At 58.4% G+C, this 57,671-nt stretch carries 45 protein-coding genes (2 of these 45 running past the window's edge); 12 read left to right on the top strand and 33 right to left on the bottom strand.

Going from position 1 to position 57,671, the window contains the following annotated elements; all coding sequences use genetic code 11:
- The 5 genes from FIV03_RS29675 to FIV03_RS29655 form a co-directional block, all read left to right on the top strand.
- On the top strand, window positions 1-532 hold the 3' portion of the coding sequence (locus FIV03_RS29675) for a sugar ABC transporter permease (protein WP_152512368.1). Its footprint begins 419 nt before the window's first position; only the last 532 of its 951 coding nucleotides appear in the window; its start codon lies off the left edge, out of view; it ends in the stop codon at window positions 530-532.
- A 2-nt stretch (window positions 533-534) separates the two neighbouring features.
- A complete protein-coding gene (locus tag FIV03_RS29670) occupies window positions 535-1,368 on the top strand; it encodes a carbohydrate ABC transporter permease (protein WP_152512367.1) in 834 nt (277 codons plus the stop codon).
- A 101-nt stretch (window positions 1,369-1,469) separates the two neighbouring features.
- On the top strand, window positions 1,470-2,552 hold the full coding sequence (gene ugpC, locus FIV03_RS29665) for a sn-glycerol-3-phosphate ABC transporter ATP-binding protein UgpC (protein ID WP_152512366.1): 1,083 nt from the start codon (window positions 1,470-1,472) through the stop codon (window positions 2,550-2,552).
- A gap of 44 nt (window positions 2,553-2,596) precedes the next feature.
- Window positions 2,597-3,778: a mandelate racemase/muconate lactonizing enzyme family protein gene (locus FIV03_RS29660; RefSeq protein ID WP_173014007.1), complete on the top strand. Its 1,182-nt coding sequence runs from the start codon at window positions 2,597-2,599 to the stop codon at window positions 3,776-3,778.
- Window positions 3,779-3,877: 99 nt separating this feature from the next.
- The gene (locus FIV03_RS29655; protein WP_152512364.1) at window positions 3,878-4,441 is read left to right on the top strand and encodes an AAA family ATPase; all 564 of its coding nucleotides are present in this window, start codon (window positions 3,878-3,880) and stop codon (window positions 4,439-4,441) included.
- Between the two features lie 22 nt (window positions 4,442-4,463).
- On the opposite strand, the gene FIV03_RS29650 is transcribed toward FIV03_RS29655, so the two are convergent.
- The 21 genes from FIV03_RS29650 to FIV03_RS29545 form a co-directional block, all read right to left on the bottom strand.
- The gene (locus FIV03_RS29650; protein WP_152512363.1) at window positions 4,464-5,399 is read right to left on the bottom strand and encodes a 2-dehydro-3-deoxygalactonokinase; all 936 of its coding nucleotides are present in this window, start codon (window positions 5,397-5,399) and stop codon (window positions 4,464-4,466) included.
- The gene (locus FIV03_RS29645; protein ID WP_152512362.1) at window positions 5,392-6,333 is read right to left on the bottom strand and encodes a dihydrodipicolinate synthase family protein; all 942 of its coding nucleotides are present in this window, start codon (window positions 6,331-6,333) and stop codon (window positions 5,392-5,394) included. The genes FIV03_RS29650 and FIV03_RS29645 overlap by 8 nt, the downstream gene beginning before the upstream one ends.
- A 1-nt stretch (window position 6,334) precedes the next feature.
- Entirely contained in the window at window positions 6,335-7,516 is a 1,182-nt protein-coding gene (locus FIV03_RS29640) for a mandelate racemase/muconate lactonizing enzyme family protein (protein WP_152512361.1), read from the bottom strand.
- Window positions 7,517-7,529: 13 nt separating this feature from the next.
- Window positions 7,530-8,453, bottom strand: a complete 924-nt coding sequence (locus FIV03_RS29635; protein ID WP_152512360.1) for a dihydrodipicolinate synthase family protein — start codon at window positions 8,451-8,453, stop codon at window positions 7,530-7,532.
- Entirely contained in the window at window positions 8,450-9,286 is an 837-nt protein-coding gene (locus tag FIV03_RS29630) for a carbohydrate ABC transporter permease (protein WP_152512359.1), read from the bottom strand. Before FIV03_RS29630 ends, FIV03_RS29635 begins: the two co-directional genes overlap by 4 nt.
- Window positions 9,286-10,230, bottom strand: a complete 945-nt coding sequence (locus FIV03_RS29625; RefSeq protein ID WP_152512358.1) for a sugar ABC transporter permease — start codon at window positions 10,228-10,230, stop codon at window positions 9,286-9,288. Before FIV03_RS29625 ends, FIV03_RS29630 begins: the two co-directional genes overlap by 1 nt.
- A 100-nt stretch (window positions 10,231-10,330) precedes the next feature.
- Entirely contained in the window at window positions 10,331-11,590 is a 1,260-nt protein-coding gene (locus FIV03_RS29620; protein ID WP_173014008.1) for a sugar ABC transporter substrate-binding protein, read from the bottom strand.
- Window positions 11,591-11,693: 103 nt separating this feature from the next.
- On the bottom strand, window positions 11,694-12,503 hold the full coding sequence (locus FIV03_RS29615) for an SDR family oxidoreductase (protein WP_173014009.1): 810 nt from the start codon (window positions 12,501-12,503) through the stop codon (window positions 11,694-11,696).
- The gene (locus FIV03_RS29610; RefSeq protein WP_152512356.1) at window positions 12,500-13,579 is read right to left on the bottom strand and encodes an ABC transporter ATP-binding protein; all 1,080 of its coding nucleotides are present in this window, start codon (window positions 13,577-13,579) and stop codon (window positions 12,500-12,502) included. The genes FIV03_RS29615 and FIV03_RS29610 overlap by 4 nt, the downstream gene beginning before the upstream one ends.
- Window positions 13,580-13,607: 28 nt before the next feature.
- Window positions 13,608-15,326: an SMP-30/gluconolactonase/LRE family protein gene (locus tag FIV03_RS29605; protein WP_152512355.1), complete on the bottom strand. Its 1,719-nt coding sequence runs from the start codon at window positions 15,324-15,326 to the stop codon at window positions 13,608-13,610.
- Window positions 15,327-15,576: 250 nt separating this feature from the next.
- Window positions 15,577-15,921 carry a copper-binding protein gene (locus tag FIV03_RS29600; protein ID WP_152512354.1) on the bottom strand — a complete coding sequence of 115 codons (345 nt, stop codon included), beginning with the start codon at window positions 15,919-15,921 and terminating at the stop codon, window positions 15,577-15,579.
- A 40-nt stretch (window positions 15,922-15,961) separates the two neighbouring features.
- Complete coding sequence (locus FIV03_RS29595; protein WP_152512353.1) at window positions 15,962-19,144, bottom strand: CusA/CzcA family heavy metal efflux RND transporter; 3,183 nt, start codon at window positions 19,142-19,144, stop codon at window positions 15,962-15,964.
- Window positions 19,144-21,345, bottom strand: a complete 2,202-nt coding sequence (locus FIV03_RS29590; RefSeq protein WP_152512352.1) for an efflux RND transporter periplasmic adaptor subunit — start codon at window positions 21,343-21,345, stop codon at window positions 19,144-19,146. Before FIV03_RS29590 ends, FIV03_RS29595 begins: the two co-directional genes overlap by 1 nt.
- A gap of 86 nt (window positions 21,346-21,431) precedes the next feature.
- A complete protein-coding gene (locus FIV03_RS29585; protein WP_152512351.1) occupies window positions 21,432-21,806 on the bottom strand; it encodes a hypothetical protein in 375 nt (124 codons plus the stop codon).
- Window positions 21,807-22,067: 261 nt separating this feature from the next.
- Entirely contained in the window at window positions 22,068-22,781 is a 714-nt protein-coding gene (locus FIV03_RS29580; protein ID WP_152512350.1) for an ABC transporter permease, read from the bottom strand.
- Entirely contained in the window at window positions 22,778-24,112 is a 1,335-nt protein-coding gene (locus FIV03_RS29575; protein WP_152512349.1) for an MFS transporter, read from the bottom strand. Before FIV03_RS29575 ends, FIV03_RS29580 begins: the two co-directional genes overlap by 4 nt.
- Window positions 24,113-24,207: 95 nt before the next feature.
- Entirely contained in the window at window positions 24,208-24,696 is a 489-nt protein-coding gene (locus tag FIV03_RS29570; RefSeq protein ID WP_152512348.1) for a cytochrome c, read from the bottom strand.
- 20 nt (window positions 24,697-24,716) lie between these two features.
- Window positions 24,717-25,607, bottom strand: coding sequence for a cytochrome c (locus tag FIV03_RS29565; protein ID WP_152512347.1), 891 nt, complete (start codon window positions 25,605-25,607; stop codon window positions 24,717-24,719).
- 3 nt (window positions 25,608-25,610) lie between these two features.
- Window positions 25,611-26,246, bottom strand: coding sequence for a cytochrome c (locus FIV03_RS29560; RefSeq protein ID WP_152512346.1), 636 nt, complete (start codon window positions 26,244-26,246; stop codon window positions 25,611-25,613).
- Between the two features lie 52 nt (window positions 26,247-26,298).
- Entirely contained in the window at window positions 26,299-26,622 is a 324-nt protein-coding gene (locus FIV03_RS29555) for a hypothetical protein (protein WP_055661045.1), read from the bottom strand.
- Between the two features lie 271 nt (window positions 26,623-26,893).
- Window positions 26,894-29,401 (bottom strand): heavy metal translocating P-type ATPase, encoded by a 2,508-nt coding sequence (locus FIV03_RS29545; RefSeq protein WP_152512345.1) that lies wholly within the window; start codon window positions 29,399-29,401, stop codon window positions 26,894-26,896.
- A gap of 161 nt (window positions 29,402-29,562) precedes the next feature.
- On the opposite strand from FIV03_RS29545, the gene FIV03_RS29540 reads away from it, so the two are divergent.
- Entirely contained in the window at window positions 29,563-29,769 is a 207-nt protein-coding gene (locus tag FIV03_RS29540) for a heavy-metal-associated domain-containing protein (RefSeq protein ID WP_152512344.1), read from the top strand.
- A 40-nt stretch (window positions 29,770-29,809) separates the two neighbouring features.
- On the opposite strand, the gene FIV03_RS29535 is transcribed toward FIV03_RS29540, so the two are convergent.
- Entirely contained in the window at window positions 29,810-30,028 is a 219-nt protein-coding gene (locus tag FIV03_RS29535; protein WP_152512343.1) for a hypothetical protein, read from the bottom strand.
- Window positions 30,029-30,127: 99 nt separating this feature from the next.
- A complete protein-coding gene (locus FIV03_RS29530) occupies window positions 30,128-30,739 on the bottom strand; it encodes a hypothetical protein (RefSeq protein ID WP_152512342.1) in 612 nt (203 codons plus the stop codon).
- Between the two features lie 52 nt (window positions 30,740-30,791).
- Here FIV03_RS29530 and FIV03_RS29525 point away from each other — a divergent pair, with 52 nt between their 5' ends.
- Window positions 30,792-31,355 (top strand): Crp/Fnr family transcriptional regulator, encoded by a 564-nt coding sequence (locus FIV03_RS29525; protein ID WP_152512341.1) that lies wholly within the window; start codon window positions 30,792-30,794, stop codon window positions 31,353-31,355.
- Between the two features lie 9 nt (window positions 31,356-31,364).
- Here the strand turns inward: FIV03_RS29525 and FIV03_RS29520 are convergent, their stop codons facing one another.
- The gene (locus FIV03_RS29520; RefSeq protein ID WP_286202325.1) at window positions 31,365-34,058 is read right to left on the bottom strand and encodes a cation-transporting P-type ATPase; all 2,694 of its coding nucleotides are present in this window, start codon (window positions 34,056-34,058) and stop codon (window positions 31,365-31,367) included.
- Between the two features lie 270 nt (window positions 34,059-34,328).
- Between FIV03_RS29520 and FIV03_RS29515 the strand changes: the two genes are divergently transcribed.
- A complete protein-coding gene (locus FIV03_RS29515) occupies window positions 34,329-35,171 on the top strand; it encodes a universal stress protein (protein WP_152512339.1) in 843 nt (280 codons plus the stop codon).
- Window positions 35,172-35,320: 149 nt separating this feature from the next.
- Here FIV03_RS29515 and FIV03_RS29510 read toward each other — a convergent pair whose 3' ends face one another.
- On the bottom strand, window positions 35,321-36,106 hold the full coding sequence (locus tag FIV03_RS29510) for a DNA/RNA non-specific endonuclease (protein WP_152512338.1): 786 nt from the start codon (window positions 36,104-36,106) through the stop codon (window positions 35,321-35,323).
- Window positions 36,107-36,421: 315 nt separating this feature from the next.
- Window positions 36,422-43,120, bottom strand: coding sequence for an autotransporter outer membrane beta-barrel domain-containing protein (locus FIV03_RS29505; RefSeq protein WP_152512337.1), 6,699 nt, complete (start codon window positions 43,118-43,120; stop codon window positions 36,422-36,424).
- A gap of 534 nt (window positions 43,121-43,654) precedes the next feature.
- Between FIV03_RS29505 and FIV03_RS29500 the strand changes: the two genes are divergently transcribed.
- The 3 genes from FIV03_RS29500 to FIV03_RS29490 all read left to right on the top strand — a co-directional run bounded on the left by FIV03_RS29500 (window position 43,655) and on the right by FIV03_RS29490 (window position 46,359).
- Window positions 43,655-44,767: a histidine kinase gene (locus FIV03_RS29500; protein WP_152512336.1), complete on the top strand. Its 1,113-nt coding sequence runs from the start codon at window positions 43,655-43,657 to the stop codon at window positions 44,765-44,767.
- Window positions 44,755-45,477 (top strand): LytTR family DNA-binding domain-containing protein, encoded by a 723-nt coding sequence (locus tag FIV03_RS29495; protein WP_152512335.1) that lies wholly within the window; start codon window positions 44,755-44,757, stop codon window positions 45,475-45,477. Before FIV03_RS29500 ends, FIV03_RS29495 begins: the two co-directional genes overlap by 13 nt.
- A gap of 192 nt (window positions 45,478-45,669) precedes the next feature.
- Window positions 45,670-46,359: a YiiX/YebB-like N1pC/P60 family cysteine hydrolase gene (locus FIV03_RS29490; RefSeq protein WP_173014010.1), complete on the top strand. Its 690-nt coding sequence runs from the start codon at window positions 45,670-45,672 to the stop codon at window positions 46,357-46,359.
- Window positions 46,360-46,662: 303 nt separating this feature from the next.
- Here FIV03_RS29490 and FIV03_RS29485 read toward each other — a convergent pair whose 3' ends face one another.
- Window positions 46,663-47,184, bottom strand: coding sequence for a PRC-barrel domain-containing protein (locus FIV03_RS29485; RefSeq protein ID WP_173014633.1), 522 nt, complete (start codon window positions 47,182-47,184; stop codon window positions 46,663-46,665).
- Between the two features lie 757 nt (window positions 47,185-47,941).
- On the opposite strand from FIV03_RS29485, the gene FIV03_RS29480 reads away from it, so the two are divergent.
- Complete coding sequence (locus FIV03_RS29480; protein WP_152512332.1) at window positions 47,942-48,643, top strand: hypothetical protein; 702 nt, start codon at window positions 47,942-47,944, stop codon at window positions 48,641-48,643.
- A 25-nt stretch (window positions 48,644-48,668) separates the two neighbouring features.
- On the opposite strand, the gene FIV03_RS29475 is transcribed toward FIV03_RS29480, so the two are convergent.
- The 6 genes from FIV03_RS29475 to FIV03_RS29450 all read right to left on the bottom strand — a co-directional run.
- Window positions 48,669-50,219 (bottom strand): glucan biosynthesis protein, encoded by a 1,551-nt coding sequence (locus FIV03_RS29475; protein ID WP_152512331.1) that lies wholly within the window; start codon window positions 50,217-50,219, stop codon window positions 48,669-48,671.
- Window positions 50,220-50,541: 322 nt separating this feature from the next.
- A complete protein-coding gene (gene repC, locus FIV03_RS29470; RefSeq protein WP_152512330.1) occupies window positions 50,542-51,816 on the bottom strand; it encodes a plasmid replication protein RepC in 1,275 nt (424 codons plus the stop codon).
- Between the two features lie 373 nt (window positions 51,817-52,189).
- Window positions 52,190-53,194: a plasmid partitioning protein RepB gene (gene repB / locus FIV03_RS29465; RefSeq protein WP_152512329.1), complete on the bottom strand. Its 1,005-nt coding sequence runs from the start codon at window positions 53,192-53,194 to the stop codon at window positions 52,190-52,192.
- 2 nt (window positions 53,195-53,196) lie between these two features.
- Window positions 53,197-54,435, bottom strand: coding sequence for a plasmid partitioning protein RepA (gene repA / locus FIV03_RS29460; RefSeq protein ID WP_023001362.1), 1,239 nt, complete (start codon window positions 54,433-54,435; stop codon window positions 53,197-53,199).
- A gap of 491 nt (window positions 54,436-54,926) precedes the next feature.
- Entirely contained in the window at window positions 54,927-57,179 is a 2,253-nt protein-coding gene (locus FIV03_RS29455; protein ID WP_152512537.1) for a hypothetical protein, read from the bottom strand.
- A 3-nt stretch (window positions 57,180-57,182) separates the two neighbouring features.
- Window positions 57,183-57,671: the 3' portion of a CbbQ/NirQ/NorQ/GpvN family protein gene (locus tag FIV03_RS29450; protein ID WP_055661031.1), read on the bottom strand. Its footprint extends 339 nt past the window's final position; the window shows 489 of its 828 coding nt (coding positions 340-828); the start codon falls outside the window, past its right edge; its stop codon occupies window positions 57,183-57,185.

Below are 57,671 nucleotides of genomic sequence, written 5' to 3'. Positions count from 1 at the left end.
GGTCATCTGGGTCTGGTTGCTCGAGCCACAGTTCGGCGTGATCAACTACATTCTGGAAAGCGCGGGGCTCATCCGTGAAACAGCCCTTTGGCTCGCGGATCCCGTGCTGGCGCTGGTGTCAGTGATTACGGTCGATTTCTGGCGGGGCATGCCCTTCGTCATGCTGCTGCTTCTTGCCGGTCTCCAGGGCATCCCGCGAGACCAATATGAGGCGGCTGCACTCGATGGCGCCAACGCCTGGCAGCAGTTCAGGCACGTAACCCTTCCGAACCTTAGGTATCTGCTCATCGTCGCCGCGACGCTCGATACGATCTACACGGTCCGGCATTTCGACGTAATCGCCGTGATGACGGGAGGAGGCCCGGCAGGCAGCACCGAGGTACTGCCGGTCATGATTTACAACACCGCTTTTGAAGCCAACCGCCTCGGCCGGGCATCGGCGATCGGCATACTGCTCCTCGGCATCGTCCTGACCCTGTCGGTTCTCTACCTCTACATTGTCAAACCGGAAAAAGATAAGGGGGGAGCGTGACAATGCGGTCTGCAATTCGCCTTGAGCATGTGCTCCGATATCTGGTGCTGATTGTCCCGTTGGTGGTGATGCTTTTCCCACTCTACTGGATGGTGAACACATCACTGAAGCCGGCATCAGAGATTTTTCTGGATCCGCCGACCTTCTATTCCTGGAACTGGTCTTTCGATGCTTACGTCAGCGTTCTGGAGACCCGGCCTATCCTCCGCTACTTCGTGAACAGCCTTGTCGTTGCAACCGGAACAACCGTTCTGGCACTCGCTCTGGCAACGCTTGCCGCCTACGGCATCACGCGGTTCAGGATGCGGATCGAGCCTCTGGTGATCATCGCACTCCTGTTCGTGAAGATGCTGCCGGAAGCGCTGCTGGTGGTGCCCTATTTCAAGCTCATCTCGGATGTCGGCATGCTCGACACCTATGCCGCGCTGATTGCCGTCTACACTTCCTTTGCGCTTCCGCTTGCGACGTGGATGCTGGTCGGTTTCTTTCGCCAGATCCCGAAGGAGATAGACGAGGCTGCCATGATGGACGGGGCCAACCGTCTGCAGGCGTTCGTCAGGATCGTGCTGCCGCTGGCAAAGACGGGGATCGCGGCCGTTGCCATGTTCACCTTCCTCACGGCCTGGAACGCATTCATCTGGGCGCTGGTACTTGTCACGGAACCGGACATGTATCTGCTGCCTGTCGGGATCGCGACCCTGATGGGGGAATATCAGGTCGAGTGGAACGAACTCATGGCAGCAGCCGTCATCGCTGTCGTGCCCGTCCTCATCATCTTCAGTTTGCTTGAACGACACCTTGTCGCCGGCATCACAGCCGGTGCGGTCAAAGGCTAGAGCCTCTTGCACCGACACCGTGTTCAAACACCTCAAGATCAATCCATTTCCGATCCTTCAATCGACGCGACTGAAGGGTCTGGATCCAGGGAGAAACAGAAATGGCGACTGTTGAAATCAGAAATTGCCAGAAATTCTTCGGAAAAGCCGAAATCCTGTCCGGCGTGTCTGTCGATATCAAGGATGGTGAATTTGTCGTGCTGGTCGGCCCGTCAGGATGTGGAAAATCGACCCTTTTGCGCATGGTTGCCGGGCTGGAGGAAGTTTCCGCCGGCGACATCATGATCGACGGCTCCATCGTGAATGATGTTGCACCGAAAGATCGCGACGTGGCGATGGTCTTTCAGAGCTACGCGCTTTACCCGCACAAGACCGTTGCCGAAAACATGGGCTTCAGCCTGCTTCTTGCCAAGCGGCCGCGCGACGAAATCAAGATGCGTGTCCAGGCCGCAGCGGAAATTCTCAACCTGGAAACGCTTCTGGACAGATATCCGAAACAGCTCTCCGGCGGGCAACGGCAACGGGTTGCGATGGGCCGCGCCATCGTGCGTAACCCGAAGGTCTTTCTCTTCGATGAACCGCTCTCGAACCTCGATGCAAAGCTGAGACTTCAGATGCGGACCGAGATCAAAAAACTGCACCAGAAGCTCGGCACTACATCCATCTATGTCACGCATGATCAGGTCGAGGCCATGACCATGGCAGACCGTATCGTGGTGATGCGCGATGGCCGAATCGAGCAAATCGGCACACCGGCTGAACTCTACAACAACCCGCGCAACATGTTCGTTGCCGGCTTCATCGGCTCGCCTGCAATGAATTTCATTCGAGGACAGGTTCAAAAGACGGGCGGCGAAGGTGTCTTCGCATCGGCGCCGGATGTGCGATTGCCGCTCCCGAATGCGGGCAAGCTGCACGACGGCCAGGACATCGTTTTTGGTGTCCGCCCCAGGCATTTCAACCTGTGTGACCAGCATCATCCCCAGGCTTGCCGAATGACCGTCGACGTCGTCGAACCCACAGGCGACGAGACCGAGGTATCCGGCTGGCTCGGGGGTGAACTGATTTCAATTTCCCTGCCTGGCGAGAAACGCTTTACCCCGGGAGAGGGCCTTTTCGTAACGCCGGTCCCCGGCAGGGCTCATTTGTTTGATGCAGCTTCAAAACAGCGGTTGGAACTATGAGTATTCAAATGACGACGAACGCGGATTTTAAGGACAAAGACCATATGTCTGCTCTGGCCGCAGACGAACGCGCGAGAGTTGTTGCCGTTCGCCATTGGCTGGTCGGTGTCCCGCTCAAGAACCCGATCCTGTGGGCGACGGGCGTGCGCTCGCGTGTGACGCGGATGCTGGTGGAGGTTGAAACCGCCTCAGGTATCAAGGGTTACGGCGAAACGATCTGCCTGCTGGATTACATTCCCGCGGTCTTCGAGACTGTCGTGAAGCCACTGTTGCTGGACAGGCCGGTGCACGACACCGAACGGCTTTTCCGGCACGTTCTGGGCGCAGGATATTATCATCACCAGCGTGCGGCGGTTTATGCGGCGGCAGCCGCGGAAATGGCCATGTGGGATGCGGTTGGCAAGTTCGCCGGCCTGCCGTTGCACCGCCTCTGGGGCGGGGCGTACCGGTCCGATATCGAGATCGCCAGCTATCTGTTCATTTCCTCACCCGAGGAGCTGGCGAAGCTGGCTCGTACCGATTACGACGCCGGTTACCGGTCCTTCAAAATCAAGATAGGCCTCGATCCGCAACAGGATCTGGCCCTCGTCAAGGCCATCCGGGAGGAACTGGGCCCACATGCCCATATCCGTGCGGATGTAAACGGGGCCTGGACCATCGGCACCGCCAAGCGGATGCTCGAGATGCTCAAGCCATATGACCTTGCCTATGTCGAGCAGCCTCTGGAACTGACGGATCTGGCAGGCCATGCTGAACTACGGCAAAGCCAACCGATACCGATTGCACTGGATGAAAGCGCCTACACGCTTCAGGAAGTCGCCAATATTGTTGCCAACAGGGCCGCAGACGTGGTGCTTCTGGACCCACACCAGGCAGGCGGATTGAAGCAGGTCCTGAAGGCTGCCGGCCTTTGCGAGGCCTACGGCATTCCCGTTACGCTCCACAGCGGCGGAGAACTGGGTCTCAGTCAGGCTGCCTATCTCCATGTTGCAGCGGCCTGTCCGAACATGATCCTGGCGATCGACAACGAGCTGCCGTATCTATCAGGAGACATCCTGAAAGTGCCGTTCAGGATCGAGAATGGTCACCTGCGGGTGCCGGAAGCTCCCGGCCTTGGTGTCGAGATTGACCTGGACGCTATTGCCCGTTTCGAAGTCGACCGCATCGAAGGGGCCTATCTCGATCCGAGACGACCGGACTGGTTTCCGCAGAAACCGGCTTACTGACAGACTGACTTCAACCGGCCGGGTGTTTGGCCGAGCTCAAGAGCACGCCGAACACCCGCCTTTGTTAGGCGCCTTGATCAAGGCTGAACCAGGACCTGAATGCGGATCGCGATAACTGGAACACACGGCTCCGGCAAGACAACGCTCGCAAGCGATTTCAGGGAAGCCAGTCCCAGCTACGAAGTGCTTCCCGAACCCTACTGGCAACTTGTTCAGGAAGGTGTGGCGTTTTCCGCCAGGCCGACGGTTGAAGATCTGGAAGAGCAACTGGGGTACAGTTGCCGGCAAATCCTCGACATCGCCACCGGTCAGAGTGTTGTCTTCGACCGCAGTCCGCTGGACTTCCTGGCCTATCTGGACGTCGTTAGTGCGGGGCAGGGATTTGACTGGGAACCACAGGGCCGGCTTCTGGGCCGGATAGACCGAGCGCTGAAGTCGCTTGATACCATCATCTTCGTTCCCCTTGTCGAACCGGACGAAATACCCGGACCAATCGAGCTGCCCAGATTGCGCGCCTGGGTGGACCGAAGACTGAAGGCCATCTTCCAACAGGACGATCTGGGCCTGTTGTCAGACGGCCCGCAAATCCTGGAACTCTCAGGATCGCGAAACGAACGGCTCGACAAGCTGCTGGACCATATCGTGGCGACCAGCAACTGCTGAGGCAGGCTTCTGGTTATTGCATTCAGACAACTTCATCAGCTTTGGTGGTCATGAAGCGATGACCTGATCGATTGCGCAACCGCATTGCGTGGATGCCGACAAGCGCATTCAGAACGGGCTCTCCTGCCGCGTGACTTGCAGGAATTCCAGCGATTTCAAACGCACGCGCATAACGATGAACCAGCGCTTCGCTTCCGGCAAGGATCACACCTTTGCCAGCTTCGGGAAACGTATCTCTGCCTTCACGGATTTCCGCGCCAATGAGAAGCCCCGACAGATAGCTCGCCACGGATGTTGGCGGCATCACATCCATCAGAACCCGCGATCTGGCTGCAAAAAGATCCGAAATCGGGCGAGCCGTCTCAAGTGCCTTTGCAACAGCCGCATCAAACACCGGAAGGTCCAGAGCGACACCGTCGGCTAGGCGCCCGGCGAGGGAATGGTTGAGCACCAGGTCGAAGAGTTCGCCGGTCATGATCGTGGTGAACCGGCACGCCTGTCCGTCGCGCCCTAGGGCCCATTTCGAATGCGTGCCGGGCAGCACCACAATTTGCTCGCCGATGCCATCAGCCAGACCAAAGATCTGCAGTTCCTCACCACGCATGACGTCTGCGCTTGCGCCGCGCTGGCACAATCCGGGCAGAAACACCAGATCCAGGCCCTTGCGATGGACGGTAACGGCCTCATCGGCGAGATCCACCAGCCCGGCAGGACAGACGGCATAGGGTGTTTCGACCCACCCGGAACGGCTGGTGATCATGCCGGTGAGATAGACGTCTTCGACCTGTCCCTTCCAGTCGGCGATCAAAGCGTCAAAGACACCTTCGAAGTCGTCTGCCGCCAGGTTCTTGACCCCGGTCGCCAGCTCCTTGGAGGCCTCGATCCGGCCATCGACGCACAAATAGGCCCTGCAATTGCTGCTGCCCCAATCCACTGCGATAAACGTCGTGTCACTCACTGGCGTGAACCTCCAGCACCCTGCCGGCGCGTCCCAGTTGTTCGGCCCGGGCGATCTCGTTCAGATGAATCGCCATCTCTGACAACCCGAACGGTGTCGGCTGCAACGACGGTTCCCGGTCCATGATGTTGCGAATACCGGCCTTCTCGGCGAAAAGCCTCTTGCCGTAACACAGCATGGCCGGCACCGAGCGCGACATGAAGACGACCGCAGGCAGGATGGCCCGATGAATGGCTTCCGCCTGTTTCAGCCCGTCTTCCGTCCCTGCGCGCCAGAGCCGGTATAGGTTGACCTGGGCTTTCAGGAAATCGGGAGCAGGGATCAGCCCGCGCCCTCCGGCCCGTAATAGCGAAGGAAACTCGATCCCACCGTGGCCTCCGAAAACGGCAACGTCGGGCAGGGCGGTGATGACGCGGGCGATATCCACGCTGAACCCTTCACCTTTCAGGATCCTGATGTTCGGCTGGATTTCGAATAGCCGGACCAGGTCATCTGCCGACAGACTGACGGCCAGGTTCACCGGGTTGTTCTGGATGCCGACGTCGAAATCGAGAGCGCTGGCGATCCGGGCGAAAAAGTCGATGGTCGCCTCGGCGCCCATGCCGCCGGTAGCGGGCGGCTGAAGGATGACCCAGTCGGCCCCAAAGCGCCGGGCAGCCCGGGCAAACGAGATCTGACCCTCAATGGACGGTTCGCAGACGGTAACTGCATACGGCAGCCGTCCGCCGATCAGTTCGCCGACCATTTCCACCAGATAAAGCCGCTCGTTCACGTCCATCTTGTGTGTTTCAGTCACGAGGCCGAGAACGGTGATGCCATGCGCACCTGACTGAAGGCAGAACTCCACCTGCCTGGCCATCGCATTCCGGTCAAGCCTGCCCTGGTCATCCCAGAAGGCATAGAGAACGGGATAGATGCCATGCCAACCGTGCATCTCAAGCGTCCTCCAGCATGGCGAGCAAGGCTTCGCTCGGCTCGACGCCAATGCCCGGTCCTGTGGGCACCTTGTAGAAGCCGTTTTCGCAGGCCATGTCGCCGTTCGTGAACATCAGGTTCCGGTCGAAGATCGAATGCTGGTACTCGTGATAGGGCAGGCCCAGGAACACGGCACTTGCCTGCAGACTGGCCGCCATGAAAATCCCGATCGAGATCGCAGCATGCGGAATGATCTTCATGTGGAAGGCCTGGGCCATCATGCCGATGCGGGCAAATTCTGTGATGCCGGTATGACCCATTTCCGGTTGGACGATGCTCATCGCCCGGGCCTCGAAGCGCGGGCGATATTCATAGGCGGTGCGCAGTTCTTCACCGAGCGCAAGTGGCACGCCAATCGAGTTGGCGACACGGATCTGGCCGGTCATGTCTTCCGACTGAACCGGCGCTTCGGCAAAATAAAGTCCGTGCGCTTCCAGCTTGCGGATTATGGAAACGGCTTCCGCCGCCTCATGCTTCCAGTGCATGTCGACCATCAGGTCGACACCGGGTCCAACGGCCTCCCGGAGAGCGGCCATTTCCTTCACCATACCGTCGTCCGCGACGGCGCCGGCGAACTTGATTGCCTTGAAGCCCTTGTTCACCCATTCGACCGCAAGATCGCAGCGTTCCTGCAAGGTTGCGCGTGGCAGGCCAGAGACATAGGCCGGAAGCGTTTCCTGCCGGCGGCCGCCGAGCAGCTGTGAGACGGAAAGTCCCGTTATCCGACCATAGAGATCCCAAAGCGCAATATCGACACCGGCAAGCGCATCGACAAAATATCCGCCGAAGAACCCGCGCACGCGCATGAGGTCGTAAAGATCGTCATGGATCACAGCAGGTGCGGAAACATCCCGGCCGACAATGACCGGAGCCAGCAGGTTGTCGACAATCGCCTTGACCGCTTCCGGCGCTGCGATGCCATAGGTTTCCCCCCATCCGATCCGGCCGCTTTCCGCGGTTACCTTGAGCACCACCGTCTGGTCTGTCGACGGATAGATTGACCGGTTACCCTTGCGGATCAGGTAGCCCTTTTCATTGATGAATTCGCCTTCGCGCAAGGGACCGAGGTAGGGCACGTCGCGGGGGACGCGGACAATGAAACACTCCAGTTTCTGGATCGCGTCGAGTGGAGCAGTGGACATGTTTCGGCTTCTCCTACTCGGCGGCCTGAAGAGTGGTCAGTGGATATTTCGACAGTTCTCCGGTCAATTGCCCCAGAAGAGCTGCCAGTTCGTTGCGGTCGCCCTGATCCATGCGCGGGCCTTTGCCGCGAACGAACGTATGCTCCAGCACACCCCGCTGGCGCAGTGTTTCCTTTGTCATCTGCATACGGAAGATGGCCTGGAAATTAAGCGCCGGCATCATCACCATGAAGAGGCGCCGGGCTTCGGTTTCCTGACCGTCCAGCCATGCATTGACGAGCTTCACATGCAGGTCGGTAAACTCGGCTGCCGGCATGGTGCCCAGTGAACCGCGGGCGAGTTCGTCGGTGATATACCGGCCGCCAGCCCCTCCGAAGACACCAAGGATCGTGTCGCCGCAGGCTTTGGAAATCCGGGAAAGGTTCTGCCCGCAGGGCATGGTCTCTTCCTTGACATACAGAACGTTCGCAATGTCGCGAACGATCGCCGAAACGCTTTCCGGCGACAGGCCAGCGCCGATCGGCACCGGTGCATTCTGCAGCATGATCGGGATCGGTGAGGCAGCGGCAATCTCGTTGAAGAAGGCCGACTGTGCGGCAACATCCTGGCCGAGAGCTCCCGGCGCCATCACCATCGCGGCAGACGCGCAGGCCGCCGCACCGGTCTTGATATGCTCCAGCACTTCCTCAGGTGTCGCCGCCGACGCACCGACAACAAATGGAATGCGACCGGCGAGGCGTTCGCCGAGGCGGGCAATCATTGTCGCGCGTTCTTCGGCCGACAGTGTGTCTACCTCACTGGCGACACCCGGATAAACACATCCATTCGCACCACACGCGACGACATAGTCGATCAGCCGGTCGAAATCTGTGTCCGAAATGACGCCATCGTCTTTGAATGGCGTGCATAGGACAGGGTAGGTTCCCTTGAGGATCATTTGACGGCTCCTGCGGTGACACCCTGAATGAAGAAGCGCTGCAGCAGCATGAAGCCGATGACTACCGGACAGGCGGCCATCAGGGACGCGGCCATGGCTCCGCCCCAGTCAGAGTTGGTTTCGTTGAGATAGTTCAGAAGAAGGCCCGGACCGATCGTGCGCTTGTCGTCGGAAACGATCAGGGTCAGGGAATAGAGAAGGTCGTTCCAGCTCCACATGAAGCTGTAGAGGAAGACCGTTATGATCGGCGGAAGCGAGATCGGCAGAACGATCGTATGGAAGATCCGAAGGTCGCTCGCACCATCCGCCCGCGCCGCCTCGATCAGTTCGTTCGGCACCTGGCTGAAATAGCTGTAGAGCATGTAGGTGGCCACCGGCAGGGCAAAGACGATGTAGCTGATCATCAGACCGAAGCGGGTGTCGATCAGGCCGAGTTCGGTGAACATCGGATAGATGGTGATGAGCAGCAGGCCGAAGGGGAACATCTGCGCCGACAACATGAACAGCATTACCGGCCGGCGCCCGAAGTAACGGTACTTCGCAAAGGAATATCCGGCATAGACCGCAAGCGTTGCATTGATAGCCGCCGAAGACAGCGACACGATCAAAGAATTGGTGAGTTGCAGGCCAAGGCCGGCTTCAAACAGCGCCTTCCTGAAATGCTCCAGCGTCAGGACATGCGGATAGAAGGTCGGCTCGAGAGCATAGAGTTCGGCATCGACTTTCAGCGACGAAATGAACAGCCAGTAGACTGGAAAGAACAGGAAACAGCCGATCAGGAGTGTGCAGACGGCAAAGATTGTCTTGGCCTGCCAGGACGAGAGGTCAAGCATCAGTCGGCTCCCTTCATGAGCTGGCGCAGGTAGAAGTAGGCAGGGGGCAGGATGGTTGCGACCCACAGGACGCCGACCGTTGCCGCCATCCCGATATCCCATTGCTCAAAGGCCCGGCGGTAAACCTCGACGGACAGCACGGTTGTCGCCCGTACGGGTCCACCGCCGGTCAGCGCCCAGATCGTGTCGAACTGCTGAAGGTTGCCGATCATGGCCAGCACGATCACGACCAGGAGGACAGGGCGCAAATGGGGGATGATATGGTCCTTGAGGACCGAGAAATTGCCGGCGCCATCCACGCGTGCGGCCTCGATCTGCTGGCGGTCCATGCTCGAAAGGCCCGCAAGAAAGAACGCCATGAACAATGGAATTGACAACCAGACCTTGGTGACGATGACGGCTGCCATGGCACCACTGGGTGTCGACAGCCAGGCTTGCGGATAGTCGATCAGATCAGCGCTCATCGCGGCGTAATTGAGCAGCCCGTATCTGGAATTGAAAATCCAGCCCCACAGGAACGCCGTCACGACGGAAGGCATGATCCACGGAAGCAGGGAAATGGAGCGCATGACGTCACGCCCCCGGAAAGGTTCGTTCAGGATCAGGGCCCAGGCGAAGCCGAGAACGATCGAAAAGAAGGTGGTCAGCACCACATAGATTGCCGTGACGGTGAGCGACTCCCAGAAGCCCGGGTCGCTCAGGACCTTTTGAAAGTTCGCAATTCCGACCCAGACGGGCTCGGGTGTGTAAAGCGTGTATTCAAAGAACGAATAAGCGAGGGCCTGCAGAAACGGCCACATGACAACCAGCCCGAATGCACAGAGGGCCGGCACCAGAAGAAGGACACCGAACCGGCCTTCACCGGCTTTCAGGCCACCTCTTCGGGCATGGGCTGAGACCGGGGCATCGGTCAGCCGTGATCCTGACAGGTCTGCAACAGACATGGGATTCAACTCGCTTCTTGAACGGGTGGCCAGAACTGCCGCCCGACTGGAAAGACCGGCCCCGGAAACCGGGACCGGAAGTTGGGGGGACGAGCGGTCCTTACATGGCCGCTTCGAGTTTGCTCTGCATGTCGTCGGCCGCCTGTTGCGCAGTTTTCATGCCAAGAACTGCTGCCTGCACCTCGGCGCCGATGATGTCCGAGATCTGGGCACCGTTTTCCAAGGAGGCGATCGAGTTACGCCGCGGAGACACGGCTGAAGCAGCCCAATCCGCCAGATAGGTATTCGATTTCACGGCTTCCGAAGCGATACCGGCCTTGGTGGCGGGCAGGACGCTCTGGTCGGTCGCATAAGGCACAAGGACATCCGTGGACAGCAGATACTTGATCCATTCCACTGCCGCGCTGTCAGGTTTGCCGTTCTCGTCACCGAACAGGACCAGGACATGGCCCCACTGCATGGATACAGGCGTATCGCCTTCCTTCAGGACCGGCGCCTTGACCGGTTTGACGACGGCGTCGATTTCCTCGCCTCTACCGGACAGTTTGCGGGCGAAGGAAAGTGCTTGGGGCGCGTCGATGTAGAAGGCTGTCGCACCATGGGCGAATAGGCGGCGCGCATCTGGCCGGTCGATTTCGGGGGCGGCGAGACGGTTCTTGACCGCATCTGCCATGAATTCCAGCGCAGCCACTGCTTCAGGAGAATTGACGGCCGGCTTGCCGTCCGCCGTCAGCGGATCGCCGCCGAAGATCCAGACCCAAGTCATGTAGTCGAGAAGAATGGAGTTGTTGTTCTTCGTGGCAAGGCCAAGCGGAACGGAGTTCGGCACCTTGTCACGCACCTGTTCCAGGGCTGCTTTGAACTCTTCGACTGTTGTCGGCACTTCGCTGATGCCGGCTTTTTCGAGAACTTCCAGATTGGCGACCATGCCGATGGTGCCGGTGATCCAGGGCAGCGCAACCTGCTTGCCGTTGACTTCGCCCATGGAGAGGAAGCCTTCGTCGAAGATGTTCAGCAACTCTTCGCGGCCAATGACTTCGTTGAAATCCTGAAGCTGATCGATGTTGCCAATGACCGGCAGCAGGCGACCTTGCGACTGGCCGACATCAGGCAGCGTGTTGGAACGGGCCCGCAAGATATAATTCTTGTTCATCTCGCCCCAGGCATATCCCTGAAACTCGACCTTGTTGCCGGTATTCTCCTCAAAACCGGCAGCCATCTTGCCCACGATTTCCTTGCCGGTCTCTTCCGCAACCGTCCAGCTCATGAAATCGACCTCATCGGCCAGCGCCTGACCAACCGAGGACGACACCATCGCAGCGGCGAAACCCGCCATCAGAACCTGCTTCAGCTTCCTCATCATTTCCTCCCATGAAAAGTTTGAAACCAAGTTTCAATTTTAAAGCTAGCAGAGCTGATCCATCTCCGCAAGTTAGTTGAAACTTAGTTTCAAAAGTAATTCGTCAGACGACGCCACCATCGACGACAAAGGTCTGGCCGGTGATCATTCGGCTGTCGTCAGCTGCCAGAAACAGCGCCATGCGGGCAACGTCCGGCGGCAGCAGGAATTCCTTCAGGCACTGCTTGGAGAGGTAGTCATCGAACTTGTCCTGAAAGACCTTTTTCGCACGGGTGACTTGCCGATCGGTCAGGATCCAGCCGGGGGCAATCGAGTTCACCCGGATCTTTCGTGGCCCGAGTTCCCGCGCGAGACATTTCGTCAGTCCCTGAACTGCAGATTTTGCGGTCGTGTAGCAGATGAGGGTCGCAACACCCTGCATCCAGCTGTTGGAGCCCATGTTGATGATGGCACCACCTTCCGCCATATCCGGAAGGACAGATTGCGCCGTAAAGAACTGATGCCTGAGATTGGTGTTGAAGCGCTCGTCCCAATACTCCGGGGTAATGTCCTCGACAGGCAATCTGTCATCGTTACCTGCGTTGTTGACGAGAACCGTAAGGGACCCGAGGCTTTCGCGAAGCGCGGCAACGGCCGCTTTCAACTGGCCTATGTCCGTAAGATCTGCAATCCGGAACTGCGGCCTGTTCCCGGTCTCCTGTTCGCAGACGTCCGCCACGCGGGTGCTGGCTTCCGCGTTGATATCGATGAAACCGACCCTGGCTCCCTGCGCGCAGAAGGCCTCGACCAGATACATGCCGATGCCGGATCCACCCCCGGTTATCAGCACACCCTTCCCCTTAAGGCTCGGATAATGTGCCGCATCGATCGGGATTGGTCGCAATTCCTCATGATCGGATGTTTCCAGCGTCATGCCGCATCCGCCCGCTCGTTCGTCAGCGCAACGGTTTTGCCGGCCTGATCAAACGCATAAACGGAGGCCAGATCGAAGGTCACCGAAACTTGCGAGCGGTGATCCAACCGCCGCTCGCCCGGCAGCCGCACCATGATCGGGCGGGGCTGACCCTCAAGCTGAACGATTGCAAAGGTATCCGAACCGAGATGCTCCGTGGTCTCGACTGTTCCGGTAAAGACTCCATCGCCATCCGTTCCAAGGCGCAAATGCTCGGGCCGGATGCCGATTTTGCTCACGTTGCCGGCTTCCGCCGAAACCTTCAGCAAGCCACCCGGCAGCACATATCCGTCCGGTCCCGGCTTCACCGGCACGAAATTCATTTTCGGCGAGCCGATGAACCCGGCCACGAACCGGTTGACGGGTCGTTCATAAAGGTCAATAGGACTGCCGACCTGCTCGACGACGCCGTCCTGCAACACCACGATCTTGTCGGCCAGCGTCATGGCTTCGACCTGATCGTGCGTGACGTAGATCATCGTCGTGCCCAGTCGCTCCTTGAGCCGTGCGAATTCCATCCGCATGTCCACGCGCAAGGCGGCGTCCAGATTGGACAGGGGCTCGTCGAAAAGGAAAATCTTGGGCTCACGCACAATCGCGCGTCCGATGGCCACACGCTGGCGCTGGCCGCCGGAAAGCTGACGCGGCTTACGGTCCAGAAGATGATCGATTTTCAGGATTTCCGCGGCCTGCTTCACCCGCGCTGTGATGAGGGCCTTGTCTTCACCGGCAAGCCTCAGCGCGTAGCCCATGTTCTGCGCCACATTCATGTGCGGATAGAGCGCATAAGACTGGAACACCATGGCAATGCCGCGCTTGGACGACGGCACGTCATTGACCTTTTCACCGTCGATCAGAAGCTGACCGGCGGAAACTTCATCAAGACCACAGATCATGCGCAGCAAGGTGGACTTTCCGCAGCCGGACGGTCCGACAAACACGACGAATTCCCCGTCCTTTATGTCCAGGTCGATGTTTTTCAAAACCTCCACCTGGCCGTAGCGCTTGCACAGCCCTTCAATTTTAAGATCGGCCATTTTTCCTCACCAAGTTCCCGGGGTGCGTTCAGCCGGCAAAGATGTTGCCGGCGAGCCCCTTCGCATTTGTCTCGATCGCCAGAACGCATCCGGAGAGCGGCGCTTCGACGAGCTGCTGTGCCGACAGACGGATACGGGCAGTGGTCACGTAAAGTGTCGACATGTCCTCGCCGCCGAAGGCACAGCTTGTGGGGCGGGGCACCGGCACGGGAAACGAGCTTGCCAATGTGCCGTCGGGCGCATACCGGCGGATGCACCAGCCATCCCACATCGCGACCCAGAGATAGCCGTCCTCATCGACGCACAGTCCATCGGGCACACCATCGCCTTCCGCGACTTCGACAAATGCCCTGCGGTTCGAGATGGTACCTTCCTCGAGGTCGAAATCGTAGGCCCAGATGGTCCGACAACCGGAATCGGTAAAGTAGAAGGTCTTGTTGTCGGGGCTCCAGCCAAGGCCGTTCGACACGTGGAAGTTCTCGTCCATCTTCACGGCCTCGCCATTCGGCTCGACCCGCCATAACATTCCCTTGCCGGGTTCGGTCGTTATGGCGAGCGAACCAACCCAAAGCCGCCCTTTCGCATCGCATTTGCCGTCATTGAACCGATTGCCCGTGTGGTCCTTCTCCGGCTCCGCCAGCGTTTCAATCTGTCCGTTGGAGCTAATGGTCTTGATGCCGTTTTCGGTCGCGCAGACAAAGCCGCCACTCTTTTTCGGAATGGCCACCCCGACCAGCTCAGGCAGGGGACGCGTGCTGCGTTCGCCTGTGGCAGGGTCACCGGTCACAACGGCCGGCGCGAGGATATCCACCCAGTGAAGCTTGCCGGTTTCCGGCGACCAGAAAGGACCTTCGCCCAGAAAATCCTCGCCCGGAATGGCGCAGCTGACGTTGTCCTGTACCGCTCCGAGCGGCTTTGGCGCCACCGAGATCGACATGGCAAGTTCCCCGACATTTCCAGAAATTCTGCGCGCCGCTTCGATCACCTCCCGGCCAAGCGTGTGCAGCCGCTCGGTCGAAAGCCGGTAGCTGGGACCGACAACGCCGATTGCTCCGATCGGCCTTGCACGGTGATCCAGGATCGGAGCCGCGACAGCACTGATGTCTTCGAACTGCTCGCCGATGGAGACCGCATAACCGCGTGCCTTGATGATGTTCAGCTGCTGATCCAGGTCACCGTTTGAAACAATCGTTTGATCGGTGAAAGCCTCAAGCTCACCGTCCATCACCAGCCGGTAGCGTTCCGAGTGAGAAAGATGAGCTGCCATCGCCTTTCCAAGCGCGGTGGCATGGATGGCTGAACGAGCGCCAATGCCGTTGGAGATGCGCACCTGCTGTTCAGGATCCCGCTGGTCGATGTAAAGAACCTTGTTGCCGTCAAGCCGTCCGAGGCGGGTAGCCTCATTGGCAAGCGACGTCAGGCGTTCCAGCTCCGGCAGCGCGGCACCGCGCAGATCGAATTGATCCCAGGCCCTGTGCGCGAGCTGAAACGGACGGGAGCCTAGCCGGTAGGTCTGGTTCCATTCGTCCAGAATGAGATAACGCTCCTCGATCAACGTTTGCAGAAGGCGGTGAAGCGTGCCTTTTGGAAATCCTGTTCCATCAAGCAGGGTCATGAACCGGACAGGCGTCGAGGCTTCCGCAATAAAGTCCAGAACTCTCAGCCCGCGCGTGAGGGCCTGCATCCCCGGCTGGGTTGCGGATTCCTCACCAGCTGCTTCGATTTTTTGTACGGAGCGCCGCACCATATTCCCTCCCAAAGCGCAAATTCAGCTTCCAATCTCCACCAAGGATATATTTTGGAACTTAGTTTCATGTCAACACAAAGATGGCTATCAGTGATTAGGAACGCTGAGTGCGAACCAATTTTGGTTGAACCTGCGTAGTATGAGAGAGGGGGGCGAAACGGCAGAATAGATGAAGGTCGACAATGGCTACGACCTCGTGAGACAGGTGCCACGGGCCGCAACCATTGTCGGAAGTGTTTTGTCCGAAATCTTACTTCGGCATCAATCCGCCGATTGCGTACATGCCGTCGTCGCCTTTCACCAGCATCAGGATCACGCTGTCGCCCGGGGTGAGGTCATCCGACATCTGTGCGCCTTCCAGAAGGGGCAGATCCATCGTCATGGCCGGCCAGCCGATTTCCGGAATCGGATCGTGGCTGACGTTTGCAGTCCCACCGCCGATGGAGTTGACGACGGCATTGGCGTGGACCGCGCCGTCCATCTGTTCGGCGGTCATGGGCATGTTGGAATGATCCATGCCGCTATGCGACGCCTGGGCAAGGACAGCCGGAGTGGCCGCCAGGGACAGGAATGCTGCGAGGATGAGGGTCTTCATTTCAGTTGCCTTTCTTGGGGTTTATTTGTGAGTTGCAAAATCATTCGGCCGGCTGCACCGCACCTTTGATGTCCGGGGTGGCTGTGCTCAGCTCACGGTTGACCCGCGAGAGAGCAAGCCGCTTCCAGATCGTGAAAATGGCGGGAATGACGAAGAGGGTCAGAAGGGTGGCGGTTGCCATGCCACCGACCATGGGTGCTGCGATCCGCTGCATGATTTCCGAGCCCGTGCCGTCGCCGTACATGATCGGGATCAGCCCGGCAAAGATCGTCGCAACGGTCATCACCTTTGGCCGCACGCGCAAAAGCGCACCTTCGAAAACCACTTCCTCTACGTCGACAACCGTCAGGGAGCGGACCTCGGCGGCCGCAAGCTTCTTGCGTTTTTCCCAGGCCAGGTTGAGGTAGAGCAGCATCACGATGGCTGTCTCGACCGCAACGCCTGCAAGGGCGATGAAGCCGACGATCACCGCGACCGACATGTCGAAATCCAGGTACCAGAGGAACCACACACCTCCGGCCAGTGCCACGGGAAGGGCGGCAAGGATGATGCCGACTTCGATGACCCGGTTGAACGCCATGAACAGCATGAGCGTGATGATCAGCAAGGTCGCCGGAGCCACCAGCTTCAGGCGTTCCTGCATGCGTTCGATGTACTCATACTGGCCCGACCAGGCGATCGAATAGCCGGGAGGCAGTTGCACCTTCTCCGCAACCGTCCTGCGCGCTTCATCAACGTAGCCGCCCAGATCCCGGCCGGTGATGTCGATGAAGACGAACCCGGTACGTCGGGCGTTTTCAGACCGGATCATGCCCGGTCCGTCGACAACGCTGACCTCTGCCAGGGCACCGAGCGGAATATGGGCGCCGGACGGCGTGACCACCGGAAGTTCCCGCAAGCGCTCTGGACTGTTGCGCCAGTCCTGCGGATAGCGGAGGTTGATGGGAAAGCGCTCCAGGCCTTCGACGGACTCCGACACTTGCATGCCGCCAATCGCAGTCTGCACGACGTCCTGGATATCCCGCACGCTCATCATGAAGCGGGCAGCCGCCTCCCGGTCGACGTCGATCTCGATGAAGCGCCCCCCGACGGGCCGCTCGGCGTAGGCCGATGCCGTGCCATCAATTCCTGCGACCGCGTTTTCGACTTCAATGCCGATCTTCTCGATGACGCCAAGATCGGCCCCTGTGATCTTGACCCCGACAGGGGTCTTGATGCCGGTTGCCAGCATGTCGATGCGGTTCTTGATCGGCTGTATCCACACGTTGGTGACGCCCGGTATCTGGACGGCCTGATCCAGCTCGTCCCGGATCCGGTCCATCGTCATGCCTTCCCGCCACTCGGCGCGCGGCTTCAGCTGGATGGTCGTCTCGATCATCGTCAGCGGGGCAGGGTCTGTCGCCGTATCGGCACGGCCCAGCTTGCCGTGGACCGTCTTTACTTCCGGTACGGTGGCGATAAGGCGGTCGGACTGCTGAAGAACTTCACGTGCCTTGCCGATGGAAACACCGGGATAAAGCGTCGGCATGTAAAGGAAGTCACCTTCGTTGAGGGCTGGCATGAACTCCGTGCCAATCCTCTGAAGGGGCCACCACATGGAGGCGACCAGGACACCCGCCAGAATGGTCGTTGCCCAGGGCCAGGCAACGGCCGCATCCAGAAAGGGGCGGTAGAGCCAGATCACGATCCGGTTGAGCGGGTTCTTGTTCTCCGCAAGAATGCGTCCGCGGACAAAGTACCCCATCAGCACCGGAACCAGCGTGATGGAGAGTATGGCCGCGGCCGCCATGGCGTAGGTCTTGGTGAAGGCCAACGGCTTGAAGAGCCTGCCTTCCTGGCTTTCCAGAACGAACACCGGCAGGAAGCTGACGGTGATGATTGCCAGGGAGAAGAAGAGGGCAGGGCCCACTTCCGAGGCACATTCCCCCACGATCCGCCAGCGGTTCTCCGCGGTCAGTTTTTCATGTTCCAGCCGACGGTGCATCGCCTCGATCATGACGATCGCCGCATCCACCATTGCACCGATGGCAATGGCGATGCCGCCAAGCGACATGATGTTCGCATTCACGCCCTGCAGCTTCATGATGATGAAGGCCGCCGCAATGCCGAGAGGCAGGGAAAACAGGATGACGAGCGACGAGCGCAAGTGCAGCAGGAACGCCGCGCAGACCAGAACGACAACGATGAATTCTTCGGTCAGCTTTGTCTGAAGATTGTCGATCGCACGCTCGATGACGCCGGAGCGGTCATAGGTCGTGACGATCTCCACCCCTTCGGGCAGGCTGCTGCGCAGTTCGCCGATCCGTGCTTCGACTGCCTTGATGGCTGCCAGCGCGTTGCCGCCCCAGCGCAGGATCACAACTCCGCCGACGGCATCGCCTTCGCCGCCGAATTCGCCGACACCACGGCGCATTTCCGGCCCGAGGCGAATGTCGGCAACGTCTCCGAGCGTCAGCGGCGCCCCGCGGTCGTTGACCATCAGTGGTGCCTTGGCAAGATCGGCAAGTTCATCGACGTAACCGGTCGAGCGCACCATGAATTCGGCTTCGCCCATCTCGATCACGCTGCCACCGGTTTCCCGGTTGGCGGCCTGGATGGCGCCTCGGATCTGCGACAGTGTTATGTCGTAGGCCCTGAGTTTGTTCGGGTCCACGACCACCTGGTATTGCTTCACCATGCCGCCGATCGTGGCGACTTCCGAGACGCCGTCGACGGTCTGAAGTTCGTATTTCAGGAACCAGTCCTGAAGGGCACGCAGTTGGGCAAGGTCATGATTTCCGGTGCGGTCTATCAGGGCGTACTGGTAAATCCAGCCGACACCCGTCGCATCCGGGCCAAGCTGTGGTGAAACATCTTCAGGCAGGTTTGCAGCGATCTGACCGAGGTATTCCAGAACACGGGTTCTGGCCCAGTAAAGATCGGTGCCGTCCTCGAAAACGATGTAGACGTAGCTGTCGCCAAAGAAGGAAAAACCGCGCACATCACTGGCACCTGGCACGGCAAGCATCGCCGTGGCGATGGGGAATGTGACCTGGTCCTCCACCACCTGAGGCGCTTGGCCGGCGTAGGGCGTGCGCACGATGACCTGAACGTCCGAAAGGTCCGGGATTGCATCGACGGGCGTTTCGCGGATTGCCCAGATACCGGCGACGGCGATCATGGCGGCGATTGCCAGCATGATCACGCGGTTGGCGATGGAAGCACGAATGATTGCGGCAATCATCACAAGCCCTCCTCACGCCGGACTCCGACCAATGTCATGGAAAAATCCGGATTGCGCTGGAGCAAGAGTGTTACCTCCTGATCCAGTGGCAAATCACCAACGGCAATGGCCTGATCAACGGCAAAATCCATGGTCATGCCCGGCATGCCGATCTCTGCCATCGGTCCGTGAGTGATGTTGGCCGTGCGAGCATCCCGATCAAGGGCATTGATGGTGCCCCGGACTTCCATCGGCGGCGTGATCGGCTCTGCCTTTGCCAGGACCATCGTCATTCCGTCCGGCCTTGAAAAGGTGAGCGTGGTTTCCGTGCCGACTGGCAGGGCATCCAGATCCAGGGTCTTTTCCACCGCGAATGCCATGGTCATGCCAGGCATGCCGATTTCGGCAATGGGGCCATGGGTGATTGTAGCCTTCGCGTTTTCGGTATCGATCGAGTTGATCGTTCCCGACACCACGATGGGTGCGGCTTCTGCTTGCGCGTCGTCGGCAACTTCCTCGGCCTGCTCTGCCGCCGGATCCTCGGCAACGCCCGGCTGCCTTACCGCCACGATCGAGAAGAGACCACCGTCGCCCTTGGCAAGGTCGAATTCGACCGGAACATTCACTGGAACCGACTGCGGATCGAAGCCCGAGACATCCATGTCCATTTGCATGGCGGGCCAGCCGAGATCCGGGATCGGACCATGTTCCATCGTCAGTTTGCCGTCGCTTGTAACAGCAAGAACGGTTCCCGACCCCGTGGCTGCAATGCCGTCGTCTGACCCGAGTTTGATCAACCCCAGCAGGCCATCAGCGCCGCGCGCTGCCTTGAAGGAAACCTGCTGGCCCTCGCTCAACCGGTCGAGAGGGATGGACGCCGCAACAGGAAAACGTGTTGTCATCGCTGGCCAGTCGAGACTTTCCAGACTGTCGTGGCGGATGGTTGCCAACCGGGCTTCGCGGTCGAGCGCGACCAGTTCACCGGTCCCGCGCGCAGGAACTTCGTTCGTCGGCGCCATGCGCATCAAGCCCGCATTGAGCGCGCTTTCGCTGTCGATCAGGAACTGGGCCGAAGCAACAACCTCTTCACCGGGCTCAAGCCCCTGAACAACCTCCGTGCGCCCGTTTTCTCCAAAATTGTCACGCAATCCGGTGGATATCAGCCTTGGTTTGAAAGTGCCTTCGCCGACCTTGATGACAACACGCTCCGCTGTTCCCGTCCGGATGACGGCTTCGGAGGGAATGGTGACGGCAGTGCGGGTCTCGTTTGGAAACAGCCTGACGTTGCCGAACATGTTCGGCCGCAACAGACCTTCTGCGTTGTCGAACAGGAGCCTGACAGGCAGGGTTCGCGTTTTTGGATCGAGTTCCGGGTAAATGTAATCGATCTGGCCTTCGAATGTCCGTCCTGGCAGATGTTCGAAGCGGGCAACCGCGCGCATGTCTTCCGTCAAACGCGCGATATCGCGCTCGAAGACATCCACAATCAGCCAAACCTTGTTGAGATCCGTGATGGACATGGCCTGTGCGCCGGGCTGCAGGAACATGCCGTCGGCAGCCGCAAGGGCAATAACAACCCCGTCGCGCGGCGCGACCACCTTGATCCTTCGGGCGACCTTGCCATCTGCCTCGATCTCGGCAATCTGCTCCTCTGAAGCCCCATGACTGCGCAGCTTGTTGCGGGCAGCCTCCAGGGACAGACCGTTGCCGTTCGAAAGCGAGCGCAGGAAATCGAAGCTGGCAATGCCGAATTCGGGCGAAAACAGCTCGAAGAGCACTTCTCCCTTTTTCACCCGGTCGCCAACGGCGCGAATGTTCAGCGTCTCGATCCAGCCGTCCACCCGGGTGTGAACATGACTGGTCAGATGTTCGTCGTAACCGACGAAGCCGACGGTTTCGATTTGCCGGGAGATTTCACCGACACGGGCCAAAGCGGTACGTACGCCGATGGCATTGACCTCGGCTGCCGACAGGCTGACTTCAGCCGGATCAGCGGAAGGTTCCTGTCCGGCATAAACCGGTATCAGATCCATTCCCATCGGCGACTTGCCGGGCCCGGGCTGGCGGAAGTTCGGGTCCATGGGGGCGACCCAATAGAGAATTTCTGGTCCCCCCGACGCATTGCCGTCGCCCGGGTTCAGATAAAGGCGCTCAAGAAACACCCCGCCTGCCACACCTGCGGCAAGGGCGATGATGCTGAGCGCGGCATAACGTCCACGCATAGTAACCTCTGAGTTGCCAGCGGCTGTTTGCCGAAGGCATGTCCATCACTTCTGGCTCCGCAAAAGTCTGCGGAGGAACGATGTTTTCAGAGGCGGCGGGGAGGTCGTTCGGGAAGGGTGATGTCCGAGACGTGAAGGGCATCTGGCGGCAACTGCGTGAAGGCGAGGGCCTGGGCAAAAACCAGCGCGATTTCCTGGCTATCGCGAACCGTATCGGCAGCGCACAACGCACCGCCGCAGCACAGGTCGAATTTCACCTGTCCGTCGTCCGGCATTTCATCGCCCATCATTGCCGAGGCATGACCCATCATCGTTTCACACGGCATGCCGGCGTTGGCCGCAACATGTTCTCCAGGAGCCATCATCGCCTGGTGCGCCGGTGCAAACCCGGCAAACAGCAGGGCAATCGCGAACAGGATCGTCGCGGCCAGTCTGCTGAAGTGATGCACGGGTCGGGTCATGTTGCGCGATATAATCCGGTCCAGCACAATTACAAGTGCCTGATAGGTGCCTATGAGCATGCCTTCGAAGGGCGGTTAATAAATTTCCGTTCTTGATCTGGAGCCGTGAAACTTCCGGTTCTGCGACAGTTCTTCCGATCACAAGACAACCTGAGACCTAAATACGCCTGGCGGGGCCGAAGCAGAAGCGAATATGAGCGTCGGTCCTTCAATTTTTCGTTTGCGTCAGGGAAATTGAAGCGGATCTGAACAGGATCGGAGCTATTCAAGCAATTGGATACCGGCGAAAAGGATAATGAGAATTCCGGCAGTCGCATCGAGCGCTCGGGAAACCACGCTGAGGGTCGCGCCGTTCCTGAGAGCGACATCGAGAAACAGGCGCTGGCCGGCAACCGCCAATCCTGCCACTGCACAAAGCGTGAAGGCGATGCCGACAAGCATCGATGCCGCGAACATCAGACCCGCCCCCGGTTCGCCTTGCGACAGGGCAGCCACCACGACAAACAATGTCAAAGGACACGGTACGAGACCGGCTGTAAGGGCCACCCAGAAGCCTTCGGCTCGCTTCCTGCCTGGCCTTGAGCGGATTGCCCGGACAAAAAGCCATGCGCCGATACCGATCAGTGTGACGCGGCTGATCAACTCGAGGGCCGGGGCCCGGCCGCCGCCAACAAAGGATCTTTCCACAAGCTGGGAGGCAAAGAAGGCGATCAGAACGGCTGTGAGCACATGTGTTGCCGCCAGAAGTGTCGAGACCGAAAATGCACGGGCGAAGCTGCTTCCGGCTCCGGCGACATAGCTGGCCAGGATCGTCTTTCCATGCCCGGGCGTCAAAGCGTGAATGGCGCCGAACAGCACCCCTGTCCCGATCATGCTCGCAAGAAGCCAGAAATCCCCCGACTGGCTGGTTTCCAGCAACGAAGCTCGCACGCCGCCATAAATCCAGCGCTGCCAGGAGATGAGAAGATCCATCATGGCTGGCGATCCGGCCAGGTGTGGTGAAGGCTGTCGATCACGAACGCATGTGCGTGTCGTTTTCCATGCGCTTTGGCAAGATGCGGGTGGTTTGCCGGCAGGTCGGGGTGCGCATGGTCGAGAATACTGTGATCGTCTGCAGGCCAGGACTTGCCGGCCACAGTCCAGCCAAGCACAGCCAAACCGGCGAGAACGACCATTGTCACAGACATCGAGGAATTTGCTCCAAGCCAACCGGCAAGCGGATAGGCAATCAGCCAGCAACCGTGCGAGAGAGCAAATTGCGCAGCAAAAACCAATGGACGGTCCTGGGGATGGGCGGAATTTTTAAGAAGCCGTCCAGAGGGCACGAGAACCGCCGACATGCCCGCCCCCATGGCAAACCAGACCAGCAGTAGGGCTGGCCAAACGAAAGGCACCGGCAGGACCGTCAACAGGCCGGCGAATATCAGCAACGAAACGGGAAGCAGTGCCCCGCCGGCGAGCATGACGAACCGTTCGGAACGGCTTGCTAGAAGCTTTGGCAACGTCAACGCGACGACCATCGAGCCCCCGCCATAGGCCGCCATCGACAAGGCCAGGTCGGTGTCGTTGAGACCAAGGTACGATTTCACGATGACGACACCGTTGACGATCACCATGGCTCCCGAGGCGGCAACCGCGAGATTGAGCGCCAGCAATCCTCTCAGGCGTGGTGTCTTCAGATAGATCTGCAGGCCCTTGACGGTTCTTCGGAACGCGGGCTCTTCCGCGTCGGCCTGCGGCGAGACGAGCCGAATGGTCAGGATCAACCCGGCGGAGAACAGGAAGCCGGCAACGGTGCCGGCGAACAACCAGTGGAAGCCGACAAGGCCAACCAGGACGGCTGCAATCATTGGGCTGAGAAGGTTTTCAAGATCATACGCCATGCGCGACAGCGACAAGGCACTCGTGTAGTCCTTTTCATCCGGAAGGATATCGGGAATGCTGGCCTGGAAGGCAGGGGTGAAGGCCGCGGACGCGGTTTGCAACAGGGCGATCAGAACGTAGACCTGCCAAATCTCGTCAACGAAGGGCAGGGCCACCGCGGTCAGAGCCCGGACGATATCCAACGTGACGAGAAACATCCGGCGCGGAAACCGGCTCGCATAAGCGGCAGCAATCGGGCTGATGCCGACGTAGACAATCATCTTGATCGCAAGGGCTGTTCCCAGAACGGCGCCAGCCTCATCGCCTGCAAGATCGAAGGTCAGCAGTGCCAGGCCAACCGTCATCAGACCTGTGCCGAACAACGCGATGACCTGCGCGAAAAAAAGATGGCGGTAGGTTTGATTTGCAAGTACCGAAATCACTTAACTCTCCAGCCGTCCAGCTTCACCGCGCCTTGCGATCGAACCTGTGCCGCAACTGCAATGCTTCATAGCCGTATGGCGAAAACGTACAGCCTTCAAGACGATGGGGCCCCTCCTTGCGCATTGATGAGGTCATGCCTTTCACGGATTTCCTGCGGCCACTGCGACTTGATCCAGGACAGGACGGCGATGATTTCGGTGTCTGTCAGCACGCCTTCAAATGCCGGCAGGTTCGAGTTGAAATTCTCAAGGCCAACCGCCTTCGCGGTGCCATGCTTCGTGATACGGAACAATAGATCGTCCTGATGATGCCAGGTGTGCCCGGTTTCGTCGTGCGGCGGCGCCTTCAGGGAACCGTCCGGATTGGCGTCCATCCAGTCGGGCTCTCCTTTCAGGTCGTCTCCGTGGCAAGCTGCGCAATTACGCGCGTAAATGTCTGCTCCCAAATGCACAAGCTTGAGGTCGTCCGGCTTCAGCCGGACGACACCTTCGTCAACATCGGGGGGTGCCAGGAGGAAAATGACACTGGCGACGACAATCACCACTGCCGCAGAAAGGACACCGAGCAAAATGCGGCTTCTCATGGTCTCTCTCCTTCAGATGGTCAGCCGTCCCTCTCCAGGAGATAGGTTGCCATTGCTTCCCGGTCCTCTTCGGACAGGAAAGCAGTGCCGTCGCGCACGACCTCGCCCATGGAGCCGCCGAAGACATCCCCGTCGGGCATGATCCCGGTTTTCAGCGCATACTGCAGAGAACTTATCGTCCAGCCCTGTCTCTTCAGCGCGGCACTCGTGATGGGTGGAGACTTGCCGCCGTCAGGCAGTTCGCTGGCGCCATGCAGAGCCAATTCCGCCTGACGTGCACCAGCGGCATTTCTAGGGGTGTGGCAAGCGCCGCAATGAGCCGGTCCCTCAACAATGAACTTGCCCCTGTTCCAGAGATCAGAGCGCGCAGGATCCGGGTCGAATGTCTCCGGCACGTAAAACAGTCCGCGCCAGAGTTTCAGACCCATTCTGAGATTGAATGGCGGCAACATGTCATGTGGTGTCGATGCTTCAGCAACGGGAGGAACCGTCTTGAAGGCTGCCCACAGGTCCGCGATATCCTGGTCGCTAAAGGAACCGTAAAACGGATAGGGAAACGACGGATAGTAGGGCTCCCCTTCCGGCGAAATACCCTGTCGTACCGCCGCTGCAAAATCCTGCAAGTTCCAGTTTCCGATGCCGTGATCCGGATCCGTCGTCAGGTTGGGCGAATAGAATGTGCCGAAGTCCGTCGGCAGCCTGACACCGCCAGCCAGAGGTTTCCCGCCACCTTCCGTATTGGTATGGCAGGCGATACATCCCGACATCCTGGCAAGATAGGCGCCGCGGCCCGGATCGCCGGCAAGGACTTCGATCCGTTCGGGCTTGTCGACAGGCCAGAGGTAAAACACGGCGAACGCCGCTCCCGCCAACGCGGGAGCAACGATCGCAACAATGAGCCAGAGGCGCATCGATCAGTTTTTCTCGACCCTGAATTTTGAGTGACAGGCCGAACAGGTCTGCGCGACCATGTTGAAAAGCCCGTCCGCAGGCATCTGGGCCAGCATTTCGGGATCGGCCATGTGACCGGCGTTCCCCATCATGCCACCCGACCCCATCATTCCTCCGGAGCCCATCATACCACCCTGGGACATCATGGAATTTCTACCCATCATGGTGTCTTGCCCCATCATGCCCGACTGACCCGTCATACCTGCACCGCCCTTGCCGTGTGCCAGGCCGTTTTCTGCCGCTGCGCCAAGTCCTGCTGCAAATACGTCCAGCTGTTTTGCGAGCTCAGAGAATTCTTCCCAGTCAGTCCAGATTTCCGGTTTCGCCTCCGATGGGCCTTCGATGCTGTGTTCCGGGAACAGCTTGGTCAGGGCCTCGCCGGAATGGGACTGGATAACCGCAGCGCCCTCACGCACTGCGTCCGCATCATAGTCCTTTTCTCCACGCATGATGGCAGTCAGCGACTTCATCACGTCGCCCATCTCATCCATCGCGTCCATGCGTTCCTTGACGATTCCGGACGCCCCACCATGTGCAAAGGCGCCAGCAACGCCTGTAAGCAACAGCGCGCCAGTCACTGATATAACCGTAAATTTCATTGATCTTGTCCTGTATCCAGATTGCGTGGCGGATATTCCGCCTCAAGCGATTTCAAACGGATAAAGGAGCCGGTCGTGGGGGAGGCGGATCAATCTTCCACACCCGGGACACATTGGACACCACGGTGTCACGGACGCTGTCTTCGATGAGGTCAGGGATGCTCAGATGCTCGTCATCCGTCAACGCCAGCAAATAGGCCCCACAATGCACGGTTTCATGATCTGCCACATTGTGATCGGAATGGTTTGAAGCATGATCGTGGGGAATATCGCCGCCGGAGGCGGCAGCGGTTTCATGTGAGTGTTCGTGGGCAGTTCCGGCAAGCGAATGACTGAACGATCCTCCGGCAGCAACGAAGGCCGCCACGAGGAGCATTTTCAAAGTCGTCCAAAAGCAAGACTGCAACCGCATCAGCAATGACCTACTGGATCCTGTTTGCCAGCATCGAACCCGAACCTCTGTCACAATCCGGTGAACCTATGCCCCGGTCAACCCTTGTCTGGCCGGCATATCGCCGAACCGCACCATTAATGCTTGATCGAGACCGTCTTGTGGGCACTCAGGCCTATGTCCTCAACGCAACGTATGGTCTTGGCCGGTCGCCCGGGCTGGCGCGAGACGTCCCCAATGTTCATGTCATCCCCTCCTATTCAGCAGGCGCGGCTTCGGCACTTGGCGTGAAAGCGACCCTGGACCTTGCTTCATCCATCACTGGCGCGATCCGGCGAAGTCGCAAGGCATTGGTGAGGACGAACACCGACGACAACGCCATGGCGCCTGCTGCAAGAACGGGTGACAGCAACAGGCCAAAGGCTGGATAAAGCGCCCCGGCGGCCACCGGGATCAGGGCCGTGTTGTAGGCAAATGCCCAGAACAGGTTTTCCTTGATGTTGCGCATGGTGCGGCGCGACACTTCGTAAGCGTTCACGACGCCTCTCAGATCGCCCGACATCAGCACGACATCGGCGGATTCAATCGCCACATCGGTACCTGTGCCGATCGCGATACCGACATCGGCATGGGCGAGGGCAGGGGCATCATTGATGCCATCTCCAACGAAGGCAATACGGCCCTCGTCACCCTTGAGTTCGGTCAGGGCGTCAACCTTGCCGTCGGGCAGAACACCCGCGATGACGATGTCGATCCCGGTTTCCGCGGCAATTGCCTCGGCGGTTTCCCGTTTGTCGCCGGTGATCATCGCGACCTTCAACCCCAGCTCATGAAGCGCTGCAATTGCGGCACGGCTCGATGGTTTGACCGGGTCGGCAACTCCGACAACAGCTGCAATTCTGCCGTCAATGGCTGCATAGAGAGCTGTGCGCCCACGGGTCGCCAGCCTGACCTCCTCGTCCACCAGCGCATCGGTCGCAATACCTTCGCGCTTCATCAGCCGATCAGCGCCGACGAGCACCCGTTGACCGTTCACAATAGCGGAAACACCATGACCGGTGATGGAGTTGAACTCACTGACCGCGAACCTCTCCACGCCCTCCTTGCCCGCTGCCCGCACGATGGCCTCGGCAACAGGATGTTCAGAGCGAGCCTCAACCGCGGCAATGCGCGACAGAACGAAAGAGCGTTCAAAACCGTCCGCCAGGACGAGGTCGGTCAGTTCCGGCCGGCCCTCTGTAACGGTGCCCGTCTTGTCCAGCGCAACAATATCGACGTCGGCAAGCTGCTGCAGCGCGTCCCCCTTGCGGAACAGGACGCCCATCTCGGCTGCCCTGCCGGTGCCCACCATGATCGATGTCGGTGTTGCAAGGCCCATGGCACACGGACACGCGATGATGAGCACCGACACACCGGCCACAAGGGCCAGCGTCAATGCAGGGTCCGGACCGAAAGTCAGCCACACCAGGACCGTGGCCACGGCAACGGCCATGACAGCGGGAACGAACCACAGCGTGATGCGGTCCACCAGCCCCTGGATCGGCAGCTTGGCGCCCTGGGTTTCCTCGACCATGCGGATGATCTGCGAAAGGGTCGTATCGGCACCGACACGCGTTGCCTTGAACTGAAGTCCTCCGGTGCCATTCACCGTGCCCCCAGTCACCGCGCTGCCAGCCGATTTCGCGACAGGCACGGGCTCGCCGGTGATCATGCTTTCATCGACGTGGGAGAACCCTTCAACGACTTCACCGTCAACCGCGAGACGCTCTCCTGGGCGCACCACGACGATGTCGCCAATAGCCAGCGTTTCGATAGGCACTTCCACCATCTCTTCGTCCCGCAGCACCCGGGCCGACTTGACCTGAAGGCCGAGGAGGCTCTGGATGGCCGCGCCGGTGCGGCCCTTCGCCCTAGCCTCCAGGAAACGGCCCAACAGGATCAGAACGACAATCACGGCGGCTGCCTCGAAATAAACGGCGCGAACCTCGGCGGGCACCAGATCCGGCAGGAAGGTGGCAACCACCGAATAGAGATAGGCGGCTCCGGTTCCCACGGCCACCAGGCTGTTCATGTCCGGCGCCCCTTTCAAGAGCGCCGGAAACCCCTTCAGATAGAAAGATCGGCCCGGACCGAAAACCACCACGCTCGTCAGCACGAACTGCAGGATCCAGCTCATTTGCTGACCAATGGTCACCGCGATCAGGTGGTGAAAAGCGGGGATCAGATGCCCGCCCATTTCGATCAGGAACACGGGCAAGGCAAAGGCTGCGGCAATCGCCATCTTGCGCGCCAGCTCACGGGCTTCTTCCGCCTTGCGTTCACTGCGATCCTGAGACGTTCCTGCGTCTGCCAGACTTGCAGGATAGCCGGCATCCGTGCTGGCCTTCACCAGCTCCTGAACGGTTGTGGCACCTTCTGCAAAGACGATCGTTGCCGTTTCGGCCGCAAGATTGACGCTGGCACTGAGGACCCCGGGCACCGCCAGCAACGCCTTGTCGACACGTCCGACACAAGAGGCACAGGACATGGACTGAATAGTCAGCGTGACCGTCTGCGTTCGCGCCGGATAGCCGAGATCATCCAGTTTGGCGACAACGGCGGTGATCTTGTCAGGAGTGGCCGTAAACTGCGCGCTTTCAGTTGCCAAGTTCACACCGACATCTTCAAGCCCTTCGACAGCCGCCAGGCCGCGCTCGACGCGTCCGACACACGATGCGCATGACATTCCCTGAACCGACAAGGAGAATTTGTGTTGCCCAGACATGGGTCCAACTCCGGCATGGATTGTTCGATTTCCCTCAAATGAGGCTTCCAGTCACTGGAAGGTCAAGGATCGTTCAAGATATTTTTCAAACTTTTTTCTTCTTGACCCTCCAGCCGCTGGAACCGGGAAAAACAGAAAATCGATCAACTACGGAGCCAATCATGAAGTTTAGCGTTCCAGATATGAGCTGTGGTCACTGCAAGGCAACCATCGGCAAGTCCATTGAGCAGGCGGACGGATCTGCCCAGGTCGAATTCGACATGGCGAACAGGACCGTGACCGTGACGAGCGCCCGATCTGCACAGGAAATCGCAGGCATTCTCAAGGAGGCCGGCTACAGCTCCGAGCTGTTGCAGCAAACCCCGTGAGAATTTTATCCCTCTTCTCCGGGGACATTGCCTGATGTTTTCATCCATTGTTCTGCTGGGCGGCACCGGCGACGTAGGTCGCCGGGTGGTCAACCTCTTGAACGAACACACGGATTGCCGGATTTATCTGGTCTGAAGGAAAGGCGGCACAGATACCGAGCGTGTCCGGCACCTGAAGATGGACCTCGGTGCGAAAGAGGCACTGGACAGGCTCCCGAAAGGCGCCGCGGTCGTGAACCTCACGGAAACGACCTCTCACGCTCTTGCTGCCGTGGTTGTCCGGAGAGGGGGTCTTTTCCTCGATGCATCCGCGTCTCCAGAATATGTTTCGGCTCTTGAACCCAAATCACGACCAGGGTCAGTGATGGGGTGACTGGCCAGACGCCAGTGCGAGATGGTGTTCCTGATGATGCGCGCCCAGTGTCATCACGCCGATAAACCCGAGTCCCGAGAGCTTCTGCAGGTCTGAAAGCTTGCTGACGTAAACCGACAGAATTGCCCCGCCGGGCACTTCCGCCACTTCATAGCGGAAACCACGGGTTCCGTTCATGGTGGCGGCATGGGCCGTCAACATCCGCCTGATCGAGTTGGTGACATCGCCGTCTCCCGTCACGGTGAACCGGTAACCATCCTCGACCGGCAAGGTTTTTACATCTGCCCGCAAGGTGACGTTGTCCATGTCGGCAAGATGGTTCCGCAGTGCTTCGATATCGACCCTGGACCAGTCTGTTTCAGGATCTGCTTCAAGGATTGCCACGATTTCCTGAATTGCTGCGAAAGCGGACTGCCCCGGTTCACGCGGAACCGCCTTAGCGGACGATGGTTTGGTGCCATGTGCCGCATGCTGCGTGGCAGAATGGTCATGATGCTGCGTTGTCTGGGTCTGGGTCTGGGTCTGGGTCTGGGTCTGGGCCAGAACCGGAGTGCTGCACACAATGGCGGCGGTCAGGGCAAGAATGTACCGGCTCATGGTTTCTCCTTTGCTTTGCGTCCCATCTTGCCTGAGGAACTAAAATCAGAACATGATAGCTATCATGTCGATGGATATTCCCGCCTTCTTTGAAACGTCTGGAACCTTTGAGCGCCGAGTGCCGGCGGGAGCGTATCTGTTCCATCAGAACAGCAAGGTAGAGAACCTGTTTCTGGTGACCGCTGGTGAAATTCAGCTTGTCCGCCACCAGACAGGGGGAGCCGCACTCGTTCTACAACGCGCTTTTCCAGGTGCAGTCGTGGCTGAAGCCTCTGCTTTTGCCGCAATTTATCACTGCGACGCGATTGTCCGATCAGATGCCACCGTACGTGGGATCTCGAGGCCGAGCTTCCTCGACCTTTTTCGCACTGACCCGAAACTGGCAGAAGCCTGGGCGGCACGGCTTGCCCGGGAGGTACAGACAACTCGCCTGAGGAGCGAAATTCTGGCCCTCAGAACAGTCGCGGAACGTCTGGATGCCTGGCTCGCCTGGCACGGCACATTGCCGCCGAAAGGTGAATGGCACCAGATTGCCCGACAGATAGCTGTCAGTCCGGAAGCCCTCTACAGAGAAATCGCAAAGCGACATAAGAGTAAGAGCCAGTTCCTCGCATGAAAGCTCAACTTACTTCGAACCGCTGTTGCGGGCCGCAAGGCTTATCCAGGCCTGTCCGAGAACCAACGGAAGAAAACTCATCGCGCCAGCGACCAGAAGACCCGTCAGTCCTGGCCATGGCAATGCCAGAAGTGCTGACAGATCCGTATTCAGAAGCGCCATTGCGACAAGTGAGAGGCACAACGAGATAGCACCCCAGACATAACCATTGCGAAGGACATCGCTTTTCCAGAACGGGCCTGTTGCGGCACGCATGTTGAAGACGTTCCAGAGCTGTGACAGTGCCAACGTCAGAAAGGTAACCGTGATGGCTCTTTCCGTTTCCAGACCAAGCAGAAACAAAGCGATGACAAATGCAGCAAGCGTCGAAAACGTAATCGCGCAACCAAGGTAACCGATCAACATCCAGCGGGACCCGTCGACGATAGGCTCACCGGGGTCCCGTGGCGGGCGCTGCATTACCCCGTCTTCCCCCTTACCGAGCCCCAGGGCAAAGGCGGGGAAGACATCGGTCACCAGGTTGAGGAACAGGATCTGAAGTGGCAGGAGCGGGACAGGCAGGCCGACACCAACCGCAATGCCCACAATCAAAACCTCGCTGACGTTGCAGGACATCAGATAAACGACGAACTTGCGGATATTCTCGAAAATGATCCTGCCCTGGCGCATTGCGGCGATGATCGTCGCGAAGTCGTCGTCCTTCAGGACAATGTCGGACGCTTCACGGGCAACCTGTGTGCCGCGCTTGCCCATGGCAATTCCGATATCCGCTTTCTTGAGAGCCGGAGCGTCGTTGACGCCATCGCCCGTCATGGCGACCACATGGCCGCCATCCTGAAAGAGTGAAACCAGGTTCAGCTTGGTGTCGGGTGCCACCCTTGCAAAGACATCGGTCGCCATGAGCTGTTCGCGCTGCTCTGCCGTCGCCTGTGCCATGTCGATCCCGTTTAATTCATGGCCGGACAGCACTTTCAGGCCGGACGTTCCGATGCCTGCGTCCTGTGCGATCTTCGCCGCGGTCTCGGCATGGTCACCGGTCATCATCACAACCCGGACACCCGCCTGCTGACTGGCCCTGATCGCTCCTGGAACGTCTTCCCGTATCGGATCAAGAAAGCAGACCAGTGCGACCAGCGTCAGACCTTCATAGGGATCTTCGGAAGGTGTTGCTGCCGTTTTGAAGGCAAGGGCGAGGAGACGCTGGCCGCATCGGGCCGCCTCTTCCTGACGGCCGCGCCATGCAGCACGGTCCGCATCCGTAAAGGCGCGGGTGCCTTCGGTTCCTAGTACCCCGGATGCCGCGTTCAGGACGGCTTCCGGAGCGCCCTTGACGGCATAAAGAAAGTGGCCATCACCATGATGGACCGTTGCCATCATCTTGCGCTGCGGAGTGAAGGCATACTGTTCTGCCGGCTTCATTGTCTCAAGCAAGCGAGATCTTGCAAGACCCGCGGCAGATGCAGCGGCCAGTAACGATATCTCCATCGGATCACCGATCCGTACTTCATCCGGACCATCTGAATATTCCGCCGAATTGCACAGCGCACCAATCCTGAGAGCAGCGGCAAGGCTCTCCGTGGAGGCCGGTTCGATGTTCTGGCCTTCTGAACAAAAGCGAATGCCGGTGCCTTCATGCAGAATGTCGATATCCGCGCTGTCGAGAAGATAACGGACGGCCGTCATCCGGTTTTCCGTCAAGGTTCCGGTCTTGTCGGTCAGGATCAGTGTCGTCGCCCCTAGCGTCTCTACAGCCGAAAGTTCGGTGACGAGCGCGTTGCGGGCCGCCATGCGCCACATGCCTCTGGCCAGGCACAACGTCGCCACGATCGGCAGGCCCTCCGGAATGGCGGCAACCGCAAGCGCAATACCGGTTTTCAGCATCTCTGACAGAGGATGGCCCCAGAGAATGCCTGCCATGATCGTGAGCGCGGCAAGCACCAGCGTCAGCCAGACCAACTTCTGCCCCAGCCTGTCCAGTCTCCTTTCGAGGGGAGAGATTTCGGCGTCGGCCTGTTGCGCAAGGGCGCTGATCCGGCCGAGTTCCGTCGACATGCCGGTGGCAACAACGATGCCTTCGCCAAGCCCCTGAGTGACCGCCGTTCCGCTGAATGCCATGTTGAAGCGTTCGGCAAGCACCGTTTCTTCGGCCATCGTGGAAGTCTGCTTTTCAACCGGAACGCTTTCCCCGGTCAGCAGGGACTCATCGCAATGAAGATCGGAAGCGACCGTGAGGCGAAGGTCAGCCGTGACGACATCTCCTGCCTCAAGGATCACGATGTCTCCAGGAACCAGCGCCGTTGCCTCGATCTCAAGCACCTTGCCGCTTCGGCGCACACGGGAGTGCGTCGTGGTGATCCGCAACAGGGCTTCCATCGACCGGGCCGCCCGCAACTCGGTGAAGAACCCGATGGCACCGTTCAGAACCAGGACGATGGATATCGCGATCGCGTCGGCGAAGTCGCCCAGAAGCAGAGACATGAAAACGGCGGCTGCAAGAAGCCAGACAATGATGCTCGCAAATTGATGGGCAAGGATTGCGAATGCGCTCTTGGTTTTCAGCTCGCGAAACCTGTTGGTGCCATAACGCTGTCGACGCCTGACAACTTCATCTTCCCCGAGCCCCGCCATGGGGTGAACCGAAAGTTCCTGAGCAACCACTTCAGGGTCGATTGCGAAGGGAGTGTCGATGCTGGTTTGGTGCAAACGGTTCAGGGCTAATGGATCCGTCGAGGCAGCGGCAACTTGGCCGTTCAAGATAAGATGAGAACGCTGAATACGCTTCTGTCACGGACGAATTCTCGCGGGTGGAACGCGGCACGCCAAGTCGGGACCAATGCTTATTCCACCCGGAACACCTGCCGACTGGCTACGTAGTCACCACCAGTTTGCCTCTCAATCGTTTTCCCGGAAAATGCAGATGATGATCTGCACGGCGCGCGCCCACGCAGGCGAACAGGGGAGGGAGCCGGTACGATGACCTACAAGACGATACTCGCAATCACGGAACTTGATGTCTCTGCGGAAACCGTCGGGAAGGCTGTCACGGTAGCGAAGGCTTTTGATGCTCATCTCACAGTTTTGCCGATCGGTGAAGTCCCGCAACTGCCGTTCTACGGATCTGGCGGGCACGGATACATCGAAATCTGGGCGAAGGAATTCGACCAGCGAAAGATCGAGCTGACATCCCTTGCATCCCGCGTAGAAGCACAGCTTGCAAGGGAAGGTATCTCGTTCGACGTCCGGCCAAGTCTGTCTTCTACCGCTCGCCAGGACAATCTTGTTGCCCGCCATGCCATCTATTGTGATCTGGCTGTTGTCCTGCGCTCCGTGGAGCAAGAGCTCAATTCCGTCGAAAAGAATGCGATCGATGGAGCGCTGTTCGATTCCGGCCGGCCCGTGCTTTATGTTCCGAGTTCCTTCAAGGCCGACCACATTGGCACAAAAGTGGCCATCGCCTGGAATTCACGGCGGGAAGCCGCCCGTGCCGTTTCCGAGTCGCTGCCGTTTCTGAAGTCAGCCGAGGAAATCACGCTGCTGCTGGTTGACCCGGTCGTCGGCGACAATGATCACGGGGAAGACCCTGGCAGCGATATCGCAACGGTCCTTGCCCGCCACGGTCTCGGCATTTCCGTTCAAAGTGTGGCGTCGGCCGACAGGCCCGTGTCCGAAGCCTTGCTGGACAGTGTACGCGAACTGGGAGCCGACCTTCTGGTAATGGGTGCCTACGGACATTCACGCCTGCGGGAGAACATTCTGGGAGGCACAACACGGGAAATGCTGGAGCAAACCGTCATCCCCCTGTTGCTGTCGCGCTGACCGACGCAGCTTCTGGCCCCTGGATTTGTCAGGGGCCAGAGGCCCGCGAAAGGCTCAATGCTGACCTTTACCGCGCACGCCGTTACGTTCGCCACCAATACACCGTTGGATTTTCGGCTTGTTCGTCGCTGAGTTCTGCACTCTGCTCCTTAGCTCTGATCCATGTATTCATCCTCGTCATCAATGTGACGATTGGCAAAATCGAACCAGTTCATGCCGTTTTGCCGCTGGGTCATTACCGGTTGTGCGCCGGGGAAGCTGGGGCTGGGCGTTATGGGGGGAGGCATTCCGATCGGATCTACCACGTCCATTTTCGAATCCAGTGGGTCCGCAATGCGCCAGAACATTTGATCATCGACGGAGCTGTGGGTGTTGTCGATCTGGTAGCGTTTGAGCAGCGAGTTCGTGTCGTTCAAGGTCAGGTCTACCTGGAATCCCGAGGGGCAAAGCCCGCGGGTGTGCGACAGAGAACCATTGTAATAAAGATGCACGGTCATCTTCACCAGATTGTCGTGCGCTTCTTGCTGCTGCGCGATCTCATGAACCTCGACTTCCATTCGCCGCCATTCGCCGTTCCGTTGGAATTGCGACCATTGCGGACAGATATTGGCCGGGACATCGGGGCCACCCAACTCCAGAGCGATGATGTGTCCCTTGTCCATGTCGACCTTGCCGCTATTGCGTGGGCTGATCAGTTTGGCCTTCTTGGGAATGCGCTTGGTCGCGCCAATCCGAAAACCCGAAAACGGTTCCGGCGCCGACTTACGGCCCGACGTGGTGTCAAGAGGATAGACATATCCATAGACCGAAGTCTGCCGCTCGTATTGATGATGGGTTCCAGGGCAAATGATTTCAGTCAATACAGTCACCGCACCGTATTCGTCGGGACGTTTTTCTTTTCGATCGTACAAAGTGTTGAAGGTGTAGACAGGCATCCGGCAGGCCCTTTGATAGCTGATCAAGTCATTGGTTGTAAAAATATGTCAATAAACGCGAATGTTGCAGACAGAGAAGATCCGTTCAAGTAACGGATGCAGTTTGATCGTTTTTAGACGGCTTGAACATCCCGTCTGCATTCTTTTGAACGCAGGTTGCTCGGGGCCGGGAGACTGACGGCGGAAAGGTCCAGCCCCCGCTATGACGAACGGCCCCTGGAGCTTTCCACCGCCGATCACTCACGGTCCGTTTCGTTGTTCGTGCCGGGCCCCGTGACGGTGTCAGCCTGATCCGGGACAGGGACTTCTCAGCGCTTAAAACCTGAAGGAAAACTTGAGCGCACCACTGTGGCTTGAATAGTCGTTGCCGAACGCACCTTCGTATTCCGCGGTCAGATCGAAACCGGAGGTGTGGGTAAATTGTGCGCCGGTTGCCACTCGGCCAACGACATCAGCAAGTGCAAGAGAGCCTTCGAAAGTACCGGAACCCACAGGCGCTTCAATGAGTGCGGCCGAGGTGGTCCAGTTGTCCTCGGAGGAAAAGCTTACGCCCCCCCGCACAAAGCCGCGGGCGACCCAGCCCTCCTGGAGCGCAAGACGTGCACCCAGTTCCAGTGCCGGTGTCGCCACGAACGTAGTCTGGCTCTCACTGTCGACCCGGAGGTTATAGATTCCCGCCCCGCGTTCGTCATAGCCGCTGGTGTAGGTGTTGATCACGTCGAGGTCCACGAAGGGACGCACATAACCCTTTTCATTGCCGAAGGTGTAGGCGGCCCGGATGCGGCCGGCCACAGTTGTCACATCCATATCGCCGTTTGCTGTTCCGCTGAAGCTGGGCAGGTCGATCAGGCGAGTTGTGTTGAAGGTGCCATAGCCAGCCGACACCGCGCCCGCCAGCAGCCATCCTTCCCATTGCCGTTTCAATGCCGCTGCGACGAAGCCGGTGTCGCCTTCCACGTTGGACAAGCCGTCATTGCTGTCATACGAGGCGTTCTCGTAGCCTGCGGCAAAACCAACGAACCAATCGGGGCGCACCTCGAATTGAGCTCCGGCGGCCAGACCGTAGACGTTGCCATCATAGCCAGGGCTGCCGCCTTGTGTGACAGCTGCGGCGCCGACTTTGCTCCAGATACAGGCTTCTTCCTCAAGGATTGCCGTGTCCCCGGCAAACACCGGGCAGCTCAAAACTTTACCGAGACGACCCGAGGCCAGTTGAGCCTGTGCTGCGGCGGCTGCCTGCGAGCCTCCAGGTGCAAGAGCGGACAGAGCTTTTGCAAAAGACTGACCGCTGGTATCGCTTTTCGACAAGCGATCCAAATCTGCGAGCAACCCTCCATAAGGACCACTCCCGGCGTCGAAGATCGCATCCAGGTGAGCCCCCATGTTTCGTTGATTTCGGTTGAACACGCTGAACGCACTTTCAAACCGGGTGTCCGCCACAGATACTTTCACGGAGCCGCCTTCAGTGCGGAGACTGTAGTCGACGGCGGCGGTGTCGGCGGCTTCCAACGACCCGTTGAGAGCGCCAACGACATTCACGACTTCGAGCTCAACATTAGGCGCAAGTGTGCCGGCATCCACCGACAGTTGTCCAGAAAACGTCGCATTTCCTTCAATCGAAAACAGGTCACTCCGCGCGCCAGAAAAATCGACGCCAACCTGCAAGATCCCGCTCTCGCTCTGTGTGAAATCGCCCGAGAGCCGTGTGGTGCCTTTATTACCCCGATCGCCGATTGCCACCGTCCCGGAGTTGGTCAACGTACCGGTATAGACAGTTGCGCCCCGAAGCGTGCCACCGGTGTTGTTCTGGATCAGACCTGCCACCGGGTCGCCATCCGCGTGGAGTCTGATGGATCCGTCGATGACACCGCTGTTGTCCACCAGCAGGGTACTCTCTCCAGAGACGCCTTCGTCATCGAGTGTTTCATGTCGAATTGCGTCGCCTCCGGTGCCGGCAAGAACGAGCGCACCTTCGGTCACTTCAACCGTGTTGTCCGTCGTGCCCCCCGATGTGAGGACCGCCGCGCCGTTCGATCCGGTTCCCCCCGTTACGGTTCCGTTTGTCGTAACATTGATGGCCTGCGTGTTCGCATAACCCGCGCTTTGGGCGTAAATGCCGATCGAGCCTTCACCGCCCGCCGATATGGTACCGGACTGGACAACTGTAACGGCTCCGCCGCTGCCGGTGCCGTCGCCACCCGCAGGCGAAGTCGCGCTACTGCCGGCGTAAACACCGTTGCTGTCTCCGGCGAGACCGCCACCGCCACCGACGGACTGCGCCAGAATTCCGAAGGCGCCGTCGCCGGATGTGGTGATGTCCGCATCGACGTCCACATAGATAGTGCCCCCGGTACCATCGCCGTCTCTTACTCCGATTGAGTCGTTGTTGAACGCCCCGCTGATATCACCCATCAAGCCGCCACCACCGCCGATCGACTGTGCGATGACGGCATGCGCTCCGCGCCCTGTGGTGGTAACTGTGGATCCTGAGTCCAGGGTCACCGACACCTCCGCGCCATTGCCGGTCGTGCCATCAGTGCCGTTGAGAGCCAGGCTACTGATACTGCCGCCGTCAGCACTGCCCGATACGCCACCACCACCGCCAATGGATTGAGCCAGGATGCCGTAGGCGCGGTCGCCAACAGTTTTAATGGTTACGCCGGTGTCGATAGTGACCGTGCCGCCATTGCCGCTGCCTCCGCCGTCGCCACCCAAGGACAGCCTCAGACTGTGGCTATCGTCGTTGTCCGACGCTTCGCTGCTGCCGGCGCCACCGGTGCCGCCGCCACCGCCAATGGATTGGGCGAAAAGAGCAAACGCATCATCGCCCTGCGTGCTGGCCGACAGCCAATCGCCACTTACAGATACCGCGCCGCCGTTGCCGGACGCACCTCCGCTACCACCGATACCGCCACCGACGGCAATCTGGGCATCGGCAGAATCGGAACCGTCCGCGCCGTGGCCACCACCACCGCCAATGCTTTGGAGGAGCATGGCGTGTGCGCCATAGCCCATTGTCGCGACCGAAGCAGCCGTGTCTGTGAGGGTTACTGAAACTTCACCGCCGTTTCCGCCTGTGCCGCCCGTACCGCCCACAGCGAGATCGAGAGAGGCGGTGGCTTCGCTGCCGGCGGCGACGGCAGTCCCGGCCGTGCCGCCACCGCCACCAATGGATTGCATCACGATACCATCGGCCCAATCGCCCTTGGTGGTTACGTTGCCACCGAAGGAAAGGACGGCGCCGCCGCCATTCCCGCCTGTGCCGCCTGTGCCGCCGACGGAAGCCGTGAGCGTGTAGCTTGTGTCTTCGTCGCCGCCCTGGAATCCGCCGTCGTTTTCGTCCCCGTCACCATCATCGCCGGCGTCGCTACCGGCCGAGCCACCGATGCCACCAGAACCGCCGATGGATTGAATAACGATACCGTCGGAATCGCCTCCAGTTGTAGAAACCCAACCCAGGGCGGTAACTTCGGCAGTTCCTGCGGTCGTGCTGTTGCCTCCGGTGCTCCCAACGTTGACGGTGACGGAGGCTGAAAGATCCGACGAGTCGTCGTCGTCGTCACCGCCGGTCTCCCCGGAGGCCGACAGACCGATGTTCCCCCCCTGGCTGGTGCCGCCACCGCCAGTGATCGCCTGCGCCACCACCCCATGTGAGTTTGCGCCGTAGGTTGCAACGGTAGACCCTGTGTCCAGCTCGACGGTGGCACTATTGTTGGAACCTGACGTTCCACCTGTGCCTCCAAGACCGATATTCACCGTGGCATTGAAGCCGCCACCGATTTTGTTGCTGCTGGAACTGCCGACACCGCCGTTGCCGCCGCCGCCACTAATGGTTTGTGCAACGATTGCGTTGGCGTGGTCTCCATAGGTTTGGACGCTGGAGCCTGTATCGATGCCGACGATAACCACATCGGAATTCCCGCCGGACCCGCCGGTGCCACCGATACTGGTAGAGACATCGACCGAAATCGTATCGGCATCGCCGATTGTGTCTGCGAGGGAGGAAGAGCCGCCGCCATCGCCGCCACCGCCGCCGATAGATTGTGCCAGGATACCAAACGCCCCGTCACCGCCTGTCGCAATTTCCGAAGGTTCCTTCGTGCCGGTGAGGCCGACGCTGACATAGTCGCCATTGCCACCGACGCCACCAGACCCACCAACTGCGGTGGAAATCGTAACGGCAAAGGAAACATCTTCACCGGTCGGAGCTGCCAGGGTAATGGCATCCGCCGTCGCTGTGCCGCCGGCGCCGCCACCGCCGCCAATGGATTGGGCAATCACGCCGTGAGAGTCGGTTGCGGACGAATTGGCGGCCGTACCATCAGACCCTTGATAGATACCTGTCGCGATAACGGTACCCTCGTCCAGCAGGACATCGGAAGTCCCGCCGTTGCCACCAGCTCCACCGCTGCCGCCAACGGCGGTCTCGATGCTGATCCCGACGCTGCCATCATATCCCGACGCTGATCCCCCGGTACCGCCACCGCCACCAATCGACTGGTTGACGACGGCCGCCGCATTGGCACCAAGTGTTTTTACAAATGTGCGATTTAGTTCGGTTGTCGCGCTGTCGCCGGTTCCACCGACGCCAGAGTTGCCGCCGACTTGCATAGGAAGAAGTGACAAGGCGTTCTTTGCAAGCGCATTGCCTCCATTGCCGCCACCGCCCCCAATAGACTGGTTAAGCAAGCCTGTGGCGTTGTTGCCTCGCGTTTCGACTTTAAAATCATTGAAGGAAAGCCGGGTTTCGCCGCCGTTGCCGCCGGCGCTCCCAGAAGCGCCCACCTGGAGATTGGTGACCGATGCGATGTCCACACCTGTTGCCGAGCCACCGTTGCCACCGCCACCTCCGATGGATTGAGCCATTGCGCCCACGGCAAAGTCGCCAATGGTTAGGATACTCGCCATGCTCGTCGCCGGTGCCTCGGACCTATCGTCACTTGGCGCATTCGAACAACCAGAAGCGGTGTCGTAGAAATTTGTGACACACACGGACCCGCCGTCGCCACCGGCACTGCCAGAGCCGCCAACACCAGCAAGGCCGATGGAACCGATCGAGAGGTCCAACACATTACCGCCGTTACCGCCGCCGCCACCAATGGATTGCGCCGTGATGCCATGCGAGAACTCGCCTGCAGTGCTCAGCGCGCCGCCGACATGATAGACCTCGACTTCGCCTCCGTTACCGCCGGCGGACCCTGAACCACCAACCACGAATATTCCCGCGCTGCCCGCGGCCGAGCCGCCGCCACCGCCGATGGACTGGGCCACGATCGCCACCGACGCATCGCCGCTGGTTGTCACGTTGTTGTTGTTGGTCGCATAAGCACGCGCGCCGTTGGAACCGGCGCCCGCTTGGCCGCCAATCGACAAGGTACCACCATCAACGCCCGCCACGCCGCCACCGCCGCTCAGCGACTGGACGATGATGCCGTTTGAGCCGTAGCCCCTGGTGACAATAACGCCCGTGTTGTTGACAATTGCCTGTTCGGCAGAACCGCCAGCACCGCCGTCACCGCCGAGCCCCAGGAAGAGCCCCGCGCCAATACCGCCTGTCCCGCCAGATCCACCAATGGACTGCGCGATGATGCCCGCTGCATAGTCACCGCTCGTAGTGACTGCGGAGCCGGATGAGAGTTCCACCTGTCCGGCATCACCACCGTTGCCGCCGTTTCCGCCGGACCCTGCCAGCACACCCGTAAAATTATCTCCTGTGCCACCGCCGCCGCCCACGGAATGCAGCGTGATACCAGAGGCAAAGTCACCGGCCGTGGTCACCGACCCCGAAGTGCTATAAAAGCCGACGTAACCGCCATTGCCCCCAAGTCCGCCGGTCCCGGCATTGCCTCCGCCAAGCGCGCCGATGGATTGGCCCATGACACCGTAGGCCTCATCGCCGGAAGTCGTGATCGAACCGCCAAGGCTCACCTGGATATCACCGCCGGCACCACCTTTCCCACCGGTCGAATCCGTATCGCCATCGCCGTCACCACCTGCGCCGCCTTCGGAGCGAGCGATCAACCCCGATATGCCGTCACCATCGGTCACGATCGTGCCGGAGGGATTGGCGGTGACGGTGCCAGCCGAACCGCCAGCACCGCCTGTGGCCTTGTTGGATGACTCGCCTCCAGCTCCGCCAATCGATATGCCAAGCAATGCAGCAGACTCGCCCTGGATCGGATTTGCTGTGGCCGAAGTATCTACGCGGACTGAACCGCTGTTGTTGATGGTGACTGCCCCGCCGGACGCCCCCGCACCACCATCGTCGCTATTGTCATTCGACTCCGTTCCACTACCGCCCTCGCTGCGGGCGTAGAGGCCAGCAACGCCACTGGAACCGGTTGCACGCTCGCTATAAAAAACGTTGACTGTACCTTCGTTGGTTATGGTGACGGATCCGCCTTGACCACCAGGACCGTTGTCGTCACCACCGGTCCCTCCCTGGCTCACCGCTTCAATGGCACGGCCCACATTTTCACCGGACACGGGTGCGCCATCGCTGCCGAACGAGATGGTCCCGCTCGCCGAATTCGTCACCGAGACGGTATTCCCGTCACCAGCCTGACCGCCATACTGATCACCGATCACCAGGCTTGAGTTTTGGTCGCCGCCGGCGCCACCGTTGCTGTGCGCGCGTATGCCCCGAAGTTCTGCGTTGACGTCCTGCGTTGCGGATGGGTCGATGATGATGCTGGCATTGTTGGTGATGGTCACGGTGCCGCCGTTAGCACCCGAACCTCCGGTACCATTGTCGTCCGGCGTCGCGCCGCTTCCACCGTTGCTGAGGATCTCGATAGGTGCGATTTCAGTGACCGTGTCTGACTGAGATGCGGTGCCCGTTGCTGTGATGTTGCCATTGTTGATGACCGTGAGTGACGGTCCGGCAACGCCGTTTACTCCATCATCGGTAGTTCCGTTCAAGCCGAAGAAATGAAGATACAGCTCATTGCTGTTTTCCTCATAACTCGCGGCGTCAGTGTTCTGCGAGAGCGTCGCATTGTTTTCGAGTGTCATCGAGACGCCGGACTCAAAACCGTACTGGACGATCGAGACACCGCTTGTGGTGCCTGAGTCCAAGGTGCAGTTCACCGGACCGTTGTTGGGTACGGGATATGTACAATCATTGGCGTGGCCAGGGAGTGCATAAATGAGAGCAAGCACAGATGTTGAAACCAACATTCCTTGCTTGGCTGCACAGGCGCGAACGTTGCTCTTGTTCTTGTCGTTATCGTCAAAACGGCGAGCGGACAGCATGCGGCACATCATTTAAGGGAACTCCGGAAACAAAATTCAGTCGCATAGGCGTGGGTCGGTTATGCGAAGCCTCAATGCGCAATCCATTTCATTTCGGTCGAACACACTGCAAGTTTGGATCGATGAATTGACAAAAACACTCGACGAAACAGCATTTTCAGCATTGCTTGAAAGTACCGTGAGCGCCCTTTGTGTTGACTGCCGCGCAATTACCTCGCATGCTCGCCCGGCGCGAGCGCAGTACGTAAAACTGCGGATCCTCTTTTTCGACCCCACGTGAGAACGAACCGACCGATGCGCGGTGCTCAATTGAAGAACGATCCCTGGGACAACTCGCTGGCGCCTGCAGACGAATATGAATTCGACAACCCTGGAACAGCGCTACTGGAAGTTGGCTTTCCTCTCCTGAAAGCACATACGACCGCGTGGCTCTTCCTCGCTTCGATTGGGTTTCTCGCCCGCGTCGTGCTTTACAACGATACGCTTCTCGCCGCGCAGATGACGCTGACGTTGGACTCTCTCGGTTTCTTGATGACCGCTGGCTTCCATATGACCGCTGTCCGCCTTGGGGTCGTCAGGATAAGCCCTCGTTTCGCGTTCTTTGGCTTTACGTTCTGCGTCGTTGCCGCTGGCGTTCAGATGTTGATCGGCGGAGGGATCCTCGCCTCTTTCGAAAAGACCTTGCCTTGGCGCGATGGCGGCGTTGCCGCGATCCCTGGCGCCTATTATTTCGCAATTTTTGTATGCTGGTTTTCGCTCTACGCCTGGATGATTTCCTGGAGCAAGGCGCGCGCTGCTGAAACCCGCCGTATCCTCGCGGAAACCAATGCAACACGTGCCGAGTTGCATCGTCTGCGTACTCAGCTCGACCCGCATTTTCTTTACAACACGCTGAACACGATTGCGGCGGAGATCCACTATAATCCAGACGGCGCGCTTGAAATGATCCGCAACACCGCGGCTTTCCTGCGCCATAACCTGGAGGAACATCAGCGCCCGGTCTGTTCTCTCGCCGAAGAAATCGATAGTTTGCGCACTTATCTCAGGATCCAGGAAGGCCGGTTCGAAGTGCCATTTCTGATGGGCCTCGATGTCACTCCTTTTGCGGCACAACACCTGTTGCCCCGATGGACCCTCCAGCTACTGGTTGAGAACGCCTTCAAGCACGGCTACACGTCGGACCTGAACCTCCGAGTTTCGGCACACAAGGACGATAAGGGTCTGCTCCTGCAGGTTCGAAACGCAGGTCAACTGATCCCGGGCAAGACCGATACGGGCATTGGCCTCTCAAATTTACAGCGCCGCCTCGACCTGCATTTCCCGAACCGTCACCGATTTCAGTTGCGTCATGATGGAGACGAAGTTGTTGCAGAGCTCACGCTCTCGGGTGAACCATGCTTCGCGTGATTGTCGTTGATGATGAACCGCCGGCGCGGCGTCTTCTGAGCCGCATGTGCAATGCCCATGATGCAGTGGAAGTGGTCGGCACGGGCGCTTCGATGGCGGAAGCCAAGACACTGCTGGAAACGCACGCTCCTGATGCAGCCTTCCTCGACATAAACCTCGGGATGGGTAAACCAGACGGGTTTGCGATACTGCGTGCGGATGAAAATCCGTACGATTTTGTTTTCGTCACAGCGCATGCAGATCATGCGGTACGTGCATTTGACCATGGAGCGGCGGACTATTTGCTGAAACCAGTCGAGCCCGAGCGCCTTGAGCGGGCCATCGATCGCCTTATCGTACGGCAAAGGGAGCGGCGTGCGGTCTCCCCAGGTGCCAGTGACGAACGTATAGCAATCCGTGTCGATGGTGCGACGCAGTTCTTGTTGCTCAATGAAATTGCGATGCTGCAAGCGGAAGGTGATTACACACGGGTTCATCTGACGCGTGGCCGTGTGATCCTTGTGAGCCGGCGATTGGGTCAGTTTGAAGTCGAGATCGAACACCGCGAACTGGTGCGCATCTCCCGTTCGATTATCATAAACAGCAGCACCATTGAGGCCATCAAACACGACGCTGGTGGCAAACAGGCAGTCACATTACGCGGTCAAACCGAACCCGTGATCATCGGTCGAACCGCCGCCCGACGCCTGCGCGCCTGGTCCAAGGGTTAGCCAATTCAGGCGTTGGCGTCCGGTGCCCCTGCGTCCTCCGATTTTGTACGCGTTGCCTTGCGCGCTGGTTAGGTTGTCAAGCCCGTTGCAGATGAACTAAATGTTGGTTGTATGCGCAAACATTTCTACTCTAGGGGCACAGCCAAGTTTCAAGGACATTGCCCCATACGTGGCATTCAATCGGGGATTTGTATGAGGCCAAAGGTACTGAACCAAATATTTTGGGCTTCGGTTTTCTTGTCTTTTTCGTCTGCCAACACAGCGTTTGCGGATCAGCTGCTCGGTAATTGGCAACGAGGAGACCTGATTTTTCAGGAGACGCGCAACTTTGAAGCGGAAATGCTTAAAGCTGCCACTGGCAGCAGATTGACCCATGTTGGAATCCTGCGTGCTTCTGGTGGCGGCCCCATTGTCGTCGAAGCAACGTCGGACGGCGATGTTTACGAATCAGAGTTAGATGTATTCTTGCAACGCGGAGTTGGACATGACTACGAAATATACCGGATCAAGAATTTAACCCCACCCAAAGATTGGTATCACCCGATCGTACTTGCTGCGACAGATTATTTTAACTGGGAGTATGACCTCTATTACAGAAAAGGTGAATCAGAAATCTATAGTAGCGAATTAGTATACCTGAGCGCAAAGAAGATCGGCATTGAACTTGGCGGCTATGAGCGCTTAGGCGATCTGAATGTTGAGAACGAGGCCGCCCGGTCTTTCTTTCTTAATCACTGGAAGGAACATCCTGATTGCAAGGAACTTGGATCAAGTCGTGAGGATTGTTGGTCTCTAATTAAAGACCAGCTCGTCATCACGCCTGCCAGCCTAGCACGCAGCCAACAGCTGGAGCTTGTTGTCTCAACTTTTGCTAAGAACTGAAAAGATTACTGACTGACGCGAAAGACTTGTCAGAATTCTATTCCTTGGCGAAAAATTTCGGCTGGCGTTTTATATCCGAGGCATTTCCTTGGAGTGTTGTTCAACCGATCGATCAGGGGTCGTATCGGTTCCTCAGGAACTGACAAAACATCGCTCCCGAAAAGCAGGCAGCTTAGCGCCTTTGTTGCAGTTCGGGATAGAATGTGCCCCGCTCACAAGCGAGAATCGCGTAATTTTGATTATGGAATATTTTTAGTGTGGGCGACATTTCGGAATGCCGCCCGCACCATTCTGGTCACGATGTCAGTTTGCAGGCGTAACGTTTCTATCCGCTTCGGAATCAATCAGCGCCTCAGGAGCTTTCTCAACCGGTGCATTGTTCAGATCCTCAGCGGTTGCCGGCCTGGTTTCATCCACGCTTTCATCAGCTGGAACGGGGCGATATGCAGCTTCCTCGAAGGGCTCCAGCGCATCCAGCTTTTCTGCGGTCGTTTCAACCACCAGCACCTCGCTATCGTTGCGATCTTCGAACTTCACAAGGCCGTACTCGATCGCGACGTTTTTCTCGCCCAGGCCAAGAAAGCCTCCAACTCCGATCACGATTGCCTGAATCTGACCGTCAGGACCCACAGTGAAGTCGTTGACGTCGCCAATTGCTTCAGACTCTTCACTCGTACCATTGTAGACCGTTCGGCCAAGCAGATCCGTGGCAAGGTGTCCTTCGGCCTTTTTCACCATCTGAACGGGCTCAGGGGTGGCAGGAGTTGCCGGCACGGTAGTCGTAGGTACTTCAGTCGAGCTTTGCGCATACGCACCGCCGACCATGAACAGTCCGATTGCGGACGCAGTGACAAGTTCACGTAGCATTGTAACTCTCCCAGATTGAAGTCGCCGGTATCTGACAGGGATGAGGCGACGATATGGGAGTAACGCCTCGGAAACCGCCGAGTTCCGGCGCATTTCAAGATTGAAACAGAATGTGAATGTACTGCTTTCATTTGCAGCCATAAATTGAATCAGCGATCGGGGGTACAGGGCACCCCAAAGACACATAACTGTGCCAACAGAGGATTTTCTGTGAGACGATCGTCAATCACCGAAGATTTTTCAGCGCCGTGGACATCTTTGAAGACCGACGCAATTCCGGCGGAAAAGGTGCTCGCTAACTTGCCGACAGGCCTGGGTTTGCAGAACAACCGAATGCCTGAAGCCCTCTGAGACACAGACGCCAGGAAGTTGACCAGTTATATTGTAGCAAGGGGATGCCTCGAGCCCGATCCACAAAAGATAGCCACGTTGCAAGTCCGCGAGACGCGGTTCTTATCAACTCGGCGGTTATGAAATCAGTGTATTCCCACAGCAAAAGTGGAACTCATTCCATATGCATATCCATGTTCACATGATCAGCGGAAGAGATATTAATTCAATCAACTCTGATACTTAGAGATATATATTTCGAAACCTAGGTAACTTTCGCAAGGTATCATTGCGTACTGTTGCATTAACCTTTTCGGAATCAAGTTCACTCAGTTTCATCCCGTCAGACCGACAGCAAGCGACCTCAAGCTCTCGATAATAGAACATGCGCACACCGAGTTACCTACTGGCAGTTTCCGTAATCAAGGGCGTAATCACAGGCACTGCGGCAGCGGCCTCCGCAACAGTCACGCCTGTTCACGCTGAGAATATCAAACCTTACGTCTGGTCTTTTTCAAAGCCATCTGAAAGTTCCTACAACATGACGGTAGGCGCTCAGCTTCCTGTTCCGGGCCGGCCTGCATTTGGATCGGATATCAACATGCCAGCAGCTTTGCCCAGGCATGTGCTCAATGCGCCACGCAGCTACGTACCGAGTGGAACGCTATGGACACGACTGCGTTTCGAAGACGACTACAAATTGGCAGGAATGGACGAGACGGACCTGACCTTGCGCTTTGACCCGGACAACGACCTTGCATCGACCAGATTCACTGCAGGAAAGAAAATCAAACTCACAAGGCACGCCAACCTGATCTTGCGAGATTCCTATTCTTTCCAGACGCCCGGTTTCGAGACGAATGACATTGACTGGAATACCACCAAGAGCGTGGAAGTGTCTCTGGGCCCGACCGCGACAGTCTTGGCAGCGGAATTCAACAACTCAAAAGACGACGCCGTGTGGCACTCGAGCGTTTCGTTGCAACAACCCTTGACCAAAGCCTTCACACTTCGGGCAAGCATCAGGGAAATACAGACACAAAATCCCAGTTCGGTTTTCAAGGCTCGGTATTCCCGCACTTGGTAACTGTGCCCTTTGCCACATCGGGAAACTATTCCAATTCCAGGTGCTCCGCTATCAATTGCCCGAGCCAGGTTTCACTCAGGACATCATCGCCGCCTTTCAGAAAAGCGCGCGCCTCCACCGGGTCACGCCCGTCGATCTTGACATCGAACGTCAAGCGCCAACGATCCGTACCGACGACAGGTTGAACGAAAAGATTTATTGGCTCACCCTTGGAAAGCTCCACAACGGCCTCAACCTCGTCCTTCTTCTTCATCCCGTTCAAGGATTTGCCCTGGAATTCGACCACGACTTTCATCTGGTCCTTCGGTCGAGGTTGTCCTGGAATTCCTCCCTGGCCGATACGGGTTGCGAAAACCCGGGCACCGGACTGAGGCAGCGGATGCTGATCACGCCATGTCATCTGGTAGGAAAACGTACATTCGTCACCCGCTTTCGGCAGTTCGTCCGGTAAAAAATAAGCGACTATGTTGTCATAGATCTCGTCGTCCGTGGGGATCTCCACCAGTTGAACCACACCCTTTCCAAAAGGTTCGTCAGGTTCGATCCAGACGGACGGTCGACGATCATAAAACACTCCGTCATCCTGAAAATTCTCAAACTCCCGGTCTCGTTGTGCGAGGCCAAATCCTCTCACATTGTCCGCCCGAAAGGTGGACGTGCGAACCTCGGACGGGTTGTTGAGGGGCCGCCATATCATCTCTCCCGACTGGCTAATCATCGCAAGACCATCGGTATCGTGCACTTCAGGGCGCCAATCCCGGCCTTTCAGGCGATTGGACTCAGAGTACCAGTACATGCTTGTGAGTGGCGCTATTCCCAGTCTTTCCACGGACTTTCGGAAGAATAGGTGGCTTGTCACATCCATGACCTGCCCACTGCCCTCCTCATTTTTCATGTGCATTCGATAGGCGCCGGCGACAGATGGGCTATCAAGAAGTGCATAGACAACCAAACCGTCATCTGTCGATGCGGATGGTTCGAACCAGAATTCCGTAAATCTGGGAAATTCCTCCGGCATCGAAAGTCCGGTGTTAAGGGCAAGTCCGCGCGCCGACTGCCCATACTGGCGAGACTGGCCATCTGTCCTGAAGTAGGATGCACCCAGGAAGGAAACCCAGTCGGTTTTCAAATCTTCCCGCATGACGCGGAACCCGGCAAATCCGAGATTTTCGGGCAACTTTCGCGCCGGACTGTCGTGCGGCATGTCGAAATAGTCAGGTGAATAGAGAATTTCTCGGGAAACGCCATCAGCGACTTCGTTCAGCTTGACCGGTTGCTTGAAGAAGCGGCCCAGGTGAAAAAACTGAATTGGGACGCCTGGTACCAGCTCCAGGGTGGCCGACTTGCGAAAGCTGATCTTCCAATGCGCGTCGTAGTCAATTTCCTCCAGAAGATCTTCAGATCGCACTTTTTGCGCTTCATACGGTCTTGTCCCGAGTTCCCGAGCCTTCGCGATCACCGTCGCAAAACTGAATTCTTCAGGGTCTCCCCGGTGGTTCTTCAGTTCACTGGATTTCGCGTAAGCGCCTTGGACAAATGCCATGAAAAAAAGTGCAATGAAAACAGATCTGCTCATGAAGTTTCCAGTCGGTCTTGCTTCGTTGTCGTTGAAAGACGAACGAACGGACAATTTAGTTCATGGTGCAAAACACCGGGCTTCCAGGTGGGGAACAGGATCGCAGGAATGAGGCGTCGTTTTGACAAAAGTCAGCCATGCGTAAGGCAAGTTTATGAAGGCTCGAATCCAGCGCCGCCTACGTGCCCTGCAGCGATTACCCGTGTTCGTGCAGGATCAGCACTCCCGGGAAGACCACAAAGTTTCAAGATCCCTTCATTTTGGCGCCCCCTGCCCGGAAGCAGTACTCGCACAAGAGGATCCCGCTCCCCGCGGCGCCCGATCAGCGCGCAGCGAGGCCGAACAGGGATTTTGCCAGCGCAAGTTTGCCTTCGGTCGCCCGTTCACAACATGCCCGGAAGTAACCGCCCGGCGAGCTGATTTTTTCCGGATCCCGCAAGGCCTTTTCGGCCACCATCGCAAGAATCGCCGCAGCAACATGCCGCCCCAGCCTTCCGCAGGCTTCGGTAAAGCCTTTTTCACTTAATCCGATACCGATCCTCAGCACGTCGGTTGCGGCAATGAGGTCCGGCCAGCTTTTGAGAGATAGCCCAAAATCGCCTTGGATCGACGTACATGCGCTTTCCAGCAAAGAGATCGAAACAGCGTCCAGGGTTTCCGATCGGACAAAATCCGCCTTACCGGAGCCTTTCTGCAGTGTATATCCCCTGTTGGAGCCCCCACCCCGCTCCGCTTGCTCCCTTTCAGGAGCTATTTCGGCGCCGTAGGCGACGTTAGTTTTATTTTTGATTTCATCTGCGTGAGCAGATGTCCGGTTATTTGAACAAGAGTCTGGTGAGTTTGTATTAAATATAGGGGTGACATTGATGTCATCTTCGCATGACGAATCCCCATTTTTATGTGCAGTTGACTGCGTATTGGAGGCCTCCTTCAGAGCTTCCATCACCAGGTCGTAAAGGTCCAGCAACGCCTGAGCTTTTGCCTGAACATCAGTCTCCGCGTCCAGAATAGCTGCCATCTGATCCAGGAAGTCTGTCAGGTCGACGTCTTTCGTTGCATCGACGATGTCGACAATCGCCCTGGAGATCCTCATGACCGTCCGTTTGGCTTCCCGGACGGCATTGAGATGAGCCTGCCATTCGTCGGCCTGGCGCTTGATTTCGCGGTATCGCACTCTTGCCGGCGTGAAATCGAGACCATAGGCAAAGGTAATGTCGCCACTGTCGTTGCGGTGCACCCACCTGCGGCCGGTCGAACTGTCCCTGTAGGCAAGAATACGGGCCTCGACCAGCTGCTTGATGGCGCGAATGACCGTTCGTTCACTCTTGCCGACATATGAGGCAAGCTTCTCATTGGAGATGGCAACAACGGGCCTGTTGTCCCCTTTCCAGTCGTCCGGCTTTGACAGGCCAAGCAGGATGTCCAGGACATGATAGGCTGTCGACGTGAGACCGATCGGCTGGGCCGCACGTTTCAAGGCAATAGCGACTTCGGATTTTCCAATATCGGGAATGTCGTTCGACATTGCCAGACGCTGGGACGCAAGTATCCCCGGCGTCACCTTCCGGAAGGAAGAGACGTTCGAAACAGCAGGCATGACAACCTCCGTTCACCGACACGAGCCAACGTGCGGCGTTATGCGTTTCAGGAGGTTCAACTTCGGGAAATCGGCAGAAATCCACCGTTCACACAAGATGGATCTTGCGCGTGATTCGGAATTCGCCTAAAACAGGGAAGTGTTGAGGTTCCTGTTTGGACGTTCCAAGTTGAACCGTGATTAAAGAGACTGAACGGTTGCCGCCGTTTCGGTCTCTTTTCATTTGGTCTCTATTTCTCTCGCACCGTCTCCTTCTTCACGGGGCCTGGCCGAAATCCGGCCTCTTGCCGATATGGCCCGGGACTACATTTGAAAACCTGCCCCGGATCATTGTGCGCCCGGCATTCCCTTTTGAGGTATGCCACGACCATCCTCAGCCCTTCGTACGTCCCGTTTCCTGCCGTTGGCGCAGATAATCGCGATAGACGTCCGGAAGGTTCTCCTCCAGCCAGTGACTGAATTCAGCTTCGGATTTCGGTATCGAGAACACGGTTGCCGCCGATGTTCTCTTCAGTTTTGCCAGTACCGTTCCGTTCGATGTGATTTCTGCTGCTGCCAGTGTTGCCGGTGCAGCCTTCTTTTGTTTGCCTCTTGCTGCCTGCGTTACCATGGACATTCTGTCCTGCGCAGCAGCCAGCCTGAAATCCTCACCGTCTATGACGGATCGAACGCGCTGTTCGGCGGCAGGGTCTTCAAACAGCTTCGCCAGTTCCATCCACGCTGGCCGGCCAACATTCCTGGCACGGCCAATCGCGCGAATGATATCGTGCGGGATGCTGTCGGCGATCTTCCGCATATTGGAAATGACCGTTTGAACCTGGCCGAGCACCGGCTGCATCTCGCGCTGCTTGAGCCCTGCTTCGCGCAGCTGCACAGCCCACAGGACCATCTCCGCGAAGGTCAGGTTTTCGCGGACGCCGTTTTCAAGCGACTGTTCCTTGATCAGCTCGGCATCGCTAAGCTTGCGAACGTACGCCTTGACCTTGAACGTCTCCGGTTTGCCGGCTTCCGCCATCAATGTCTGAATGGCAAACAACCTGCGGTGTCCATAGGCCAGCTGATAGCGGTCCCGTTCCGTGGGGTGCGGGCGCACCAGAACGGGGATCCTCTGCCCCTCATCCTGGATCGAAAGCTTGAGTTCTTCGAGAGCCTCCTGCGCTTCGAGGTCTGTTTCGAAGCGATCGGAAAACGGGCTTGGGTCGATTTTCGACGGATCAAGGGCAACGATGCTGTCCTCGCGCATATGCGACAAGGCGCGCCCCATGGAATTCACGACGGGTGCGGTTACCTTCTGGCCCGCAACCGGTTTGGGCGGCTCCTTCTTGTCGGCGGCTGCAGCTGCCGCGTCGGACATCATTTTGACGATCGACTTTTTCATCGTCAAACCTCCCTGCCCCATACACTCTTGATCAGATCGAGAATTTCGGCGTTGACGCGGTCTGCGCTTTCCAGCGCCCGCTTCAGGGTTTCCCGGCCGACTTCACCGGATTCGATTTCGTAGAGACTTTTCTTGGCAACGCCGGCAGATGCGATGGCGGTCGATTCAATCGCCTCGGCGACAAGGACGTCGGTCCCGAACAAGTCCCGCATCGTGCCCGACATGATCTTCTGCGGCCCGTCGTTGGGGTTGACCCTGGTCAGCAGGAACTTCGTGAAGTCATGTTCAAAAACCGCACCGCCTTCGGACAACGTATGGGTCACATCCGAAATCATCTTCAGGAACTGGGAGCATGACGAGACGTCGAGCATGGCCGGGTGAACGGTGATGATCAGGCCCGTTGCCGCATAGAGAGCCGCCATAGTCGTGTAGCCGAGCGAAGGTGGCGTATCGAGGACAACGACGTCATAGTGCTCTTCAACCGACTGGATCACGGCATCGAGGCGCTGGAAGAACAGGCCAAGCTCGTCGGTCGTCCTTTCGGCAAGCGCGGTCGGCGTATCGTATTCGAAATCCATCAGGCGCAGGTTGCCGCAGGCAAGGTGAATGCCCGGGAAGTAGGTCTCACGTATGACCTCGGAGAACGGCACGCGGTAATTGTCGTACCGCAAAGCGTCGTAGGTCGTATCGGTCCGTTCGTCATCGTCTTCGCCGGACCGAAGATCACGATCGGGCTGAATGCCGAAGGTCGTGGTCATGGAGGCCTGGGGATCCAGGTCGACACACAGCACGCGGTAGCCCTGGATAGCCAGGTAATGGGCCAGATGAACGGAGGTGGTCGTCTTAGAGCTGCCACCCTTGAAGTTAGCAGCGGCAACGACCTGCAGTTTTTCTCCCGGTCGGCGATGAGGCACGAGGCGATGCGCATCGTCAGGCCTGAGTTCCGCGAGGAATGCCCTCAGTTCCCAAACCTGATCGACTGTATAGATCCGGCGGTTGTTTTCGGCGCGATGCGGCTGCGGGCCCTTGCCTTCCAGCGTCAGGGTGCGAAGCGTGCTTTCCGGCACGCCCAGCAGACGAACCAGATCCGTCGTGGAAAACGTCCGGCCGAAAACCTTGCGGGCTTCCGGCGGGTAGGTCATTTCGCGCATCGTCTGCAAACGGTCCGAAAGCTTCTGCGTGAAACTTTCGATTTTTGCGGTCGTATCGCGTCCACCGGAAAATTGTTCGGTAACGGCCATTAATGCCCTCTGACGGTTTCGTGCCCGATATGAGCGGTAACTCCGTCATGGATGCAGGATTCCAGCAGATGGTGCAAGGAAATTTAAGTTAACGAAACCCTAACCCGGCCTGGTTGAACCGGCATTCCAGATGCCTCTACGAAACTTTCCGACCCGACGGGTGTGCCAATCTTTGCGAGTTCCAGAGCATCATTATAGCCGATCCTATTTTTTCCTTATTTATTTCAATTACTTAATTTGCCCTTGAAACCTACCGCGAGGTCTCCGGCGATGGACCGGCCACATATTCAGAACACTGGCTGAAGTTAAACCCACGCAAAATCTTCCTTGAAACTTTTCCGGGTGTTTTGCGGGTTAAAGGCAGATTTTCTGATGTTTCAACAGAATCGGTACGGTCGGAACAGGCGATCAGAGCTCGCTCAAGACTGGCGCAAGGTTCACCACAGAACTGGCAATCCGGAGAAATGAGAGCAGCTCACCAGAGGCAGCTCCTACTTTTTCAACTCTCCATAGAGCCCAAGCAGAGCGCCAGGAAGCCTGGAAAGGTCCGCGAGCTTTCTGACATTCTTGCCGCCAAAAATCCTGCCGGAATAATCGTTGCGGTTGTCGCCGAGCGAGAAACAGAAAACATCGATGCCGGCCATCGCCAATTCGCGCAAGGCGAAACGGGCGTCTTCCAGGAGATAATCCGGATCATCGACGTCAATATCGGACGGCTCGCCGTCAGTCACCACCAGCAATACCTTTCGATATGCCGTCCTTTCGGCGAGCTCACGCCCACCGTGACGCATAACCGGGCCCAGCCGGGTCGAAAAAGCACTTTCCAGACCGGCCAAGCGTTCATACACGCCTTGGTCGACCGGTTGGCCGAAGTCCTTGATCCGCGCATATAGGACCGTCTCCCGAGTGTCCGAGCAAAACCCTGCAAGTGCGCAATTGTCGCCGGTCGTCTCCATCGCCCCGGCCATTATCGCGGCAGACAGGCGTTCAAGATCGAGAATGCTGGCGCCCCCCTCGCCTGCCGGCTCGCCGGTTGAGTGTGACTGGTCGATCAGCAACAGGATGTCCAGGTCCCGTCCCTTGCAACTCTTCCGGCCGAAGATCCTCGGATCGGGGATCTCCCGGTTGCGGCGACTTGCCTGAGCATCGATGCATGCATCCAGATCGAGAAAGTCACCGGTTTCCAGCCGACGCTCCCGCTGGAAGGCATTCACATTGGCACCGGAGATCAGAGAGATGAGAGAACTCTGTATCCTGGTTTCTTGCCTGAGGCTCCGCAACAGACCGGTTGCCGCCTTTCGCGGTGCCTCAGTGACATGAACAGTGCACCAGTCCGGGCGCATGCGGCGGCTGACATGATCGTATTCGGGATAGGTGATCAGCCGGGTTACCGCGTCCTCATCTCGAAGCCGTAGCTTTTCCGCAGCCGCGGCCTCTTCCTCGCGCTTTTCTTCCTCTTCGGGCTCCTGCCTGTCGGCCTCGTCGCGTTCTTGTTGCTCCAGGCGCACACCTTCCGTTTCAACCGCAACATCCATCTCGATCAGGTCCGGTTCCTCGTCGAAGGTCCAGATACCGAGGTTGTCGTCCCTGTAGGCCGGCTGCACCATATAGGTGCGGGCGTCGAACTGCAGCCGCATCTGCCCCAGATCGTTGGCAAGCAGCCCGCCAATTCTTCGGCAGAAGGTCTGGTCGTTGGGGGTCGCGGCAAAGGCTTCCTCGAACAGGCGTTTTCCTTTCTCCACCCAACCGTTGGTATCGCTGTATTCCGGATCTATCAGCGTGCGCGACAACCGTGCCATCAAGGTTATCGCCAGGTCCGCGGAGTTTGCATCCATGGTGTGGAAGCTGCTCCAGAGTGACCTCAGCCCCGGCATCTTTTGCAGAGCGAGCTTTTCGACCCGCGCGTCTTCAAGCAAGGAGATAACGGCGACTTGCAAGGGTTTCAGGGACTTTCGCTCAAACACCTGCCGGGTGAAGGCAATGTGAGCGCCGACATGGGCAAGAGCCGCATGATAAAGCTTCAGGCTGTCCGCGCGGTCAAAACCCGGGAATCCCGACGGCAGACGAATGCCATCCCGCCCGAACCCGGCTCTGCGACGCATTTGCTCCGGAGCTGTGGCCGGGGTTTCGACGATGGGCGGAAGCTGACCCCACAAGGCGGCATGAAACGTCTTCAACCGAAGCTCTTCGTCGTCAAATCGCAAGACTGACGACTGCCGGTCAAGAAAGTGCCGCGCTTCCGGGTCTTCACCAGCGAGAAACAATCGCGCCTTTTCGCGGCTCGTCAGTCTGAGTGCCAACCCCATGCCGACGAATGTCCTGAAGCCGGACAAGCCGATTTCTGCCAGGGATCTGTCAGAGGTCTCAAGCAGTGCCTCAACGGCTTCCGGCAGGTCGCGTCCGGTCCGTTCCAAAAGAGCGCACCACTCCGAAAAAGCAGGAAATGTCTTCAAGTGCTCCGCTGCGCGAGCCGCTGTATGCGGCACCCTTGCAGCGGCGCGCCGGCCGGAACGAATGGCAATCCAGGAAACCAGGCGTCCAAGATCGGCTGCGGCTTCTTCCGAAACCGCCTCCGCAATCATCGGGCCACACGTGCGATAGGCTTGCGTTACGGTTTCGCCGTAACCGGCCTGGGAAATCCGGGACAGGGCCTTTGTCCAGACGGCAGACATTTGCCGTTCACATTCGCGCGTCTCAACGGTGTTCGCCTTTGCCGTGGCAGCCTCGGTCATCGTCACAGCCATGTCTCAGAGGCAGGCTGAAACAGCGGAGGACATCGCAGCGCGGATCTCCGGCTCATCCACCAGCGGCAGCACGATGGCAATCTGGCAGGCCTCTTCCAGCGGCACGCCTTGCGCTGTCAGCTGACCGGCTGCAATCAACATGCGCGTCGATGCACCTTCGCGCAGTCCGTGACCCTTGAGGTTCCGGGATCTTTCCGCAACCCGGACAAGAACCCTTGCTGTTTCAGGCTCGACACCGGCTTCACGCGCCACGATTTCCGCTTCGATTGCCGCATCAGGATAGTCGAAGGAAATCGCGCAGAACCGCTGCCGGGTGGATTCCTTCAGATCTTTAAGCACACTCTGATAGCCGGGGTTGTAGGAAATCACGAGCTGGAAGTCCGGATGCGCCTGGACCAGTTCATTCTTCTTTTCCAGCGGCAAATGGCGGCGATGGTCGGTCAGGGAATGGATGACGACCGTCGTGTCCTGCCGCGCTTCCACCACTTCATC

The organism is Labrenzia sp. THAF187b (genome assembly GCF_009363375.1).
Lineage (GTDB): Bacteria > Pseudomonadota > Alphaproteobacteria > Rhizobiales > Stappiaceae > Roseibium > Roseibium algicola.
Note: the sequence above shows the minus strand (reverse complement) of the source record. Positions and strands in the feature narration are given on the sequence as shown.

What these genes read in the sequence shown, in the direction of transcription:
- FIV03_RS29670 (WP_152512367.1), top strand. Translation starts at nt 535, where the DNA reads ATGCGGTCTGCAATTCGCCTTGAGCATGTGCTCCGATATCTGGTGCTG.
- ugpC (WP_152512366.1), top strand. Translation starts at nt 1,470, where the DNA reads ATGGCGACTGTTGAAATCAGAAATTGCCAGAAATTCTTCGGAAAAGCC.
- FIV03_RS29660 (WP_173014007.1), top strand. Translation starts at nt 2,597, where the DNA reads ATGTCTGCTCTGGCCGCAGACGAACGCGCGAGAGTTGTTGCCGTTCGC.
- FIV03_RS29655 (WP_152512364.1), top strand. Translation starts at nt 3,878, where the DNA reads ATGCGGATCGCGATAACTGGAACACACGGCTCCGGCAAGACAACGCTC.
- FIV03_RS29645 (WP_152512362.1), bottom strand. Translation starts at nt 6,333, where the DNA reads ATGCACGGTTGGCATGGCATCTATCCCGTTCTCTATGCCTTCTGGGAT.
- FIV03_RS29640 (WP_152512361.1), bottom strand. Translation starts at nt 7,516, where the DNA reads ATGTCCACTGCTCCACTCGACGCGATCCAGAAACTGGAGTGTTTCATT.
- FIV03_RS29635 (WP_152512360.1), bottom strand. Translation starts at nt 8,453, where the DNA reads ATGATCCTCAAGGGAACCTACCCTGTCCTATGCACGCCATTCAAAGAC.
- FIV03_RS29630 (WP_152512359.1), bottom strand. Translation starts at nt 9,286, where the DNA reads ATGCTTGACCTCTCGTCCTGGCAGGCCAAGACAATCTTTGCCGTCTGC.
- FIV03_RS29625 (WP_152512358.1), bottom strand. Translation starts at nt 10,230, where the DNA reads ATGTCTGTTGCAGACCTGTCAGGATCACGGCTGACCGATGCCCCGGTC.
- FIV03_RS29620 (WP_173014008.1), bottom strand. Translation starts at nt 11,590, where the DNA reads ATGAGGAAGCTGAAGCAGGTTCTGATGGCGGGTTTCGCCGCTGCGATG.
- FIV03_RS29615 (WP_173014009.1), bottom strand. Translation starts at nt 12,503, where the DNA reads ATGACGCTGGAAACATCCGATCATGAGGAATTGCGACCAATCCCGATC.
- FIV03_RS29610 (WP_152512356.1), bottom strand. Translation starts at nt 13,579, where the DNA reads ATGGCCGATCTTAAAATTGAAGGGCTGTGCAAGCGCTACGGCCAGGTG.
- FIV03_RS29605 (WP_152512355.1), bottom strand. Translation starts at nt 15,326, where the DNA reads ATGGTGCGGCGCTCCGTACAAAAAATCGAAGCAGCTGGTGAGGAATCC.
- FIV03_RS29600 (WP_152512354.1), bottom strand. Translation starts at nt 15,921, where the DNA reads ATGAAGACCCTCATCCTCGCAGCATTCCTGTCCCTGGCGGCCACTCCG.
- FIV03_RS29595 (WP_152512353.1), bottom strand. Translation starts at nt 19,144, where the DNA reads ATGATTGCCGCAATCATTCGTGCTTCCATCGCCAACCGCGTGATCATG.
- FIV03_RS29590 (WP_152512352.1), bottom strand. Translation starts at nt 21,345, where the DNA reads ATGCGTGGACGTTATGCCGCGCTCAGCATCATCGCCCTTGCCGCAGGT.
- FIV03_RS29585 (WP_152512351.1), bottom strand. Translation starts at nt 21,806, where the DNA reads ATGACCCGACCCGTGCATCACTTCAGCAGACTGGCCGCGACGATCCTG.
- FIV03_RS29580 (WP_152512350.1), bottom strand. Translation starts at nt 22,781, where the DNA reads ATGATGGATCTTCTCATCTCCTGGCAGCGCTGGATTTATGGCGGCGTG.
- FIV03_RS29570 (WP_152512348.1), bottom strand. Translation starts at nt 24,696, where the DNA reads ATGAGAAGCCGCATTTTGCTCGGTGTCCTTTCTGCGGCAGTGGTGATT.
- FIV03_RS29565 (WP_152512347.1), bottom strand. Translation starts at nt 25,607, where the DNA reads ATGCGCCTCTGGCTCATTGTTGCGATCGTTGCTCCCGCGTTGGCGGGA.
- FIV03_RS29560 (WP_152512346.1), bottom strand. Translation starts at nt 26,246, where the DNA reads ATGAAATTTACGGTTATATCAGTGACTGGCGCGCTGTTGCTTACAGGC.
- FIV03_RS29555 (WP_055661045.1), bottom strand. Translation starts at nt 26,622, where the DNA reads ATGCTCCTCGTGGCGGCCTTCGTTGCTGCCGGAGGATCGTTCAGTCAT.
- FIV03_RS29545 (WP_152512345.1), bottom strand. Translation starts at nt 29,401, where the DNA reads ATGTCTGGGCAACACAAATTCTCCTTGTCGGTTCAGGGAATGTCATGC.
- FIV03_RS29540 (WP_152512344.1), top strand. Translation starts at nt 29,563, where the DNA reads ATGAAGTTTAGCGTTCCAGATATGAGCTGTGGTCACTGCAAGGCAACC.
- FIV03_RS29530 (WP_152512342.1), bottom strand. Translation starts at nt 30,739, where the DNA reads ATGAGCCGGTACATTCTTGCCCTGACCGCCGCCATTGTGTGCAGCACT.
- FIV03_RS29525 (WP_152512341.1), top strand. Translation starts at nt 30,792, where the DNA reads ATGATAGCTATCATGTCGATGGATATTCCCGCCTTCTTTGAAACGTCT.
- FIV03_RS29515 (WP_152512339.1), top strand. Translation starts at nt 34,329, where the DNA reads ATGACCTACAAGACGATACTCGCAATCACGGAACTTGATGTCTCTGCG.
- FIV03_RS29510 (WP_152512338.1), bottom strand. Translation starts at nt 36,106, where the DNA reads ATGCCTGTCTACACCTTCAACACTTTGTACGATCGAAAAGAAAAACGT.
- FIV03_RS29505 (WP_152512337.1), bottom strand. Translation starts at nt 43,120, where the DNA reads ATGACACTCGAAAACAATGCGACGCTCTCGCAGAACACTGACGCCGCG.
- FIV03_RS29500 (WP_152512336.1), top strand. Translation starts at nt 43,655, where the DNA reads ATGCGCGGTGCTCAATTGAAGAACGATCCCTGGGACAACTCGCTGGCG.
- FIV03_RS29495 (WP_152512335.1), top strand. Translation starts at nt 44,755, where the DNA reads ATGCTTCGCGTGATTGTCGTTGATGATGAACCGCCGGCGCGGCGTCTT.
- FIV03_RS29490 (WP_173014010.1), top strand. Translation starts at nt 45,670, where the DNA reads ATGAGGCCAAAGGTACTGAACCAAATATTTTGGGCTTCGGTTTTCTTG.
- FIV03_RS29485 (WP_173014633.1), bottom strand. Translation starts at nt 47,184, where the DNA reads ATGGTCGGCGGTGCGTATGCGCAAAGCTCGACTGAAGTACCTACGACT.
- FIV03_RS29480 (WP_152512332.1), top strand. Translation starts at nt 47,942, where the DNA reads ATGCGCACACCGAGTTACCTACTGGCAGTTTCCGTAATCAAGGGCGTA.
- FIV03_RS29475 (WP_152512331.1), bottom strand. Translation starts at nt 50,219, where the DNA reads ATGAGCAGATCTGTTTTCATTGCACTTTTTTTCATGGCATTTGTCCAA.
- repC (WP_152512330.1), bottom strand. Translation starts at nt 51,816, where the DNA reads ATGCCTGCTGTTTCGAACGTCTCTTCCTTCCGGAAGGTGACGCCGGGG.
- repB (WP_152512329.1), bottom strand. Translation starts at nt 53,194, where the DNA reads ATGAAAAAGTCGATCGTCAAAATGATGTCCGACGCGGCAGCTGCAGCC.
- repA (WP_023001362.1), bottom strand. Translation starts at nt 54,435, where the DNA reads ATGGCCGTTACCGAACAATTTTCCGGTGGACGCGATACGACCGCAAAA.
- FIV03_RS29455 (WP_152512537.1), bottom strand. Translation starts at nt 57,179, where the DNA reads ATGGCTGTGACGATGACCGAGGCTGCCACGGCAAAGGCGAACACCGTT.